The 57671-nt window shown below is 63.0% G+C and carries 51 protein-coding genes and 1 pseudogene (1 of these 52 running past the window's edge); 22 read left to right on the plus strand and 30 right to left on the minus strand.

All coding sequences use genetic code 11. From position 1 onward, the window contains the following. The 4 genes from EOD29_RS22475 to EOD29_RS22490 all read left to right on the plus strand — a co-directional run. Window positions 1-393 (plus strand): IS5 family transposase (locus EOD29_RS22475; protein WP_127247925.1); only part of this gene is annotated, 393 nt, incomplete at its 5' end. Beyond that, window positions 394-3138, plus strand: coding sequence for a DUF5801 repeats-in-toxin domain-containing protein (locus EOD29_RS36525; protein ID WP_206520484.1), 2745 nt, complete (start codon window positions 394-396; stop codon window positions 3136-3138). Between the two features lie 74 nt (window positions 3139-3212). Next, the gene (locus EOD29_RS22485; RefSeq protein ID WP_245307379.1) at window positions 3213-4961 is read left to right on the plus strand and encodes a type I secretion system permease/ATPase; all 1749 of its coding nucleotides are present in this window, start codon (window positions 3213-3215) and stop codon (window positions 4959-4961) included. A gap of 147 nt (window positions 4962-5108) precedes the next feature. Next, the gene (locus EOD29_RS22490) at window positions 5109-6476 is read left to right on the plus strand and encodes an HlyD family type I secretion periplasmic adaptor subunit (protein WP_245322429.1); all 1368 of its coding nucleotides are present in this window, start codon (window positions 5109-5111) and stop codon (window positions 6474-6476) included. Between the two features lie 89 nt (window positions 6477-6565). Here the strand turns inward: EOD29_RS22490 and EOD29_RS22495 are convergent, their stop codons facing one another. Further along, window positions 6566-6868, minus strand: coding sequence for a DUF982 domain-containing protein (locus EOD29_RS22495; RefSeq protein ID WP_067319945.1), 303 nt, complete (start codon window positions 6866-6868; stop codon window positions 6566-6568). A gap of 295 nt (window positions 6869-7163) precedes the next feature. Between EOD29_RS22495 and EOD29_RS22500 the strand changes: the two genes are divergently transcribed. Both EOD29_RS22500 and EOD29_RS22505 read left to right on the plus strand, forming a co-directional pair. Then, a complete protein-coding gene (locus tag EOD29_RS22500) occupies window positions 7164-8621 on the plus strand; it encodes an NCS1 family nucleobase:cation symporter-1 (protein ID WP_127247927.1) in 1458 nt (485 codons plus the stop codon). 947 nt (window positions 8622-9568) lie between these two features. Continuing rightward, window positions 9569-10822, plus strand: coding sequence for a serine hydrolase domain-containing protein (locus EOD29_RS22505; protein ID WP_127247928.1), 1254 nt, complete (start codon window positions 9569-9571; stop codon window positions 10820-10822). A 571-nt stretch (window positions 10823-11393) separates the two neighbouring features. Here the strand turns inward: EOD29_RS22505 and EOD29_RS22510 are convergent. The 5 genes from EOD29_RS22510 to tpiA form a co-directional block, all read right to left on the minus strand. Then, window positions 11394-11933, minus strand: a complete 540-nt coding sequence (locus tag EOD29_RS22510) for a DUF1697 domain-containing protein (RefSeq protein ID WP_127247929.1) — start codon at window positions 11931-11933, stop codon at window positions 11394-11396. Window positions 11934-11950: 17 nt separating this feature from the next. Next, a complete protein-coding gene (locus EOD29_RS22515) occupies window positions 11951-13588 on the minus strand; it encodes a CTP synthase (RefSeq protein WP_082953678.1) in 1638 nt (545 codons plus the stop codon). 248 nt (window positions 13589-13836) lie between these two features. Further along, window positions 13837-14961 (minus strand): L,D-transpeptidase, encoded by a 1125-nt coding sequence (locus EOD29_RS22520; RefSeq protein ID WP_095800751.1) that lies wholly within the window; start codon window positions 14959-14961, stop codon window positions 13837-13839. Between the two features lie 213 nt (window positions 14962-15174). Next, on the minus strand, window positions 15175-15699 hold the full coding sequence (secG, locus tag EOD29_RS22525) for a preprotein translocase subunit SecG (protein ID WP_127247930.1): 525 nt from the start codon (window positions 15697-15699) through the stop codon (window positions 15175-15177). Between the two features lie 161 nt (window positions 15700-15860). Continuing rightward, window positions 15861-16628 (minus strand): triose-phosphate isomerase, encoded by a 768-nt coding sequence (gene tpiA / locus EOD29_RS22530; RefSeq protein WP_127247931.1) that lies wholly within the window; start codon window positions 16626-16628, stop codon window positions 15861-15863. A gap of 144 nt (window positions 16629-16772) precedes the next feature. On the opposite strand from tpiA, the gene EOD29_RS22535 reads away from it, so the two are divergent. From EOD29_RS22535 to lexA, 6 genes are all read left to right on the plus strand, one after another. Continuing rightward, window positions 16773-18665, plus strand: a complete 1893-nt coding sequence (locus tag EOD29_RS22535; RefSeq protein WP_067319927.1) for a peptidyl-prolyl cis-trans isomerase — start codon at window positions 16773-16775, stop codon at window positions 18663-18665. After that, window positions 18662-19672 carry an anthranilate phosphoribosyltransferase gene (gene trpD / locus EOD29_RS22540; RefSeq protein WP_066992683.1) on the plus strand — a complete coding sequence of 337 codons (1011 nt, stop codon included), beginning with the start codon at window positions 18662-18664 and terminating at the stop codon, window positions 19670-19672. The genes EOD29_RS22535 and trpD overlap by 4 nt, the downstream gene beginning before the upstream one ends. 1 nt (window position 19673) lies before the next feature. Continuing rightward, window positions 19674-20489 carry an indole-3-glycerol phosphate synthase TrpC gene (gene trpC / locus EOD29_RS22545; RefSeq protein WP_206520486.1) on the plus strand — a complete coding sequence of 272 codons (816 nt, stop codon included), beginning with the start codon at window positions 19674-19676 and terminating at the stop codon, window positions 20487-20489. A 2-nt stretch (window positions 20490-20491) separates the two neighbouring features. Continuing rightward, a complete protein-coding gene (moaC, locus tag EOD29_RS22550) occupies window positions 20492-20971 on the plus strand; it encodes a cyclic pyranopterin monophosphate synthase MoaC (RefSeq protein WP_067319921.1) in 480 nt (159 codons plus the stop codon). A 1-nt stretch (window position 20972) separates the two neighbouring features. Further along, a complete protein-coding gene (gene glp / locus EOD29_RS22555; protein WP_127247933.1) occupies window positions 20973-22178 on the plus strand; it encodes a gephyrin-like molybdotransferase Glp in 1206 nt (401 codons plus the stop codon). Between the two features lie 116 nt (window positions 22179-22294). Next, window positions 22295-23029 carry a transcriptional repressor LexA gene (lexA, locus tag EOD29_RS22560; RefSeq protein WP_067320161.1) on the plus strand — a complete coding sequence of 245 codons (735 nt, stop codon included), beginning with the start codon at window positions 22295-22297 and terminating at the stop codon, window positions 23027-23029. Here lexA and EOD29_RS22565 read toward each other — a convergent pair. Beyond that, window positions 23013-25475 carry a ComEC/Rec2 family competence protein gene (locus EOD29_RS22565; RefSeq protein ID WP_127247934.1) on the minus strand — a complete coding sequence of 821 codons (2463 nt, stop codon included), beginning with the start codon at window positions 25473-25475 and terminating at the stop codon, window positions 23013-23015. The genes lexA and EOD29_RS22565 overlap by 17 nt on opposite strands. A gap of 99 nt (window positions 25476-25574) precedes the next feature. Here EOD29_RS22565 and gltX point away from each other — a divergent pair, with 99 nt between their 5' ends. Then, window positions 25575-26999 carry a glutamate--tRNA ligase gene (gene gltX / locus EOD29_RS22570; RefSeq protein ID WP_127247935.1) on the plus strand — a complete coding sequence of 475 codons (1425 nt, stop codon included), beginning with the start codon at window positions 25575-25577 and terminating at the stop codon, window positions 26997-26999. A 181-nt stretch (window positions 27000-27180) separates the two neighbouring features. Then, window positions 27181-28509, plus strand: coding sequence for a citrate synthase (gene gltA / locus EOD29_RS22575; protein WP_095777720.1), 1329 nt, complete (start codon window positions 27181-27183; stop codon window positions 28507-28509). Between the two features lie 79 nt (window positions 28510-28588). Here the strand turns inward: gltA and lpxB are convergent, their stop codons facing one another. The 13 genes and pseudogenes from lpxB to EOD29_RS22640 all read right to left on the minus strand — a co-directional run bounded on the left by lpxB (window position 28589) and on the right by EOD29_RS22640 (window position 41683). Next, window positions 28589-29770 carry a lipid-A-disaccharide synthase gene (gene lpxB / locus EOD29_RS22580; protein ID WP_095800759.1) on the minus strand — a complete coding sequence of 394 codons (1182 nt, stop codon included), beginning with the start codon at window positions 29768-29770 and terminating at the stop codon, window positions 28589-28591. Continuing rightward, window positions 29760-30662 (minus strand): UDP-2,3-diacylglucosamine diphosphatase LpxI, encoded by a 903-nt coding sequence (gene lpxI, locus EOD29_RS22585; RefSeq protein WP_127248043.1) that lies wholly within the window; start codon window positions 30660-30662, stop codon window positions 29760-29762. The genes lpxB and lpxI overlap by 11 nt, the downstream gene beginning before the upstream one ends. Beyond that, window positions 30649-31485, minus strand: a complete 837-nt coding sequence (gene lpxA, locus EOD29_RS22590; protein WP_095777811.1) for an acyl-ACP--UDP-N-acetylglucosamine O-acyltransferase — start codon at window positions 31483-31485, stop codon at window positions 30649-30651. The genes lpxI and lpxA overlap by 14 nt, the downstream gene beginning before the upstream one ends. A gap of 15 nt (window positions 31486-31500) precedes the next feature. Beyond that, window positions 31501-31962, minus strand: coding sequence for a 3-hydroxyacyl-ACP dehydratase FabZ (fabZ, locus tag EOD29_RS22595; RefSeq protein WP_066992658.1), 462 nt, complete (start codon window positions 31960-31962; stop codon window positions 31501-31503). Then, window positions 31955-33010: a UDP-3-O-(3-hydroxymyristoyl)glucosamine N-acyltransferase gene (gene lpxD, locus EOD29_RS22600; protein WP_095830055.1), complete on the minus strand. Its 1056-nt coding sequence runs from the start codon at window positions 33008-33010 to the stop codon at window positions 31955-31957. The genes fabZ and lpxD overlap by 8 nt, the downstream gene beginning before the upstream one ends. A 78-nt stretch (window positions 33011-33088) precedes the next feature. After that, a complete protein-coding gene (gene bamA / locus EOD29_RS22605) occupies window positions 33089-35458 on the minus strand; it encodes an outer membrane protein assembly factor BamA (RefSeq protein ID WP_127247936.1) in 2370 nt (789 codons plus the stop codon). Window positions 35459-35676: 218 nt separating this feature from the next. After that, complete coding sequence (gene rseP, locus EOD29_RS22610; protein WP_127247937.1) at window positions 35677-36819, minus strand: RIP metalloprotease RseP; 1143 nt, start codon at window positions 36817-36819, stop codon at window positions 35677-35679. A gap of 103 nt (window positions 36820-36922) precedes the next feature. Then, entirely contained in the window at window positions 36923-37738 is an 816-nt protein-coding gene (locus EOD29_RS22615; protein WP_127247938.1) for a phosphatidate cytidylyltransferase, read from the minus strand. 10 nt (window positions 37739-37748) lie between these two features. Beyond that, a pseudogene (locus EOD29_RS22620) lies at window positions 37749-38480 on the minus strand (isoprenyl transferase); the annotation flags it as partial. Between the two features lie 20 nt (window positions 38481-38500). Then, the gene (gene frr / locus EOD29_RS22625; protein ID WP_082953689.1) at window positions 38501-39055 is read right to left on the minus strand and encodes a ribosome recycling factor; all 555 of its coding nucleotides are present in this window, start codon (window positions 39053-39055) and stop codon (window positions 38501-38503) included. 88 nt (window positions 39056-39143) lie between these two features. Continuing rightward, on the minus strand, window positions 39144-39866 hold the full coding sequence (gene pyrH / locus EOD29_RS22630; RefSeq protein ID WP_127247939.1) for a UMP kinase: 723 nt from the start codon (window positions 39864-39866) through the stop codon (window positions 39144-39146). 150 nt (window positions 39867-40016) lie between these two features. Continuing rightward, entirely contained in the window at window positions 40017-41126 is a 1110-nt protein-coding gene (locus EOD29_RS22635; RefSeq protein WP_127247940.1) for an aldo/keto reductase, read from the minus strand. 29 nt (window positions 41127-41155) lie between these two features. Further along, a complete protein-coding gene (locus EOD29_RS22640; protein WP_127247941.1) occupies window positions 41156-41683 on the minus strand; it encodes a nuclear transport factor 2 family protein in 528 nt (175 codons plus the stop codon). A 116-nt stretch (window positions 41684-41799) separates the two neighbouring features. Here EOD29_RS22640 and EOD29_RS22645 point away from each other — a divergent pair, with 116 nt between their 5' ends. Next, complete coding sequence (locus EOD29_RS22645) at window positions 41800-42726, plus strand: LysR family transcriptional regulator (protein WP_127247942.1); 927 nt, start codon at window positions 41800-41802, stop codon at window positions 42724-42726. Between the two features lie 27 nt (window positions 42727-42753). Here EOD29_RS22645 and tsf read toward each other — a convergent pair whose 3' ends face one another. The 5 genes from tsf to EOD29_RS22670 form a co-directional block, all read right to left on the minus strand. After that, window positions 42754-43674 carry a translation elongation factor Ts gene (tsf, locus tag EOD29_RS22650; protein ID WP_127247943.1) on the minus strand — a complete coding sequence of 307 codons (921 nt, stop codon included), beginning with the start codon at window positions 43672-43674 and terminating at the stop codon, window positions 42754-42756. A 119-nt stretch (window positions 43675-43793) separates the two neighbouring features. After that, window positions 43794-44573 (minus strand): 30S ribosomal protein S2, encoded by a 780-nt coding sequence (rpsB, locus tag EOD29_RS22655; RefSeq protein ID WP_040987259.1) that lies wholly within the window; start codon window positions 44571-44573, stop codon window positions 43794-43796. 259 nt (window positions 44574-44832) lie between these two features. Next, complete coding sequence (locus EOD29_RS22660; RefSeq protein ID WP_067319872.1) at window positions 44833-45111, minus strand: DUF4031 domain-containing protein; 279 nt, start codon at window positions 45109-45111, stop codon at window positions 44833-44835. 64 nt (window positions 45112-45175) lie between these two features. Then, window positions 45176-46471, minus strand: coding sequence for a hypothetical protein (locus EOD29_RS22665; RefSeq protein WP_127247944.1), 1296 nt, complete (start codon window positions 46469-46471; stop codon window positions 45176-45178). Between the two features lie 95 nt (window positions 46472-46566). After that, entirely contained in the window at window positions 46567-47397 is an 831-nt protein-coding gene (locus EOD29_RS22670; RefSeq protein WP_127247945.1) for a cell envelope integrity EipB family protein, read from the minus strand. 138 nt (window positions 47398-47535) lie between these two features. Here EOD29_RS22670 and EOD29_RS22675 point away from each other — a divergent pair, with 138 nt between their 5' ends. The 3 genes from EOD29_RS22675 (at window position 47536) to EOD29_RS22685 (ending at window position 50100) form a co-directional block, all read left to right on the plus strand. Then, window positions 47536-48000, plus strand: coding sequence for a RidA family protein (locus tag EOD29_RS22675; protein WP_066992618.1), 465 nt, complete (start codon window positions 47536-47538; stop codon window positions 47998-48000). A 12-nt stretch (window positions 48001-48012) separates the two neighbouring features. After that, window positions 48013-48741 carry a glycerophosphodiester phosphodiesterase gene (locus EOD29_RS22680; RefSeq protein ID WP_127247946.1) on the plus strand — a complete coding sequence of 243 codons (729 nt, stop codon included), beginning with the start codon at window positions 48013-48015 and terminating at the stop codon, window positions 48739-48741. Between the two features lie 144 nt (window positions 48742-48885). Then, on the plus strand, window positions 48886-50100 hold the full coding sequence (locus EOD29_RS22685; protein ID WP_095825364.1) for a GNAT family N-acetyltransferase: 1215 nt from the start codon (window positions 48886-48888) through the stop codon (window positions 50098-50100). Window positions 50101-50121: 21 nt separating this feature from the next. Here the strand turns inward: EOD29_RS22685 and EOD29_RS22690 are convergent, their stop codons facing one another. Beyond that, window positions 50122-50286 (minus strand): cytochrome oxidase subunit III, encoded by a 165-nt coding sequence (locus EOD29_RS22690; RefSeq protein ID WP_127247947.1) that lies wholly within the window; start codon window positions 50284-50286, stop codon window positions 50122-50124. Between the two features lie 155 nt (window positions 50287-50441). On the opposite strand from EOD29_RS22690, the gene EOD29_RS22695 reads away from it, so the two are divergent. Both EOD29_RS22695 and EOD29_RS22700 read left to right on the plus strand, forming a co-directional pair. Then, on the plus strand, window positions 50442-50870 hold the full coding sequence (locus tag EOD29_RS22695) for an HIT family protein (RefSeq protein WP_066992609.1): 429 nt from the start codon (window positions 50442-50444) through the stop codon (window positions 50868-50870). Between the two features lie 374 nt (window positions 50871-51244). Then, window positions 51245-52177 carry a phosphatase PAP2 family protein gene (locus tag EOD29_RS22700; protein ID WP_067320148.1) on the plus strand — a complete coding sequence of 311 codons (933 nt, stop codon included), beginning with the start codon at window positions 51245-51247 and terminating at the stop codon, window positions 52175-52177. A gap of 237 nt (window positions 52178-52414) precedes the next feature. Here the strand turns inward: EOD29_RS22700 and clpA are convergent, their stop codons facing one another. Next, window positions 52415-54880, minus strand: coding sequence for an ATP-dependent Clp protease ATP-binding subunit ClpA (gene clpA, locus EOD29_RS22705; protein WP_127247948.1), 2466 nt, complete (start codon window positions 54878-54880; stop codon window positions 52415-52417). A 6-nt stretch (window positions 54881-54886) separates the two neighbouring features. Beyond that, on the minus strand, window positions 54887-55213 hold the full coding sequence (clpS, locus tag EOD29_RS22710) for an ATP-dependent Clp protease adapter ClpS (protein ID WP_041000825.1): 327 nt from the start codon (window positions 55211-55213) through the stop codon (window positions 54887-54889). A gap of 89 nt (window positions 55214-55302) precedes the next feature. Between clpS and EOD29_RS36000 the strand changes: the two genes are divergently transcribed. Further along, complete coding sequence (locus tag EOD29_RS36000) at window positions 55303-55479, plus strand: hypothetical protein (protein WP_156751000.1); 177 nt, start codon at window positions 55303-55305, stop codon at window positions 55477-55479. A 10-nt stretch (window positions 55480-55489) separates the two neighbouring features. On the opposite strand, the gene EOD29_RS22715 is transcribed toward EOD29_RS36000, so the two are convergent. Beyond that, window positions 55490-55819, minus strand: coding sequence for a phasin family protein (locus EOD29_RS22715; protein ID WP_066992785.1), 330 nt, complete (start codon window positions 55817-55819; stop codon window positions 55490-55492). 288 nt (window positions 55820-56107) lie between these two features. On the opposite strand from EOD29_RS22715, the gene EOD29_RS22720 reads away from it, so the two are divergent. Then, window positions 56108-57556, plus strand: a complete 1449-nt coding sequence (locus EOD29_RS22720; protein ID WP_127247949.1) for a D-alanyl-D-alanine carboxypeptidase — start codon at window positions 56108-56110, stop codon at window positions 57554-57556. A gap of 41 nt (window positions 57557-57597) precedes the next feature. On the opposite strand, the gene EOD29_RS22725 is transcribed toward EOD29_RS22720, so the two are convergent. Further along, window positions 57598-57671: the final stretch of a molecular chaperone DnaJ gene (locus tag EOD29_RS22725; RefSeq protein ID WP_095777736.1), read on the minus strand. 625 nt of this gene lie beyond the right edge of the window; only the last 74 of its 699 coding nucleotides appear in the window; its start codon lies off the right edge, out of view; it ends in the stop codon at window positions 57598-57600.

Below are 57671 nucleotides of genomic sequence, written 5' to 3' on the forward strand. Positions count from 1 at the left end.
GGAGGACTGACCACCAAGATCCACATGCTCGCCGATGCCCTTGGCCGGCCACTGCGCTTCATCCTCACCGGCGGGCAGGCGCATGACATCGTCACTGCCCCGGCGCTGCTCGATGGCATGAAGGGCGGCGCCGTCATCGCTGACAAAGCGTACGACAGCAACGACTTGCGCCGGATCATCGCCGACGCCGACATGCTTGCCGTCATCCCTTCCAAGCGATCCCGCAAAGTGCCGATCCCGCACGACATCGTTCTCTACAAGACCCGCAACCGCATCGAACGCTGCTTCAACAAGCTCAAGCATTTCAGACGCTTCGCCACACGCTTCGATCGTCGCGCCGGCCACTTCCTCGCCTTCATCCATCTCGCCGCAGCTATGTTATGGATGCGCTGAATGTCGATTCAGCCTAACACAGTAGCTGACATCGAGGTCCACGCCTACAACAACGACGACAACGCAAAAGGCGCCGCGTTGCCGGGTGACGACAACGATACCGAGATCAATATCACCGGAGTAACGTTCAAGTTGAATGGCGTCGCCACGACGGCCACTGCCCTTGGCATCACAGTTGATCTCAACGGCACCGGAATGATCCTCCACAACGTCGGCGAAGGCGTTACGGTTGATTTTACTACGGCGGGCGGCTCGGGCGGAACTTTTGACCGATTCACCATCAAGAATATTGACGGTGAGAAAGATTATTTCGACGTCAAAGAGGTGCATTTCGCTGGGAACGTTGCTAATGCCCACAACGAACAAGTCGGCTCCTTCATCAACTTCAACGACGACGGTCCAAGTATTTCAACGACAGGCACCGAACCGACACTGACTGTCGACGAGACGGTTCTTGGCACCAACGACACCAAGAGCTTCGCGGCGAACTTCAGCTCGGCCTTCGGTGCTGACGGGGCCGGCACGGTGACCTACGCACTCGGCTTTACTGCCGGTTCGACCGGACTTGTCGACACCGCGACCGGGCAAGCGGTCGTCCTCTCGCTGAATGGCGGCGTCATCCAAGGTCGAACCGCCACGAGCAACGACCTCGTGTTCACGGTCTCTGTCGATGCCTCGGGCAACGTCACCCTCGATCAGATCCGCGCGGTGGTCCATCCTACCAGCGACCCGGACGAGAGCACGACTCTGGCCGCCGACAATTTGATCAAACTGACCGCGACGGTTACCGACAAGGACGGCGACCACGCACCGGCCACCCTCGACATCGGCCAGAACCTCAACTTCAAGGACGACGGCCCGAGCATCTCGACGACCGGCACCGAGCCTACGCTCACTGTCGACGACACGGTTCTTACGACTAACGACACGAAGAGCTTTGCGGCGAACTTCAGCACGGCCTTCGGTGCGGACGGCGCAGGCACGGTCACCTACGCACTCGGCTTTACTGCTGGTTCGACCGGCCTTACCGACACCTTAACCGGTCAGGCCGTCGTCCTCTCGCTCAATGGCACTGTGATCGAAGGTCGCACCGCCACGAGCAATGACCTTGTCTTCACGGTCTCTGTTAGCGGCACCGGCAGCGTCACCCTGGATCAACTCCGGGCAGTGGTCCATCCGACCAGCGACCCGGACGAAAGCAAGACACTGGACGCGGATAACCTAGTTACGCTCACCGCGACCATTACCGACAAGGACGGTGATCATACATCGACCACACTCAACATCGGCCAAAACCTCACCTTCAAGGACGACGGCCCGACGATCACGGTGCCGTTCGACGGTGACGCATCCGGGGGTGGAAGCAATGGTACTCACGAGACCTTGGGCAACGCAGTCGGTCAAACGGCATCTGGTGCTTTTGGCTACGACATCGGTTCGGACGGCCGCCCGGCTTCCTACTACGACGCCACGCACTCGGACTTCGTCGACCAGGATGGCGTGCTTCCCGGCATCCAGCTCAGCCTTGATGGCAATCTCACCGGTCTTGTCCCTGGCACGCCGACCCCATTCATCAGCTCGTTCGCGACGCTACAGTCGGAAAGCGCCACCGAAGCTTCGTTCAATTGGCAAATCTCCTACGATAGCGACCCGAACACGGCCGGCAATCAGATGGCCACGGCGGGCGGTACCCTTGTCTTCAACAAGGACAGTGACACCTACACCATCACCTTGAACGACGCGGTGGAGGGCTTCACCAGGGACATCCTGCACACCAGTGAGCTTCTCTCCAAGCAGCCCACGAGCAATACCGGTCACCCGTTGATCGTGGTGGAGAAGCTCTTCGAGGCGGACAGCACACCCGAAACGACCGATCGGGACTTCTTCGTGCAGTTCACGGCGAACTCGGCAACTTCGAGCATCCCCTTAGGTCTCGGCGATGACGACGGCGCGCCGGTTGCTGGTGACAAGGTGTGGAACCCCGGCCAGTTCGTCACCAACAACAACGAAGACTGGGTTTCTGCAACCCAGACCACGAACGGGGTCGCTGGCGACACTATCCAGAAGGGCGAGGCACTGACGCTTCGGTTCTTCGACACCTCACCGGGTATCTCGACCGACAACGGTGCCAATCACGTGCCGACCCAGGCGGCTAACGACATGGCCATCAAGTTTGACGGTATCGGCAACGAGGACCTGATGGTCATCGTTAATCTCGTGTCTACTGCCAACCCGGCGCTTACGACGACAAAGGCGATCTACATCTCGAACGCCGACATCTACAAGACGGGTCAGGTACCTTCCGCATACGCCGCCGACTTCCAGCTTGATAACAACGACGGCCTAGTGATCATAGAGCGAAACGACTACAACGGTGCCGGTGAGAACTGGGTGCTCCAAGGCGTCCAGATCATGCAGTCCGGCAACGGTCTGGTCGGGGCCGGTAGTGCGCCGGCCGGTACCAACGCCGCTCTCGGCGGTGCTACCGCGATCGACCTGAATAGCGCGGTCGGCGCGAATGGTGGCAGCCTTTCCGCCCCGTTGGTGATTTGGGACAACGACGTCGCCAAGGTGAACGGTGTGGATACAGCCGTCGCCGACAACGACGTCATCAAGATCGTGGACATCGGCTTCACCACGACGCAGACCACGACGCCGGACGCGCACCTCGACTTCGGCGTCCAAATCGCGGACGCGGACGGCGATATGACCACCGTCCAGCACATACTCGTCGACATCGCCTGAAACAGAAGCAGCGGGGGCGGCCAAGTGCTGCCCCCGTTGGAACTCGGCAGTAAGGCATCGAAACGGGGGGTTCCATGATGCAGCCAAGGCCGCAATTCCAGGAGGTGATGCGTCTGGCGCGCCGCCAGGCGCCGGCCCTTTTCCTCTTCAGCTTGCTAACCAATCTTCTTCTGCTTGCCAGCACCATCTACATGCTGCAGATCTATGACAGGGTGCTGTCGAGCGGCTCGATCGACACGCTGCTGTGGCTCACCCTTGCCGTCATCGGCGCCATTGCCGTCTATGGCCTCTTGGAACATGCCCGCCGGATGATGCTGGGACATATCAGCCAATGGCTGGACGACCAGCTCAGCGTCCCGGTGATCGAACGCGCCATGGCGGCGCGCCTGGCCGGCAGCAACGTCGAAGCCGGCCTGAAGGACGTTAGCGATCTTCGCAGCTTCATTGCCGGCGACGGCATTCTGACCTTTCTCGACGCGCCATGGACGCCGGTATTCATGGCGTTCATGTGGTTTCTGCACCCGGCATTGGGGGTGCTCGGCCTTGCCGGCGCGGTGCTTCTGTTCTGCTGCGCTCTAGCCAACGATTTCCTCACTCGCCGCAAAAACCAGGAAGCAGCCGCAGGGTTGCGCCGCAGCCAGGCCGCCGTCGGTCAATTTGTCGATGGCGCCGAAACATTGCGCTCGCTCGGCATGTCCGAGCCGGCGCTGCTGCGCTGGGAGCAAAACCAGCAAGCTCTCACAGCTCTGCAGTCCCGGATTTTCCAGCGCACCACCGTCATCGGCAGCCTGTCGCGCTCCCTGCGCCTCGCCCTCCAGGTGGCCGTGCTGGGGCTCGGCGCCTATTTCGTCCTGCACCGCGAACTCACGGGCGGGTCGATGATTGCGGCTTCCATCCTGCTCAGCCGCGCGCTGGCGCCGATCGAACGCTCCATCGGCGCCTGGCGCAGCCTGGTCAACGCTCGGGCCGCGCGCCAGAACCTGATCAAGCTCTTTGCCGCCACCGGGTCGTCGCAGAACGTCGGCGTCACCTTGCCGCGCCCGCAAGGCCGGCTGAAGTTAGAGAACCTGCACTATTACGCGCCGGGAACCCCGCAGGCCCTGCTGAACGCGATAAGCTTCGGTGTCGAGCCCGGCCAGAACTGCGGCGTGATCGGCTCGTCCGGCTCCGGCAAGACCACGCTCTGCCGTCTCATCGTCGGCACGATGCGACCCTCGCTGGGCCATGTCAGGCTGGATGGTGCGGAGGTCTGGAATTGGCCGTCGAACGAGCTCGGCCAGCATATCGGCTACCTGCCGCAACAGGTCCAATTGTTCCCGGGAACAATCGCCGAGAACATCGCGCGCCTGCGCGACGTCGACAGCGAAGCCGTCATCGCCGCGGCCCAGCTCGCCGGCATTCACGAGATGATCTTGCGGCTGCCGAACGGCTATCGGACCGAGGTCGGACCGCACGGCGTCCGGATCTCGCGCGGTCAGCGGCAGCGCATCGCGCTGGCTCGGGCACTGTTCGGCGACCCGCCGCTGATCGTACTCGACGAGCCGAACACCGGCCTCGACGGCGAAGGAGAGGCGGCGCTGTTCAACGTGCTTCAGCAGTTGAAGGAGCGCGGCCGCACGGTCGTTATCGTCAGCCATCAGACCAGTCTTCTGCGCACGGCTGACAACATCGTCCTCCTCCGCGACGGATCGGTCATGATGCTCGGCACGCGCGACGAGGTGCTCGGCGCGCTGGCAGGCCAGCCCAGGCGCATTCCGATGCCGGGGGCCATGCGGGACAAGATTGCCGCCTTCGCGCCGGCAAACCTGAAAGCGGTGGAGTGAGCCATGGACTTCTCGACGCTTCTGAACGGGCTGGCGGACAGCCTGCGTGAGCTGACCGGCACGCTGAGCATCTTGGCCGGGGATCTGACCGCCGCGGTCTCGATTTGGTATGACGGATTGGGTTGGCCGACGCGTATCGCTCTGACTGTGGCCGCCGGCGCGCTCGTCCTGCTCCTGATTTCCCGATTCTTCCGGCGGCGGTCACATGCATTCCAGGCAATCAGTGGCGACCTCAATCAACGGACCCGGCCGGCGCGTATGCTGGGCTATGTTTCATCGATTGTCTTCGTCGGCGGCGTCGCCGTGTGGTCCAGCGTCGCGCTTCTGGCAAGTGCCGTCGTCGCCGATGGCGTCGTCAGCCCCGAAGGCTATCGCAAGACGGTCCAGCACCTTGAAGGCGGCATTATCGGCGCGATTCATGTCAAGGAGGGCGATAAGGTCGGCGTCGGAGAGGTCCTCATCAGCTTGAAGACTACGGAGGCGCAGGGCCGCTACGACGAGTTGCAGGGGCGCTATATCCGCCTGCTGGCAACCGAGGCGCGCCTTGTCGCGGAGCTTGCCGGCCAGAATCGGGTCGCCTTCCCCAAGGAGCTGACCTCGATCGACAGCGAGCTGGGGCGAAACGTGGTCGCCGAAGAGCAGGCGCTGCTCGACAGCCGCCTCGCGACCCGCGACGGGCGCACGCAGATCCTCAACAAGCGCATCGCGCAGATTGAGGAGCAAAGTGCGGGATCAAGAGACGTAATCGCCGCAGAGACCGAGCAACTCAGGCTGATCGACCAGGAGATCGCTTCCGCCCAAGAGCTTTACAAAAAGGGGCTGGAGCGCTTGCCGCGGATATTGGCGCTGCTGCGCTCCCAGGCCGATATCCGCGCCAACCAAGCGTCAAACCGGGCTCAAGTGGCCCGCAACGATCAGCAGATCGGCGAAACCCAGTTCCAACTCCTCAACCTGCGCCAGCAGGACAGTGAGAGCGCCAACGAGGATCTCGCCAAGGTGCGCACCGACCTGGCCGAATTGCGCAGCCAATTGCCCTCGCGCCAGGATGTGCTGGCCAGGACCGACATCGTCGCGCCGATTGCGGGAACGGTGATGAATTTTCGCGTAACGACCGAATCCGGCGTGATCGCCAGCGGCCAGCCGCTTCTCGATATCGTGCCCAACGAGCCCAATCTGGTCATCGATTCACGCATCAAGACCACGGATATCGATGTGGTGCATCCAGACATGCCCGCCCGCGTGGTGTTGACGGCCTATCCGAGCAGGCATCTGCCGCAGATCCACGGTCTGCTCACCTCGGTGTCGGCCGATCGGCTGACGGATGAGAAGACCGGCGAGCCCTATTTTCTCGCCAAGGTCAAGGTCGACGCGGCCGATCTCGAAGAACTGCACGACGTCCGTCTATCGCCCGGCATGCCGGCGGAAGTGATGATTCTGACCGGGGAGCACACTTTGCTCGACTACATGCTGGCCCCGGTGGAAGCCTCCCTCACACGCTCTTTCAGGGAGAATTGAAACGAAGCAACTCGTGCCAGTAAGCACACAACACCACCGAGACGTCGGCCTCAGGCCGACGTCTCATGCTGCCGAAGGATTCGAACGTGCTAGCGCCTTAGAGCGTAGACATTGTCCATCGAAACGCCACCCAGAGGCAGCGCCATCTCGTCGTCGAGAATCCGAGTGATGCGGGCAAAGCCGACAAAAGCCTTTCTCGCCTCCTCAGCCGACATCTTGCCAGCCATAGCTGCCGAGCAGCAATTCACGGCGCATTGATAAACGGGGCCGCGCCTCCCCGTTGGCCACTTCCGCAGGAACACCATCGCTTCGGAGACGCTGTCGACTTCCTCCAAGGGGTATCCCTGCCCACGCGCGATCCGCACTGGGGTAAAGAAATGCAAGCGATCCATCACTATCCTCCCGGTCGACCGCAAAGCGGCCGAACCCGCATAAACGCATGTCCAGGGATTTGGTTCCACACAATTTTGGTTGCTGGTCGAAAAAGTTCGGAACCGGACAGGGCGCGATTGGCAAGCCGACTCAAGTAAAGGCGATTCCTGTTTTGGCGCGACGAGAAGCGCGATTCTCATTGAATGACTTTAAGGCCAAAGCCGGCAAATGGATTGCTTGTAGGTTCCCCAGCGTCAGGCTTACCCTCACCAGTTAACGCGGGGACGCCGCGTTTTGCAAAAGGGGACAGTTGCAATGACTATACAAGGCGCTTCGCCGGACCTCTACAACGAGGATCTGGCTCCGGCAACAGTCAGGAACTGGGGGCCGTTTTCAATCTTCAATGTCTGGACTTCCGACGTCCACAGCCTCTGGGGCTATTATCTCGCCGCGAGCCTTTTTCTGTTCTGCGGCGGCTTCGTCAACTTCATCATCGCCATCGGCATCGGCTCGCTGATCATCTACTTCCTGATGAACCTTGTCGGCTATGCCGGCTTGAAGACTGGCGTTCCCTACCCCGTGCTTGCGCGCGCCTCCTTCGGCATCTGGGGTGCCAACATTCCGGCGCTGGTGCGCGCCGTCGTCGCCTGCTTCTGGTATGGCGCCCAGACGGCCGCCGCGTCGGGCGCAATCGTCGCGCTGCTGACGCGGCTGCAGTGGTTCGACGAATTCAACCGGACCTCGCATCTGCTCGGCCATTCCACCCTGGAGGTGATCTGCTTCGTCGTCATATGGGCTCTGCAGCTTTTGATCATCCAGAAGGGTATGGAAACGGTGCGCCGGTTCCAGGACTGGGCCGGACCCGCCGTTTGGGTGATGATGCTGATCCTGGCGATCTATCTCTGCGTCAAGTCGGGCACCTTCGCCTTCACCAGCGATATTCCGATGGACGTGCTGCTCGACAAGACCAAGGATGCCGGCGTGCCAGGCGAGCCGGGTTCGTGGACCGCGCTGTTCGCGGTGGCGGCAATCTGGGTAACCTACTTTTCGGCGCTCTACCTCAACTTCTGCGACTTCGCCCGCTACGCGCCCAACAACGCGGCGCTGCGCAAGGGCAACATCTGGGGCCTGCCGGTCAACCTGATCCTGTTCTCGCTGGTCGCCGGCGTCACCACGATCGCCGCCTACGACGTCTATCACGAGGTGCTGCTCCACCCCGACCAGATCTCGGCCAAATTCGACAGCTGGTTCCTGGCGGCGCTTGCCGCGCTGACCTTCGCGGTGGCGACCCTGGGCATCAACGTCGTGGCGAACTTCGTCTCGCCGGCCTTCGACTTCTCCAACGTCTTCCCGCGTCAGATCGACTTCAAGAAGGGCGGCTATATCGCGGCGCTGATCGCGCTGGTGCTCTATCCGTTTGCGCCGTGGGAAGGCAGCGCTGCCTCCTTCGTCAACATCATCGGCGCGACGATGGGGCCGATCTTCGGCGTGATGATGGTCGACTATTATCTGATCCGTAAGGGCGAGGTCGACGTCAACGCGCTCTACCGCGAAGATGGCGAGTTTCGCTTCCAGGGCGGCTGGCACGTCAACGCCTTCATCGCCGCCGGCATCGGCGCGATCTTCTCCTCGATCCTGCCCAACTTCACCAACTGGCTGCCGTCCTGGTGGGGCGTCTATGGCTGGTTCTTCGGGGTCGCGATCGCGGGCGCCGTCTACTATGTGCTGCGCACAATGGCGCTCGGCGCCGGCGCACGCATGGCCAAGGCTTAACACAGTCGGGGCGGCGAAAGCCGCCCCATTTGCTTCGTCTCACTTGCCTACCATTTCGGGCCAGCCAATGCGAGCGTCTTTGCGCTCGAAAAAGTTGCGTCAGGGCAGTTCGACCTCGGGCTCAATGATGTAGATGGTAGGATCCATTTCTTCAGGAGAGACAGCGACCACGTCCTTGCCTGTTGAGTCTATATAGCTGTCCGTAACAGCAAAGCCCGCCAGAAGCTGGTCGTCCGTGAAAGGATATCAGGAACCGAATTCGTGGGAGTAAGACGCGATAGCCAACCTTGCCAAATCCGCGTTGTCATATAGATCGACCTCGTAGTCCCCAGTGCGGGCCAAACAGTCCATCAACATCGGAAGAGTAAAACCCTTTGTCCTCGAGCACGCATTGAAGGAGCGCGACCTGCGATCAGGAACTTAGCTTTTGGTCAGTTGAAACACCGGATCCTGCGATCCGCCCGCTGCCCGCCGAACACCGGCAAAGGCGACGAGAAACGGCAGGGTTGAGCTTGCGAGCACGTGCCTTCGTGTCACCGGAACGGTGGAAGTCTCCGATACTTTCGGAAGATTCCCGCTTTTCGCTTCGGACCAATATTTTCGAAGTCGAACATCGCCATTCTCCAAGCCGCGGAGCACCATTTGCTGGCACTAACGCCGGCCAGGCGAGTTCTGCCAAAGCGCTCCACGCCCAGCGACAAACCTTGGCTCCGGACCTCATCTTATCGTATCTTTGCCTCGGAACGGAGCTTACGCGGAGGGCGCAGGTTGGAGAGGCGAGTTCCCGTCCGGGTTGAAAATGTTCGTTTATACGAACTTGCGCTCGCAAATCAACGCCGGCGGTGTGCACTCCCCAAGAGCTCCAAAACGCCCTGCGCCCGACTTTTCGATCCTTGACTGCTCACCATGATGTTCGTCCGACCTTTTTCTAAATGTGGGGAATGGCAATGGAAGAGAATGGGTTTCGTCTGATCGTCCGCTGCATCGGTTCCGTCGCCCTGTTTGCTTTTTCCTCCCAAAACGCATTCGCAACCGATAGCGCGCGATGCGTTGCGAACATCGAAAAAGTGATTGCCGATGGGTCGGTTCCGGCGAAGGCAACGCCGCTGCCCTCGGAGCTCAGCGCGAAGCTTGACGCTGCGGTTCGATCCGCGCTGCCCAAGACGGCGGCACCAGGTGTCATCGTCGGCGTGGTGACACCTTCCGGAACATGGAAGGCGGCGTATGGCATGGCCGACCCTTCCGCCGGCACACCCATGGCTGTGGGGATGCACACGCGCATAGGTTCAGTTACCAAGACATTCACCGGCACGGCGATCATGCAGCTGGCCGAAGCTGGGAAGCTGTCGCTTGACGACAAGATCCAGAAATACGTACCCGGCATCCCCAATGGCGATCGGATCACGCTCCGCCAGCTCGCCGATATGACCAGCGGCATTGCGAGCTATACCCAAAGTGCAAAATTCCAAGATGTCTTGTTCTCCAAGCCTCAAACGATCTTCACGCCCAAGGAGCTGGTAGCCATCGGCGTGGCAGAATCGCCTCTCTTCGAGCCCGGAGCCTCGTTCAACTATTCGAACACCAACACGATCCTGCTCGGCATGGTCATGGAGCAGGTTACTGGAAAGACCGTCGGCGAGGTTTTCAAGGAGCAGATCTTTGATCCGCTGAAGCTCAAGAATACGTCCTGGCCGGGCGACTCGGTGGATTTGCCGGTGCCCTATGCTCAGGGCTTTACCCTGCAGGGGGATTTTGCCAAGCCGGATGCACCAAGCAACGCGACGAACTGGAACCCATCCTGGGGATGGACTGCAGGGGAACTGATTTCCAATATCGACGATTTGCTGGTTTATGCTCGGGCACTGGGCACCGGGAACGGCTTGCTGGGGGCAGCTGCGCAGAAGGAGCGGCTGACCTTCCCGGGCGCGGCCGGCTACGGGATCGGCGTCGGTTGCATCGGCGGCTGGGTGGGCCACACGGGCGAACTGCCAGGCTACAACACGACCTTGTTTTACAAGGCAGGTGCGGACATAGCCGCCGTGGTCCAGACCAACAGCGACATTGCTTCCGGCGATTGCAAGGCGGAGCCGACGCTGACCGACGATCCACGCGACACGGTCTGCTCTTCGCCTGCAACGCGTGTATTTGTTGCGGTTTCAGAGGCTCTTGGCCAGCCGTATACGCCGCCCAACCCCCACTGAATGCCCGATAAGAGCCGAGACGGCTCGACAATTTTGCAGCGGCTCACCCGTTGTGAGCCGCTCCGTCTCCTCGTTTGAAGCACGGCGGAACTCTGTGTCGGGCTTTCCCGGCATCGCTCTAATATGAACCGATGAGTTGCAACAGGAATCGCGTGCCGGTATGGCCAGCTCTTGGCTGTCTTGGAACGGTATTGCGATTATCGCCCCCGCATTGAGGTGCTGTCCGAAAGAAGCTTGCCATCCCTACCCCGGCCGAGCCCAGTTCTTCTTCGGTGTAGTCCACGCCCGTGTCGTGCTAGGCACTTGTAAGCCTGGCTGAGATTTACTTACAAACTCACGATGCCCCCTGACATGTAGACTTCAGCAAATCTTATCAAATCCCCCGTTTTGCCAGCTTCTCGAAACGAGAATCATCTCCAGATTGCGTGCAGGTGTTTCTCGGCGGCCTTTCATCGGAACGGTCGCCTGCCTCAGATTTCGGTGAACGATCGAGGAATCGGATTCGCCCTGCTCCGGCGCGGAGGGTTGAGACTTGAGTAGTCGGGGCGGCGAAAGCCACCCTTATTTCAACCTATTTGGCGACCATCTCGGACAGTCTGCGCACCGTGTTCCAGTTGCGCGATGTGCCGATCCCCATGCACTTGTGGTTTGCTGCGGCGAGCAGCCGCGAGCTTGGCCGCTCGCGCGAAAAGACGACCCAAATATCGCCGTCGACCGACAGCACCTTCTCGTCCGCGGCGGCATAGGCTGTAAGAGCCGCTGCGGCTTCTTCCGGCGCCGGCCGGCGCATCACCCGCACCGCGACCTGATCGCCGGCTTTTGCCGATTCGTCCGGGAACGGATTGGCGGCAGCAAGCTTCAGCCGGTCTTCTGCGTCGCGCACGATGATATCGACATGGCGGCCGAAAGTCTCTTCGAAGGCCTTTTCCAGCCGCCGTTCGAGACCGGAAACGCTGGCCGTCCGCGCCTCGAAGACCAGATTACCCGTGGCGACCAGCGTGCGGACGTTTTTCAGCCCGATGGCTTCGGCCATCGCCTTGAGGTCGGACATGACAACGCGCCGCCCCTCGCCCAGGATGATGCTGTAGAGCAGCGCGACGTAAGTTCGCATGGTCGCCGGCCGATCGTTTAAACCAGCCGCGACTGCTCCACCGCCGCTTCGATGAAGCTTGCAAACAGCGGGTGCGGTTCGAGCGGGCGGCTCTTCAGTTCCGGGTGGTACTGCACGCCGATGAACCAGGGATGGTCGGGATATTCCACCGTCTCCGGCAGCACCCCGTCTGGCGACATGCCGGCAAAGACCAGGCCACAATCCTCAAGCCGCTGCTTGTAGTCGATGTTCACCTCGTAGCGGTGCCGGTGGCGCTCGGAGATCTGCGTGTCGCCGTAGATCTCGGCGATCTTCGACCCCTTGGCGAGGTCGGCTTGATAAGCGCCGAGGCGCATGGTGCCGCCGAGATCGCCGGTAGCCCTGCGCTTCTCCAGCATGTTGCCCTTCAGCCATTCCGTCATCAGGCCGACGACCGGCTCCTCGGTCGGGCCGAATTCGGTGGAAGAGGCATGCTCGACGCCGGCGAGCGACCGCGCAGCCTCGATGCAGGCCATCTGCATGCCGAAGCAGATGCCGAAGTAAGGCACCTTGCGCTCGCGCGCGAACTTCGCGGCCAGGATCTTGCCCTCGGAGCCGCGCTCGCCGAAACCGCCGGGAACGAGAATGCCGTGCACCTTCTCCAACCACGGCGTCGGGTCTTCCTTCTCGAAGATCTCGCTCTCGATCCAGTCGAGCTTGACCTTGACGCGGTTGGCAAGCCCGCCATGCGACAGCGCCTCGATCAGCGATTTGTAGGCGTCCTTGAGGCCGGTGTATTTGCCGACGACGGCAATCGTCACCTCGCCTTCCGGATTGTGGATGCGGCTGGAGAGCGCCTGCCAGGGCTCCATCCGCGGCTTCGGCGCCGGATCGATGCCGAAGGCGGCGAGCACTTCGGAATCCAGCCCTTCCTTGTGATACGCCATCGGCACGTCGTAGATGTGCGGCACGTCGAGCGCCTGGATGACGGCGCTCTCGCGCACATTGCAGAACAGCGAGAGCTTGCGGCGCTCTTCCTTGGGGATCGGCCGGTCGGCGCGAACCAGAAGGATGTCGGGCGCGATGCCGATGCCGCGCAATTCCTTGACAGAATGCTGCGTCGGCTTGGTCTTCAATTCGCCGGCGGTAGGGATGTACGGCATCAGGGTGAGATGCACATAGACCGCGTTGTTGCGCGGCAGGTCGTTGCCGAGCTGGCGAATCGCCTCCAGGAACGGCATCGCCTCGATGTCGCCGACAGTGCCGCCGATCTCGCACAGCACAAAGTCGTAATCGTCATTGCCTTCAAGGACGAAATGCTTGATCTCGTCGGTGACGTGCGGGATCACCTGCACGGTCGCGCCGAGATAGTCGCCGCGCCGCTCGCGCTCGATGATGTTCTTGTAGATGCGGCCGGTGGTGATGTTGTCCTGCTGGTTGGCCGAGCGGCCGGTAAAACGCTCATAATGGCCGAGATCGAGATCGGTCTCGGCGCCGTCGTCGGTCACGAACACTTCGCCATGCTGATACGGCGACATCGTTCCGGGGTCGACATTGAGGTAGGGATCGAGCTTCTTGATCCGCGCGCGATAGCCACGCGCCTGCAGAAGAGCCCCAAGAGCTGCTGCAGCGATGCCTTTTCCGAGTGAGGAAACCACGCCGCCTGTGATGAATACATATCGCGCCATGGGAGTCATCGCTTAACGCGGCCTGATTGATTCCGCCAGAGAAAAAACCGCCGCGAAGGCCTTTTCCCAGATGGCGCTGTGTCCGGACGGGCATTTCTCTGAAGCATGCCGCCCAAAACTGTGCAGTGGTTTTGGGAGAACGGCAGGCATCAGAACAGAAACTCGAAAGCGCGGCACCAGCGTCTTTCACGCGACGCGCTTTGATCAAAGAAAAAGGGCCGGTGGTGCCGGCCCTTTCGGCAGTTTGCTTCAACGCGTTAGATAATAACGACCTTGGTGCCGATCTTAACGCGGCTGTAGAGATCCATGACGTGCTCGTTGATCATGCGGAAGCAGCCGTTGGAAGCGCTGGTTCCTATCGACTGCGGTGCAATGGTGCCGTGGATGCGCAGATGCGTGTCCTTCTTGCCGTCATAGAGGTAGATGGCGCGCGCGCCGAGCGGGTTTTCGCCGCCACCGGGCATGCCGTCCTTGTACTGGCCATAGTGCTTCGGCTCGCGCTTCTGCATGTCGAGCGTCGGGATCCAGCGTGGCCATTCCTGCTTGTCGCCGACGGCCACCGTCCCCTTGAACTGCAGGCCTTCACGGCCGACTGCGATGGCGTAGCGGCGCGCGGTGGAAAACGATTCGACGAGGTAGAGACGGCGAGCAGTCGTGTCGATGACGATCGTCCCGGGCTCATAGCCGGTGAAGGCGACGTCCTGCGGCACGAACTCCGGCTTCACCTTGAACGGCCTCTTGGCATCCTTCTTGGCGAGCGCCGAATCAAGCGCGCGGGTCTCCGGCAGATAGTTGATCGAGGTCACCGAGGAACCGCCGAACAGGCCGGCGAACAGCCCGCCGCTGCTCGCCCGCTTCTGGCCGGGTTGTTCGCTTCGCAACTCACCGTTGTTGCCGGTGGCCGTGATGTTCATCGCCTCGGCCGGGATTGGCTCCTCGGCCTGGAGCGAGGCGATCGGCGCCACGGGCGTGAGCGGTTCGATGATCTTGACGGTCTTCTTCCCGGGCTTCGCATCGGCCACTTCGGCCGGCGCGGCCGAACCCTTTTTGGAGAGCCATTCCTGACGCGCCGCATCCGCCTTGGCCTTGGCCGCCTCACGCATTGCCAGCTTGCGGGCTTCGAGCGCCTTTTGCTTGGCCGCTTCCTTGTCGGCAGCGATCTTGGCCTCGAGCTTTTCGATCTGCGCGAGGTCGTCCGGAGTCGGGTTTTTCTTCTTCTTGAGAAGCCTCAGCTGCGATGCGTCGCTCTTGGCGGCGACGGGAATTGCGTCGGTCTTCTCTACCGACGGCGAAGCGGCCAGGTTTGCCGGTGAGGCAAAGGCCGCGGAGCCCATGCCGAATACGGCACAGAATCCCAAAAGGATGAAGCTGCGAAGCTGCATGGCGAAGATCCGATTTTCTATGCTAGTTGCCCAACGGCGTCGCCCGGCGCCCCCCAAGGACGCCGAAAAGTGCCGCGCGCAATCTATAATCGATTAGCCAGCGCGCCCTCAAGCTGAGCGACGCGTTACATTTGGTTGAATCTTCGTGATCGAGCGGCATTTGCCGCGACTGTGTTCAAAGAACAACAGATCGCGGCAGCAATGCTTGTCCGGCTACTGGTTCGGAACCTGCGGGGTGACCGGCAAGGTAACGCCGTTCGCGGCCGGCGGCGTGGTCGGATTCGCGGGCGCCGGTGTTGCGGGAGCAGTGGCCGGGGCCGTGGTGGTGCCGCCATTCGACAGCGGCGTCGTGGTTGTCGTTCCGCCCGACGGGGCGGCCGGCGCGGTGCCGCCAGCCGGCGGCGCCGGCTGCGAGCTGCCCACCGGACCGGTGGCGCCCGGCAATTGGTTGAGCACGCCCTTGCCGGCATTGCCCGAGGTCGAAGCCGGTGCCCTGTCGAGGATGTCGATCGGCTTCTCACCGTAGCGGGCAAGGATGGAGAGCGCGAGCGAGGTCACGAAGAAAGCCGCGGCCAGGATCGCAGTCGCGCGGGTAAGCGCGTTGGCTGCGCCCCGCGCCGTCATGAAACCGGAACCGCCACCAATGCCGAGACCGCCGCCTTCGGAGCGCTGCAGCAGCACCACGCCGACAAGGGCGAGCACGACCATAAGATGAACGACGATCAGTACCGTTTCCATAATTTATCCTGGCGAGGCCTTGCGCGGCCGCGCATACGACCGGTGATTTGGAGGCGGCTCCTTACAATGCTTTGGCGGCATTTCCAAGCCCGTGGCCGGGAATATGGGGAGCAATGCGGCCATTGCAACGATTTGGGCCGCGCCCCTGCCGCCGTCTGCGGCTATGACATGTGCATATAGGCTTCGGCAATGGCGAGGAAGTCGGCCGCCTTCAGGCTTGCGCCGCCGACCAGCGCGCCATCGACATTCTCGACGCCGAGCAGCTCCACAGCATTGGACGGCTTGACCGAACCGCCATAGAGAATGCGCATTCTGGCCGCGGCATCGCCGAGCAGCGCCGTCAGCTTGCCACGGATATGGGCATGCGCCTCGGCGACGTCGGCCGCGGTCGGCGTCAGGCCGGTGCCGATGGCCCAGACGGGCTCGTAAGCGATGATGGTGTTGGCGGCGGTGGCGCTCGCCGGCACGGAACCGTCGAGCTGCCGCGACAGGACATCGAGCGTCGCGCCGGCTTCACGCTCGGCGCGCGTCTCGCCGATGCAGATGATGGCCACCAGCCCTGCCCGCCAGGCGGCCGAAGCCTTGGCATTGACGATCGCATCGTCGTCGCCGCATTGCTCGCGCCGCTCGGAGTGGCCGACGATGACATGGCTTGCGCCGGCATCCTTCAGCATCTCGGCCGAAATCTCACCCGTATAGGCGCCGCTCTCCTTGGGGTGGCAATCCTCGCCGCCGGCGCGAACCGGTGTCCGCGAAAGGATCTCTGCGGCCTGGTGAAGCAAGGTGGCCGGAACGCAGACCAGGGCTTCCGTCTCCGCATCGAGGCCGCTCATGAAGCCGTTGCCGATCATCCTCAACTCGTGGAGCGAGGCGCTGGTGCCGTTCATTTTCCAGTTGCCGGCAACGAGCGGACGGATTCCAGGGGTCATGGCGTCGAGTTCTCCAGGCAACATAAGGCAGCGCCCTCACTACCAAAATCGGGCCACAAAGCAATCGACAGTGGGCCGGAAGGACGCTATTGCGCTTGTTTCAGAGTCGGCGCATGCGAAAATGCGCAAAGATCGGAAGTGGGCATGCTTGGTATTTTGAGAAGCGCGGCGGGCACCTGGGTCGCGAAAGCTTTGCTGTCCTTGCTGGTGGTGAGCTTTGCCGTCTGGGGTATTTCCGGGCGCCTGTCGGGAAGCTTGGCTGGCCATCATTCGGTGATTACCGCCGGCGGCACCACGGTTTCGATCAACGAATACCGCCTCGCCTACGATCGCCAGATCAACCTGCTGTCGCAGCAATATGGCCAGCGCATCACGCATGAACAGGCTAAGCTGCTCGGCCTCGACAACCAGGTCCTGGCGCAGCTCGTCTCCGGCGCCGTTCTCGACGAGCAGGCTCGCAAGCTCGGGCTTGGCCTTTCCAAGGACCGGCTGGCCGAGCTGACGCGCGAGGATCCGGCCTTCAAGGGTCCAGGCGGCCAGTTCGACCGCAGGACCTTCGAATATCTGCTGAGCCAGATCGGCATGCGACCCGAGGACTATCTGAAGAACCGCTCGCAGGTGGCGGTCCGCCAACAGATCGTCGAGGCGATTTCCGACGGCCTCAAGGCGCCGCAGACCTTCCTGAAGGCGGTCGCGCTCTATCGCGGAGAGGACCGCACGATCGACTATCTCGTCCTGCCGAAGACACTCGTCCAGCCGATCGAGGCGCCGTCCGACAGCGCGCTGAAAACCTATTTCGAAGCCAACAAGAAGAACTACGCCGCGCCGGAATACCGCAAATTCTCCTATATCCGGCTTGAGCCGCAGGACATCATGGACCCGACGGCGGTCACCGATCAGCAGGTCGCTGACGACTACAACAAGAACAAGGCGCGCTATACGACGCCCGAAATGCGCACCATCGAACAGCTGGTGTTCAAGACGCCGGACGCGGCCAAGGCGGCATTTGACTCCCTGAAGGCCGGCGCCACCTTCGACAAGATCGTCACCGCAGAGGGCAAGACGCAGGCCGACACCGTGCTCGGCACGCTGGCAAAGGACAAGATCGCCGACAAGGCGGTGGCCGACGCAGCCTTCTCGCTCAACGTCAACGAGGTCAGCCCGGTGGTTCAGGGCGCCTTCGGCCCGGTGCTCTTGCGCGTCACCGAGATCAAGCCGCAGGTGGTGAAGCCGCTTTCGGAAGTGTCCGACCAGATCCGCAAGGATCTTGCGCTCGGCGAGGCAAGCCGCGTCCTGCTCGACGTCCACGACAGCTACGAGGACACCCGCGCTTCCGGTGCCTCGCTTGCCCAGGCGGCCGACAAGCTAAAGCTCAAGGTCGTCACCATCGACGCCATCGACCGCACCGGCCAGCGGCCGGACGGCACGATCGTCAACGACCTGCCGCAATCGGCGGACCTCATCAAGGCCGTCTTCGAGGCCGAGCCGAACACCGAGAATGAAGGCCTGACCACTGCCGCCAACGGCTTCGTTTTCTATGAAGTCCAGTCGATCACGCCGGCGCGCGACCGCACGCTGGACGAGGTTCGCCAGAAGGTGGTGGCCGACTGGACCGCGGCCGAGACCGACAAGCGGCTCACCGCCAAGGCCGGGGAGTTGGAAAAGCGCCTCAAGGCCGGTGCGACGCTCGACGTGATCGCGGGCGAGCTTAAGCTCGAGAAGCAGACCAAGCGCGGCCTGAAGCGCGAAGCCGACGATGCCGATTTCGGCAAGGAGGGCGCGGCGGCCATGTTCGGCGTCGGCGAAGGCAGCACGGGCCTGATCCCCTCGCCCACCGGCGACGGTCAGATCCTGTTCAAGGTTGCCGAAGTCTTCGAACCTGCCGGTGCCGATGGCAGCTCTGTCCCGGAAGACGCGCAGAAATCTTTCAGCGCCGGCATATCCGACGACCTGCTCGATCAGCTGGTGGCGCAGCTGCAGTCGCAATATGACGTTCGTATCGATCCGGCCGCCGTTTCCCAAGCACAGACACGATGAGCGCGCTTAAGACATATATCGCCAAGGTCGCGACCGGCACCGCGCTCTCCTTCGAGGAAGCGCGCGAGGCCTTCGACATCATCATGTCGGGCGACGCGACGCCGGGGCAGATCGGTGGCTTCCTGATGGCGTTGCGCGTGCGCGGCGAGGCCGTGAGCGAGATCTCCGGCGCGGTCGCCACGATGCGCGCCAAGATGCTCCGCGTCGAAGCCCCGCGCGGCGCCATCGACATCGTCGGCACCGGCGGCGACAATTCGCATTCGGTCAACATTTCGACCGGATCGGCATTCGTCATCGCCGCCGCGGGTGTCCCGGTGGCCAAGCACGGCAATCGCGGCCTGTCCTCGCTGACCGGCGCGGCGGATGTCCTGATGGCGCTAGGCGTCAAAGTCGACATCGCACCGGAGACGATCGGCCGCTGCATCCAGGAGGCCGGCGTCGGCTTCATGTTCGCGCCAGCGCATCATCCGGCGATGAAGCATGTCGGTCCTGTCCGGGGCGAGCTCGGCACGCGCACCATCTTCAATCTGCTCGGGCCGCTGTCGAATCCAGCCGGCGTCGGCCGGCAGATGGTTGGCGTCTTCCTGCCCGAATGGATCATGCCGGTGGCTGAGACGCTGAAGGCGCTGGGTACCGATCATGCCTGGATCGTGCACGGCGACGGTTATGACGAGATCACCACCACGGGCGAGACGCAGGTCGCAGAGCTCGCCGGCGGCGAGATCCGCACCTTTACCCTCACTCCGGAAGCGGTCGGACTGAAGCGGCATAACAAGGAAGATCTGCGCGGCGGCGAAGCGGCCTACAATGCCAGGGCATTGCGCGATATGCTGGGCGGCGCTGCCGGCGCTTATCGCGACACTGTGCTGATGAATGCCGGCGCCGGGCTGGTGGTGGCCGGCAAGGCGACGACGCTCGGCGATGGCATCGAGGCAGCAGCGCAGGCCATTGACAGCGGCCGGGCGCTGGCGGTGCTCGACAAGCTCATCGAGATTTCGAACGGTTAGAATTTTGTCCGATATCCTGCGCAAGATCGAAGCCTACAAGCGCGATGAGATCGCCGCCGCAAAGCTCAGCGCGCCGCTTGCCGAGGTCAAGGCGAAGGCCAAGGATGCGGAACCCCCGCGCAGCTTCCTTGCGGCGCTTGAGGCCAAGCGGAAGGCTGGCGGCTTCGCGCTGATTGCGGAGATCAAGAAGGCCAGCCCTTCCAGGGGCTTGATCCGCGCCGACTTCGACCCGCCGGCGCTCGCCAGGGCCTACCAGCAAGGCGGTGCTGCCTGTCTTTCGGTGCTGACCGACGCACCGTCCTTCCAGGGCGCGCCCGGCTTTCTGACCGCAGCGCGCGCCGCCGTTAGCCTGCCCGCCCTGCGCAAGGATTTCCTCTTCGACCCGTATCAGGTTCATGAAGCCCGCGCCTGGGGCGCGGACGCGATCCTCATCATCATGGCGAGCGTCGACGACGCCTTGGCCAGTGAATTGGAAGCCACGGCCTTCGATCTCCGCATGGACGCGCTGGTCGAGGTGCATGACGAACAGGAGATGGAACGCGCGCTTCGCCTCTCGTCGCGGCTGATCGGCATCAACAACCGCGATTTGAGAACCTTCGAAACCAGCCTCGACGTTTCCGAGCGGCTTGCCGCCATGGTCCCGGACGACCGGCTGCTGGTCAGCGAGAGCGGCATCTTCACCCATCAGGACTGCCGGCGGCTGGAAAAGAGCAAGATCGGCACCTTCCTCGTTGGCGAAAGCCTGATGCGGCAGGCCGACGTGGCCGCCGCGACCGCCCTTCTGCTGACGGGCAAGGCGCCGGCCGAGGCCGTTTGAGGATGCCCGCGCTTACGCATCTCGGCGCCAAGGGCGAAGCCAACATGGTCGATGTCGGCGGCAAGGCCGAGACGACGCGCACGGCCATCGCCGAAGGGTATGTCACCATGCAGCCGGAAACGCTGGAGATGATCCTGGCCGGCGACGCCAAGAAAGGCGACGTGCTGGGCACGGCGCGCATCGCCGGCATCATGGCGGCCAAGAAGACGCATGAGCTCATCCCGCTTTGCCATCCCCTCCTTCTCACCAAGGTTGCCGTCGAGATCGAGCCCGACCACGCGCTCCCTGGCCTGAGGGTCAGCGCGCTTGCCAGGGTTACCGGCAAGACCGGGGTGGAAATGGAGGCGCTGACCGCGGCGTCGGTCGCCTGCCTCACCATCTACGACATGGCCAAGGCAGCGGACCGCGCCATGGCGATTTCCGGCATCAGGCTGGTCGAGAAGACCGGCGGCAAGTCGGGCGACTACAAGGCAGGTTCTTAGCATGGCTTTGCTTCCGGTCGCCGAGGCGCTCCAACGCCTGTTGGACGGCGCGACCGCGCTGCCAGGCGAAAGCGTGCCGCTGGCCGAAGCAGCCGGCCGGGTGCTGGCCGACCCGGTGGTGGCTCTGCGCACCCAGCCGCCCTTCAATGCGTCGGCGATGGACGGCTATGCCGTACGGGCCGCCGACGTAGCCTCGGCGCCGGCCCGGCTCTCCGTGATCGGCATGGCGCCCGCCGGGCGTGGCTTCACCGGCTCTGTCGGCAAGGGCGAGGCCGTGCGCATCTTCACCGGCGCGCCGCTCCCCGAAGGCGCCGATACCATCGTTATCCAGGAGAATGTCCGCGATCTCGGCGGCGGCGGCATCGAAGTGACCGAGCCGACCGCGGAGGGACGCAATGTCCGTCGCCGCGGCCTCGACTTCTGCGAGGGCGACCTGCTCCTCGAAAAAGGCCGCCAGCTCGATCCGGCGGCGCTTTCGCTGGCGGCATCGGCCAACCATCCGAGTCTCAACGTGGTGCGGCAGCCGCTGCTCGCCATCATCGCCACCGGCGACGAATTGCTGCCGCCGGGCAGCGCGCTCGGCCCCGACCAGATCATCTCGTCGAATGCCTGTGGCGTCACAGCTACGGCCCAGTCGGTCGGCGCGCGCTCGCTCGACCTCGGCATCGCCGCCGACCGCAAGGACGCGATCGCGGCCCTGGTCAAGAAGGCGGTCAAGGCCGGCGCCGACGTCATCGTCACGCTTGGCGGCGCCTCCGTCGGCGACCACGACTTGATCCATGACGTGCTGACCGGCGAAGGCATGCAGCTCGACTTCTGGAAGATCGCCATGCGTCCCGGCAAGCCGCTGATGTTTGGCCGGCTCGGCGACATTCGCTGCATCGGCCTGCCCGGCAATCCGGTCGCAAGCCTGGTCTGCTCGCAGCTGTTCCTGAAGCCGCTTCTGGCGCGGCTGGGCGGCCGGTCCTGCCGTCAGGAAATCCGCACGGCCCGGTTAGGCGTCGCAATGCACGCCAACGATCTCAGGCAGGACTATGTGCGCGCCGTGGTCCGCGAAGATGCGGGGGGGTTGATCGCAACACCGTTCGGCATCCAGGATTCCTCGATGTTGAGGATGCTCGCCGATGCCAATGGCCTGATCGTGCGCCAACCCTTCGCGCCGACAGCTGAAGCCGGCGAGGAATGCAGCGTTCTGATGTTACGCTGAACAAAACGTCAACACATTCACTAAACTTTAAACGGTTGCGGAACACAACTGGAACAGATAGTGTTTGTTCTGGGTTTGTTTTTCTGATTCTGGTTTCAGAACCCATGGGGGCCGCCATGCTGACGCGCAAACAACATGAACTGCTGATGTTCATCCATGAACGGCTCAAGGAGAGCGGCATTCCGCCGTCTTTCGATGAGATGAAGGAAGCGCTCGACCTTGCCTCGAAATCGGGCATCCACCGCCTGATCACGGCGCTGGAGGAGCGCGGTTTCATTCGCCGGCTGCCGAACCGGGCGCGTGCCCTTGAAGTGCTGCGCCTACCTGACTCGATCGCGCCCGGCCTAAATGCGGCGAAGAAATTCTCGCCGAGCGTCATCCAGGGCGGCCAAGGCAATCTCGGCCGCCAGATCAAACCCGCGGCGCCCGCCCGCACGCCGACGCCCAGCAATGACGACGACGCCGGTTCAGCCGTCTCCATCCCGGTGATGGGTCGCATTGCCGCCGGCGTGCCGATCGACGCCATCCAGCACCAGACGCATTCGATCACAGTGCCGCCGGACATGATCGCGGGCGGCGAGCACTACGCGCTCGAGGTCAAAGGCGACTCGATGATCGAGGCCGGCATCTTCGACGGCGACACGGTCATCATCCGCAACGCCAGCACTGCGAGCCCCGGGGAGATCGTCGTGGCGCTGGTCGACGACGAGGAGGCCACGCTGAAGCGCTTCCGCCGCAAGGGCGCCTCCATCGCGCTCGAGGCTGCCAATCCGGCCTATGAGACGCGCATCTTCGGTCCCGATCGCGTCAAGGTTCAGGGCAAGCTCGTCGGGCTCATCCGCCGCTACTGAGGGGCTGCGGCTTGGCTTCCGGCTTCTCGGGCTTCTTGTAAGGCGCCAACCCCCTCGCCTCACGCGAGTAGCGCCGCTGTTCGTGCCAAGGGCGGTACGGTTTTTCGACGGCGTATTGAATGGTTGCTCGCGCCGTCGCCGATTGCGGATCGAAGAAGACGGCGGCACTGCCGTCGCGCGCGAGCTGCCGCTTGGTGACAACGAGGACACGCGGATCGCGGCAGGGATTGTAGGCCGTGGCGTCGTTGATGACGATGAGGTCTGCGAAGTCGCAGGCAGGCCGGGCAGCTTCGCGGTTCTCGGCGAGCGCGACGATCGCGCCTGATGGATGCCGGCCAATGCAGAGATCGCCCGTGCAGTAAAAGGGCGATCCAGGCGGCAGGTCGACCGGATCGGCCAAGTCCAGCGTGCCCTTGGCGAATGTCTCCGGCGGCACGATCGTTTCGGCCTTGAGCGCACGTTTCCAGTTATCGGTGGTGAACTCGTTGGAGCGGGCGCGATTGATGGCGAGTTCGCCGCCGCCGATCGGCATCGCCACCAGATGCGCGTCCTCCGAGATCAGCAGGTCCGGCGTGCGCACCTGCGGGATGATCATGACGGCCGCGGCAGCGAAAGGAATTGCGGCCAGCCTGAGCCACGTAGTCGCCATCGTGGCGATGACGAGCGCGATCGTCGCCAGCAGCACCGAATGGATCGAGATCAGGCCCACGGCATCGACCGGCGACCACTCCGAAATCCAAGCTGAGATCGCGATCATCGCCGCCAGGCCCTTGCCCATCAAATAGAGGAAGGGCCCGTCGAAGCCGAACGGCATCATGACCGCGCTGGCGACGGCGAGAAACATCACGATCGTGACGATCGGCATGATCGCGAGATTGGCCAGCAGGCTAAGCGGCGAGACGCGCTGGAAATGCCAGATGGCAAACAGCGCCGTGGCACTTCCGGCAATGATCGACGTCATCGCGGCACCACCTACTCCGACTGCCAGTTTGTGCGACATGAACCGCAGGAACGAACGCTTTGCCGGCGGCGCTCTCACCTTGCCGGCGCGGTAGTCGGACCAGCCGGCATAGGCGCCGACAAGGGCGGCGGTTGCCGCGAACGACATCTGAAAGCTCGGGCCAACCACTTCATGCGGCGACACCAGGATGACAGCGATGGCCGAGATCGCCAAGTTGCGCATCGTCAGCGCGGCGCGGTCGAAAAGCACGGCGATCAGCATGACGGCCAGCATGATGAAGCTTCGCTCGGCGGCGACCACCACGCCGGAGATGACGAGATAGGCGGCGATCGACATAAGCGCGATTGTCGCGGCATATTTCTTCACCGGCCGGCGTGACGAAAAATCCGGGAACAGCGCAAAGGCGCCGCGCAGCAGAAGCATGACCGTGCCGGCGACCAGCGCCATGTGCAGACCCGAAATCGAGATGATGTGATAGATGCCGGTCCGCCGCATCGCCTCGTTGATGTCCTCCGGAATGCCGGCGCGCACGCCGACGATCAGTGCGGCGGCAATTTCGCCTTCGGGTCTGCCGACGGTGCTTCTGATGTGGTCGGCAATATTTTCGCGCGCGTTCTCGATGGCCGAGGCGATGCTCGTCTGGCCGATCGGGTCGGTTGGCGGAATGAGTTTCGGGTCGCCGAGGAAAAATCCGCTGCCGCCGATGCCGGAAAAATAGCTGTCGAAGGAAAAATCATAACTTTCCGGACGGACCGGCCCTGTCGGCGGCAGGAGCCGCGCGTAACCCGTCACCAGCGATCCGGCCTTCATGCCGGCCGGGATCCTGCGTGCCGAGACCCTGACGCGATCCGGTGCGTAGCGCAGCTTTGGATGCGCGGTCGAGACGAGATCGATGGTCAGCCTGACGCGGCCATTGGCCATTTCCTCGGCGATGACGACGCGGCCTGTCAGCCGCGTCTGGATTTCGGAGCCGAGCATCGGTGTAGCGGCGCGCCAGGTCTCGACCTTCGCGGCGACGAAGCCCAGCGCGCAAAACAGCGCCGCCATAAAGACCAGGTGTGTCTTCAGCCAGGGACGCGAAACCGCCGCGCATAGAGCCATCAGCGCCACCGCCGCCAGCGGTCTGTAAAGATCCGGCTCGGCGCTCAAGGAATAATAGAGTATCACGCCGGCGGCCAGGAACACCGGCACCAGCAGGAAGCCGATGCCGCGGTCGAGCTCGGTTGAGGCTGCCTCGGCCACACCCCGGCGAAACACGGAAAACGAGGCACGGCGGAACCGCCTGCGGATAAAGTCGATGGCCGCCGGCGGAGGAGCTTGTAGCGAAGCATCGCCGTCCGGCGGCAAAATCTCGGTGGCCGGACGCGGTACGGGAACCAAAACCGGTACTGCCTCGGCAGGCACGGTGTCGGCAAACAGCAGGCGCTCGCTCACGCCAGCCGCCGTCTCCTCGCCCTCCTCCGCACCCCGGCCACGTCCAGCCATCGGGTCTGCCCCTTGCGCCCCAGACCTCCTATGCTACATGAACGCCCACCGCGCGAAAGTCCGCGCAATCATGCCCGCTGAGCTTCTTCCGAGAGTTCCATGTCCGACAAGGTCGTCACCCGCTTTGCCCCCTCGCCCACCGGCTATTTGCACATCGGCGGGGCGCGCACGGCGCTGTTCAACTGGCTCTACGCCAGGCACACCGGCGGCACGATGCTGCTGCGCATCGAGGACACCGACCGCGAGCGCTCCACCGAAGCGGCGACGGCCGCTATCCTGGACGGGCTGACCTGGCTCGGCCTCTCATGGGACGGCGAGGCCGTGTCGCAGTTCGAGCGCGCGCCGCGCCACCGTGAGGTGGCAGAGGAGCTCGTACGGCTGGGCAAGGCTTATTACAGCTATGAAACGCCTGCCGAGCTGGAGGCGATGCGCGAGGCGGCGCGGGCCAAGGGGCTGCCGCCGCGCTACAATGGCCAGTGGCGCGACCGCGGGCCCTCCGAGGCGCCTCCCGGCGTCAAGGGCGCCATCCGCATCAAGGCGCCGACCGAAGGAGAGACCGTCGTGCACGACCGCGTGCAGGGCGAGGTGCGATTCCCGAACAAGGACCTCGACGACTTCATCATCCTGCGCTCGGACGGCAACCCGACCTACATGCATGCCGTCGTCGTCGACGATCACGATATGGGCGTCACCCACATCATCCGCGGCGACGATCACCTGACCAACGCCGCGCGCCAGACCGTAATCTACAACGCCATGGGCTGGACCGTGCCGTCGATGTCGCACATCCCGCTGATCCATGGTGCCGACGGCGCCAAGCTGTCGAAGCGCCACGGCGCGCTCGGCGTCGAGGCTTATCGCGCCATGGGCTATCTGCCGGAGGCCCTGCTCAACTATCTGGCCAGGCTCGGCTGGAGCCACGGCGACGACGAGGTGATGTCGATCAAGGATATGATCTCCTGGTTCGACATCGGCGACGTCAACAAGGGCGCCGCCCGGTTCGACTTCGCCAAGCTCGAGGCGCTGAACGGCGTCCATATGCGCAAGATGGACGACAAGGCGCTATTTGATATTCTCGTAGCCACCCTGCCCTATCTCGAGGGTGGCCCGGCGCTTGCGGCCAAGCTCGACGACAGGCGCCAGGCACAGCTGCTTGCTGCCATGCCGGGCCTCAAGGAGCGGGCAAAGACCTTGGTCGAGCTCGTCGATGGAGCCGGCTTCCTGTTCGCCGAGCGGCCCTTGCAGCTCGACGAAAGGGCTGCGGGGTTGCTTGGCAGCGACGCCCGCGCCATTTTGCGCGGTACCCATGCCGCGCTCGCCGCGATCTCCAGCGAATGGAGCGCCGCGACCGCGGAAGCCGCTATTCGCGATTTTGCGCAGGCAGGCGGCCATAAGCTCGGCGCCGTGGCTCAACCGCTGAGAGCTGCGCTCACCGGCCGCAGCACCTCGCCCGGCGTGTTCGATGTGCTCGCTGTGCTCGGCCGTGAGGAGAGCCTGGCGCGGGTTGCGGATCAAATCGATTAGGAGCGAACTGGCCCAAGAAGATTGGCATTGAAAGGTGTGTTTCGCAGTGCAACATTAGGCCTTGGCCCAATCTGGCACGCACCTCCTAAAATGCGGTGGCAAGTTCGCGCATTCCGGTGATTTCGACGTGTCGTTTGCAGGAATTGCCTTGCCGGCATGAGAAAACATAAAGGAGTTTGCAATGAGCGAAGCTGCGACAAAACTGGAATCGGGCGGCAAGGCGCGCGAGTCGACCGCAAGGCTCGAGCTCGCCGGCAAGACGCATGAATTCAAGGTGCGAAGCGGCTCGACCGGGCCCGACGTGATCGACATCGGCGCGCTGTACAGCACCACCGGGGCCTTCACCTACGATCCCGGTTTCACCTCGACGGCAAGCTGCGAGTCGGCGATCACCTTCATCGACGGCGACGCCGGCATCCTGCTGCATCGCGGCTACCCGATCGACCAGCTCGCCGAGCACGGCGACTTCCTCGAGGTCTGTTATCTCCTGCTCTACGGCGAATTGCCGACCAAGGCGCAGAAGGACGACTTCGACTATCGCGTGACGCGCCACACCATGGTGCATGAGCAGATGTCGCGCTTCTTCACCGGCTTCCGCCGCGACGCCCATCCGATGGCCGTCATGTGCGGCGTGGTCGGCGCGCTGTCGGCCTTCTACCACGACTCGACCGACATCTCGGACCCATATCAGCGCATGGTCGCCTCCATGCGACTGATCGCCAAGATGCCGACGATCGCGGCGATGGCCTACAAATACCACATCGGCCAGCCCTTCATTTACCCGAAGAACGAGCTGAATTTCGCCGCCAACTTCCTGCACATGTGCTTTGCCGTGCCGTGTGAGGAGTACAAGATCAATCCGGTGCTGGCGCGCGCCATGGAGCGCATCTTCATCCTGCACGCCGATCACGAGCAGAACGCGTCGACTTCGACGGTTCGTCTCGCCGGCTCTTCGGGCGCCAATCCGTTCGCCTGCATCGCGGCCGGCATTGCCTGCCTCTGGGGCCCCGCGCATGGCGGCGCCAACGAGGCGGCCCTCAACATGCTGGGCGAGATCGGCCATGTCGATCACATCCCGGAATTCATCGCCCGCGCCAAGGACAAGAACGACCCGTTCCGCCTGATGGGCTTCGGCCATCGCGTCTACAAGAACTACGATCCGCGCGCCAAGATCATGCAGAAGACGGCGCATGAGGTGCTGGGCGAGCTCGGCATCAAGGATGATCCGCTGCTCGACATCGCGATGGAGCTGGAGAAGATCGCGCTGACCGACGAGTATTTCATCGAGAAGAAGCTCTATCCGAACGTCGACTTCTATTCGGGTATCACGCTGAAGGCGCTGGGCTTCCCAACCACCATGTTCACCGTGCTGTTCGCGGTCGCCCGCACCGTCGGCTGGATCGCGCAGTGGAAGGAAATGATCGAAGACCCGCACCAGAAGATCGGCCGCCCGCGCCAGCTCTACACCGGCGCCACGGAGCGCGACTACGTGCCGATTGCGAAGCGGTGATTGAGCGAATAGCGAAATAGCGAGTAGCGAACAGTGAAAGAAACCCGTCGGCGCTCGCGCCTAGCCTGCTCGCTATTCGCTACTCCCTATTCGCTTTCTTGATGCACCCCAGCACCACCTCGGCAGCAATCTCGCCCGACGGCCTGTCGGTCGCCATGCGCCTGGCGATTTCGGCGAAACCTGCCCGCTGCCAGGCGCGCATGCCGGTATCGGCAAACAGGGCTTCCAGCTGACGCGCCAGGTTCTCCGGCCTGACATACTGATCGTAGAACTCCGGCACCAGCGCGCGATCGGCGATCAAATTGGGCAGCAGCGCCGACCAGGTCGTCACCAGATGCTGCAGCAGCTGCCTCGCGATCGGATCGAGCTTGTAGCTGGAGACCATTGGAACACCGCAAAGCGCAAGCTCGAGCGAAACGGTTCCGGAGGCGATCAGAGCCGCATCGGCCTTGCCGAAAGCCAACCATTTGCGCTCCGGATCGGTGATGATCTCGGGCTTCTCGTCCCACCGCGTGACAGATGTTTTCACCAGGTCGGCGACATGCGGCACCGTCGGCAGCATCAGCCGCAAGCGGTGACCGCGCTGATGCAAGACCGACATCGCTTTGCCGAACGGCTCGATCAGCCGGCGCACCTCGCCGCGGCGCGAGCCGGGCAGCACGAGCAGCGTCTTCACGCGATCCTCCGACAGGTCCCGCGGCAAGCTCTGCGCCTTCGCGGCGCCAAGCACGCCGGGATCCTGGGTCAGCCGGTGGCCGACATAGGTGCCGGGGGGCCCACCAAGTCGGGTGAGCGCCTTCACTTCGAAGGGCAGGATGCAGAGGATGTGATCGACATAGGGCTTCATCGCCGCCGCCCTGCCCGGCCGCCATGCCCACACGCTCGGGCAGACATAATGGACGATCGGGATAGCGGGCGCGGCGGCGCGGACCCTTTTGGCGACCCGCAGCGAAAAATCAGGGCTGTCGATGGTGATCAGGCAATCCGGCCGCTCCGCCGCGATGGCGCCGGCTGTTTGACTGATCCGGCGCATCAGCCGCGGCAGGTCGCGCAAGACGGCGCTGAAGCCCATCAGCGCGATCTCGCTGCCGTCGAAGAGCGGTGTCAGCCCCAGGTCCTGCAGATGCCGACCGCCGATGCCGACGAGCCGGATCTTACGGCCGGTGGTCTTCTCGAGCGCACGCACGATGTCGGCGCCGAGCAAGTCGCCCGATTCCTCGCCCGCGACGATGGCGATCTTGAGCGGCCTCTCACTGGCCATCGGTCGGCTCCGTCGCGGTAAATCCGACGATGAACAAGCCAAGCGCATCGGCCCGCGCGAGAGTCACCGGGCTTTCGAGAATGAGCGAGCGGCCGGCTTCGACGGCGATGCCGGCAAGGCCGGCCGCGTGTGCGGCCTCGACCGTCTGCGGGCCTATCGAGGGCAAGTCGGCGCGCAGCTCCTGCCCTGGCTTGGCGCATTTGACCAGGACGCCGCGCGTCTTGCCGGCGAGCCTGCCGTGCCCGCGCAATTCGCGCGTCCTCTCGAGCAGGCCCTTAGTGCCTTCGATGCCTTCCAACGCGATAACCCGCCCTCCGACCGCAATCGCCGCCTGGCCGACGTCAAGCTCGCCGATTACCTTGGCCGCCGCGCGGCCCGCCTCGATATCGCGCCAGTCCGATTGCTTTGGTCCTGCCTTGGTCAGCGTGCCCTCGCCGGCAGCGAGATCTGGAACGATCTCATGCGCTCCGACCACCGTGATACCGTGCCTTTCCAGCCCGCGCGTCAGAACCTTCAGAAGCCCGTCGTCGCCGCGGGCCAGCGCCATTGCCACGGAGGGGATTATCGTCAGCAGACTGAGCGTTGGACGTATCTTCGCAAGCCGCGGCCTGCGCTTGATCTCGCCGGCAAGAACCAGGTGGCTAATGCCTTCGCGCTTCAGCAAGGGAAGCAGGAAGCCGATGTCTTCGAGCGCAAGCGTCGCCTGCTCGTAGGCGGCAAAGTCCGCTTCGCGATCCACCTCGCCCTCGGCCAGGATGATGAAAGGCGAATGTCCCTGTCTGACCAGACCTTCCGCCACTTCGACCGGCAGGCTGCCGCCACCGGCGATGATGCCGACCCTGGAGCCCGGCGCGAGTACAAGCGCTGACCCGGCGGGCTCAGCCCTCGTCATCGCCATCGTCATCGCCGCCACCGCCCTTAAGCGGCGGGACGGCATAATGCCGCTTGCCGCGACTGGTGATGAAGTCGATCATCTTCATGGCCGTCGGTGACGAGGCGAATTCCGCCTTGGCGATCTCGACATTCTCCCCGACCGTGCGGGAGTGGTCGAAAATCGCCCTGTAAGCCCTGCGCAGCATGTAGATTTCGGCGCGCGGCAGGCCGGAGCGCTTCAGGCCGATGACGTTGAGCCCGCGCAGCTTGGCGCGATTGCCGACCGCGATCGCATAGGGAATGACATCGCCGACGACCGCCGAGCAGCCGCCGATAAAGGCGTTGTCGCCGACGCGGACAAACTGATGCACGGCGGTCAGGCCGCCGATATAGACATTGTCGCCGATCTCGCAGTGCCCGCCTAGCGTTGCTCCGTTGGCGAAGGTGGCATTCTTGCCGACGACGCAGTCATGGGCAATGTGGGCATAGGCCAGAAAATTGCCATTATCGCCGACCGTCGTCTCGCCGCGGCTGGAATCGGTGCCGACATGCATGGTGACGCCTTCGCGGATGGTGCAATTTTCGCCGATGACCAGCGTCGTGCGCCCGCCCTTGTGCTTGGTGTTCTGCGGCGGTGCCCCGAGCGTCGACATTGGATAGACCTTGGTCGAGCCGCCGACGGTGGTCGCGCCCATCACCGAGACATGGCTGACCAGCTCGACGCGATCGCCGATGACGGCATCGGCGCCGACATGGCAGAAGGGTCCGATACGCACACCTTCGCCGAGCTGGGCGCCTTCTTCGACGACCGACGAAGGATGGATTGATGTCTGAACTTTCATGAGCATTTGAAACCGTCAGCCGGTGACCATCATAGCCGAAACTTCGGCTTCGGCGGCCTTTGCGCCATCCACCATCGCCTCGCAGGCGAATTTCAGCAGGTTGCCGCGCTTCTTGATCTTCTTGACGTGGATCCTGAGCTGATCGCCTGGAACGACCGGCTTGCGGAACTTCGCGTTGTCGATGGTCATGAAATAGACCAGCGACGGCTTTTCCGCATTGAGGCTGCGAATGCAGATCGCCCCGGCGGTCTGGGCCATGGCCTCAATGATGAGCACGCCCGGCATCACCGGCTGCTGCGGGAAATGGCCCTGGAAATGCGGTTCGTTGATGGTCACGTTCTTGATGCCGACCGCGGAGTCGTCGCCGTCGATTTCGACGATGCGGTCGATCAGCAGAAACGGATAACGGTGCGGCAGGAGCTTCATCAGCCCCATTATGTCGACCGCCTCAAGTGTCGTCGCAACCGTGTCAGCCATTTCCGTCGCCCTGCTTGCGCGTCCTGGCCAGCCTGCGCAGCATCGCGATCTCACGCATGGCTTCCGCCATTGGCTGTGCCGGATAGCCTCCCCAGACCTCGCCCGCCGGCACGTTGCTCATGAATCCACTTCTCGCAGCAAGCTTGGCCCCGGGACCGATGGTCAAATGATCGGCGAGGCCGACGCCGCCACCCATGGTGACGTTGTCGCCGACGACGACGGAACCGGAAATACCCGAAAGCCCGGCTATAATGCAATTGCGGCCGATGCGAACATTGTGGGCGATCTGCACCAGATTGTCGATCTTGGTGCCTTGTCCGATGATCGTGTCGGACATCGCACCGCGATCGACGGTCGAGTTGGAGCCGATCTCGACGTCGTCCTGGATGATGACGCGGCCGATCTGCGGCACGCGCTCAGGTCCCTTCGCGCCGGCCACGAAGCCGAACCCGTCCTGACCGATCCTTGCACCGCCATGAATGATGACGCGGTTGCCGATCAGCGCATATTGGATGCTGGCGCCCGGACCGACATAGCCATCACGACCTATCTTGCACGAGCGGCCAATGACGGCATGGGGCGCAATGACCGTGCCGCTCCCGATGGCAGCGCCGGGACCGATCACGGCACCTGCCTCCACGATCGCACCGGCTTCGACATGCGCGGACGGGTCGATGTGCGCTTGCGGCGAAATGCCGGTTTCGCCGGTCATCGGCCCGGGCGTGGCGGCCTGCGGAAAGAGCAGCCGCCCCACCATGGCGAAGGCCTGCTGCGGGCGCGGATGCGCCAGCACCGCAATCCCCTGCGGCGCCCTGTTGGCGAAGTCGGCAGGACAGAGAACGGCAGCCGCCTTGAGCGAATGCATCAAGGCGAAATTGCGCTTGCCGTCGACAAAGACGAGCGCACCGTCGCCACCCTCATTGGCGGGCGCCAGCGCGTCGATGGCGATGTCGGCCTGCGAGGAATCAATAAGATTGGCGCCGGTCAGATTCGCGACCTCGCCAGCCGTATACCGGCGTGAAGGCGCGAAGAACACCGGATCGGTCATTCCACAAATATTATCCAGCTAGGTCGGATCAGTCGATTCCGGGCCATCACACGACCCGGAAACATCGTAACCCGCGGATTAGAAACGGGTCGCTATGCCGAAGTTGAATTCCTGCACGTCGTCGCCCGGCTGCTTCTCGACCGGAATCGCATAATCGATGCGGATCGGGCCGAACGGCGAAGCCCACATGAGGCCGACACCGACCGAAGCGCGCAGATGCATGTCAGCCGATTCCGGCTTGATCAAAGCAGGATCGAGCTTGCTGCCGTAAAGCGTTGCCGCATCGGCAAAGACAGCGCCGCGCAGACCGAAGCTTTCCGGAACAGCCGGCAGCGGGAACTGGGCTTCCGCCGACGCATTGAAATAGGTCGTGCCGCCGAGATGGTCGCCGCTGGTATCGCTGGCAATCGGGCCAATACCGCCATACGCGAAACCGCGGATCATGCGATCGTTGCTCTGGAAGTGGTCGAAGATGCGCAGATCGCCATTGCCGTAGCCCGCGATATAGCCAGCGCCGCCCGACACCAAGCCGACCAGGTCCAACTGCTCGGACAAGGTCTGATAGACGCTTGCTCGCCCGGTCAACTTCACCCATTTGGCGTCACCGCCGAGACCGGCGACTTCGGTTGTGCCTGTGACGTAAAGACCCTCGTGCGGGTTCTTCATGTCGTCGATGGTATTGTAAACCAGACCGAGGCTAACCGACGACTTGGTCCATGGGCTCTCGGCGACGCCGTCGCGGATGGCCTGGGAGATCGTGCACTTGGACGGATCGTAGACGCCGCTGGTCAAGCAGCCATCGGCGATCGAATACTTCTCCTGCGAGATATTATACGCCAGCTGCGTCGAGATGCTGTCGGTGATCGGCAGGCCGAAGCGAATGGTCGCGCCCGTGACGTCCGTATCGTAGTGGTTGTACTCGCGGGTCGACTTGTAGATGTCGAAGCCCGCCGCGATGCGCCGGCCGAGAAAATAAGGCTCGGTGAAGGAGATCGCATAGTCGCGCGAGTTCTTGCCGCCGCCGGCCGACAGCTTGATGTACTGGCCGCGGCCGAGGAAGTTGCGCTCGGTGATCGAGCCTTCGACGGACGGACCCGGCGTGTCGCCGCCGGTCGAATAGCCGGCGCCGACCGAGAACTCACCGGTCGACTTCTCGACCACATCGACCACCAGGACGACTTGGTCCGGAGCGGACCCGGGGACGGTCGAGATGTCGACTTTTTGAAAATAATCCAGAGCTTCCAGGCGCTTCTTCGCGCGCTGGATAAGCACCTGGTTGAAGGCGTCGCCTTCGCTGACATCGAATTCGCGCCGGATGACGTAGTCGCGCGTGCGGTCGTTGCCGCGGATTTCGATACGCTCGATATAAGCCTTGGTGCCCTGGTCGATGGTGTAGACGACCGAGATCGTATGATTCTCGAAATTGCGGTCGCCGCGCGGCGTCACCTGGGCAAACGCATAGCCTGAGCCGGCGACCTTTTCAGTGAGCGCAACAATCGTGTCCTCGACGTCCTTGGCGTTGTAGACATCGCCCTTGTGCGTCTGGACCACCGATTCCAGCGACTTTGAGTCGACCTCGGGAATCGTGCTCTCGACACTGATGTCGCCGAAGTTGTAGCGCTCGCCTTCCTGCACGGTGATGGTGACCGTGTATTTGTTGGTGGCTTCGTCCAACTCACCGACGGCCGAAACGACCTGGAAATCGGCGTAACCGTGATTGTAGTAGAAGCGGCGCAGCAACTCCTGATCGGCGCGCAGTTTGTCCTCGTCATAGACGTCGTCGCGCAGCACGAACGAAAGCCAGGACGAACGCTTGGTGTTGATGACGTCCGACAGGCGACGGCTGGAAAAAGCGCTGTTGCCGACGAAATTGATCGCCGCGATCTGCGTGCGCGCGCCTTCGTTAATGTTGAAGACCACGTTCACGCGATTGTCGCCGAGGTCCATGATCTGAGTGGTCACGGCGGCGTCGTCGCGGCCGATACGCCGATAGGCAGCCTTGACCGCCTCGACGTCGGCGTCGAGCGCCTGCTGCGAGAAGGTCGCGCGCGGCTTCAGCTGGACAGCGGCCTGGAGCGCGTTGTCCTTGAGCTTCTTGTTGCCCTGGAACAGGACCTGGTTGACGACCTTGTATTCGGAAACCTTGACGACCAGGGTCGAGCCGACCTGATTGATCTGGACGTCCGAGAACAGCCCGGTGCCGAACAGCGCCTTCACGGCGCTATCGATATCGGCACTTGAAAACGCCTTGCCGGGCTTGATCGCGATGTAATTGCGGATGGTTTCGGCATCGACACGCTGGTTGCCGCTGACCTCGACCCTGCTGACCACTGCTGCTTCGGCTACCGATGTGGCAACGAACTGCACTGCGAGCGCGCCTGGCAAAACCAGGGCGGCGGACAAAGCCGCCGCGGACGCGGCGCTCAGAAACTTGGATGCTGCCTTCATCGGGCTTTTGTACCTTTTTCTCGTAGTCCCCACGGCGAGAAAACCGGACGTGCGGTATTTTCCCTTACCGTATTAACCGGATTTCCCCTACACGCAAGGCTCCCGGTTAATTTGTATTTACTTAACCCTGTTGCGTGGCTTTCGTGTCACGCATATCCCCACGCATGGTAAACGGCGTCTCAATATGGGCGGGGCCGAAGCCAAATTCCTTCATGATTTCAGCACCCAAACAGATCATTCCAAAAAACGAAACCCATAAATCCGAGCACCAGAAGGAGACCGGTCCGGTAGGCCATCTCCATCATCCGCTCCGACACGGGCCGCCTTATGACGGCCTCCACGCCGTAGAACAAGAGGTGGCCGCCGTCGAGAGGGGGAATCGGTAGCAGATTGAGAATCCCTATCCCGACTGACAGGAATGCAACAAGCTGCACCAGCCATTCGAAACCGAGTTTGGCCGCCTGACCCGACATTTTCGCGATCTTGATCGGGCCGCCGAGTTGGCATTTGTCCTCGCGCCCGACGACGAAACGTTGCAGAAATTGCCCGGTGCGCTCGATCACATGCCCGGTTTCCTCGACAGCCGCCGCCAGCGCGCCCGCGGGCGTGTAGGAGACCAGTCGCGGCTGCCCGAGCTCCGCATTGTTGGCCACGCCGATGATCGCGACCTTGACCTTGTTGCCCAGCGCATCCTGCTGCTCCATCGGTTCCGGTGTCGCGGTGACGGTGATTTCCTTGCCGTCGCGCAACATGGTGAAGGTGATGGCGTCGCCGGCGCGGCCCGAAACCAGGCGTTGAACGTCGGCGAAGGTCTCCACCTTGTTGCCGTCGACTCTGACGAATCGATCGCCGGGCTGAATGCCCGCCCGCGCCGCCGGGCTGCCGGCGCTGACTTCGGCCACCATCGGCTCCATCACCGGGCGGCCATAGAGCGAAAACAGCACCGCGAACACGGCGATCGTCAGCAGGAAATTGAACAGCGGCCCGGCGACGACGGTCGCCGCGCGTTTCCAGATCGGCTGGGTGTGGAAGGCGACCTCGCGCTCGGCCTCGCTCAGCGATTCGAGGTCTTCGGTGCTCGGCTGGCTCGATGTCGCGTTCATGTCGCCGACGAATTTCACGTAGCCGCCAAGCGGAATGGCGCAAAGCTTCCAGCGGGTGCCGTGGCGGTCGTTGAAACCGAAGAGCTCCGGGCCGAAGCCGATGGCAAAAGCCTTGACGCCGATGCCGCACCAGCGGCCGATGAGGTAGTGGCCCATCTCATGCACGAACACCACGACGGTGAGCACGAACAGGAACGGCACAAGGGTGCCGACGACAAAGCCTTGCGTGCTGAAGAGCGCGTGAAGAATCTCGTTCAAGTCATGCCCTCAAAATTCGCCCAGCGCGACAGTCCGCCGCGACTGTGGCATCAATCCGGGCGAATCCGTGGCACGCGTCGTTTTCGCCCATTGGCGACGCCAGTCAGTTCGGAAACAGCCCCATTGCCGGATGGTCGGCGCCCGCCGCAATCCAACCGATGACGTACAGGGCGAACGCAGCCGCGACAAGCCCGTCCACCCTGTCCATGACGCCGCCATGGCCGGGGATGAGATTGCTCGAATCCTTGCAGCCGTGCCGGCGCTTGACCCAGGATTCGAACAGATCGCCGATCTGCGAGACGATCGAGAGCGCCAAGGCGACGAGGCCAAGCATAGTGAGATTGCCGGCCCCGGCGGCGATTGCCAGCACCAATCCGGCAGCGATGCCGCCGACAGCGCCGCCAAGCGCGCCGCTCTGCGTCTTGCCGGGCGAGATTGACGGCGCAAGCTTCGGGCCGCCGACCGCGCGGCCGACGAAATAGGCCGCTATGTCGGTCGCCCAGACGACCGCGAACAGGAAGAGGATGGCGATCAATCCTGAGTGGCTGTCCCCGCGCAGATAGGCGAGCGACAAGCCGGACAACGACGCGTATGCCAGCCCCGAGGCCTCCCACTGCGCTGCTCCCCGCAGCCGCGCGGCAACAGCGACGATAGCAGTGATGGCTGCGACCAGAAGCAGCAGCCAAAGTGCCGGCAGGCCGGCGATCAGCGCGCCGATGAAGACCAGAATCAGCGCTTCCGGCAGAAAGCCGAGCGTCGCACCGTTCTCAGGGCGCGACATGCGCGTCCATTCGTAGAAGATCAACGCCGCGATCGCCGCACAGAACAGGCGGAACGGCAGCCCGCCGAGCCAGGTGAGCGCAAGTGTGGCGGCTGCCATCACGATGGCCGAGATGACACGCTGCTGGAGATTGCTCATCGATGCCGCGCTACAAGGCGACGTCGCGGGCGGCGAGCCCGCCGAAACGGCGTTCGCGGCCGGCAAAGTCGCGCAGGGCGTCGGCCAAGTGCTCCCGGCTGAAGTCCGGCCAGTAGCAAGGCAGGAAGACGAGCTCGCTGTAGGCGGCCTGCCACAAGAGGAAGTTCGACAGCCTGAGCTCGCCGCTGGTGCGGATCACGAGGTCCGGATCGGGAATGCCCTCGGTGTCGAGCGCGCCGGCAAAGCTCTCCATCGTGATGGCGTCGGTTGTCATTTCGCCGCGAGCCACGGCATCGGCGAGCTTGCGCGCGGTGCGCACGATCTCGTCGCGCCCGCCATAGTTGAAGGCGATGACCAGGGTCAGCGCCTCATTGCCCGCGGTCAGCGATTCGGCCTCCTGCAGCAGGCCTCTGATGTCCGGCTGCAGCCCTTCCCTGTCGCCGATCACCCTCACCCGCACGCCGTTTTGGTGCAGCTCGGCGAGATCCCGGCGGATGAAGAGCTTCAGGAGGCCCATCAGGTCGCTGACCTCGGACTTCGGCCGCGACCAGTTTTCAGAGGAGAAGGCGTAGACCGTCAGATAGGAGATGCCGAGCTCTGGCGCGGCGCGCACCGTCTTGCGCAAGGCTTCGACGCCGGCGCGGTGGCCGGCGAGCCTCGGCATGCCGCGCGCCTTGGCCCAGCGTCCGTTTCCGTCCATGATGATCGCGACATGCGCGGGGGTTGTCATGGTCTCGCTTTCGAGCCGGTGAGAAACCGACCCTAAACCTGCATGATTTCAGCTTCCTTATCGGAAAGCAGGTGATCGATGGTGCTGATCATCTCATCGGTCAGCTTCTGAACCTGGTCGGAGCGCTTGCGATGATCGTCTTCGCTGATCGTGCCGTCCTTTTCCGCCTTTTTGAGGAAATCCATGCCGTCGCGACGGACATGGCGAACCGCGACGCGGGCGTTCTCCGCATAGCCGTGCGAGATCTTGACCAGTTCCTTGCGGCGCTGCTCGTTGAGTTCGGGCAAAGGAATCCTCAGATTGGTGCCGTCGACGATCGGATTGAAGCCAAGATTGGCCTCGCGGATAGCGCGGTCGACGGCGCTCACCATCGATTTGTCCCAAACCGATACCGAAATCATCCGCGGCTCCGGAACCGTGACGTTGGCCACCTGATTGATGGGCATCGTCGTGCCATAGGCATGGACCTGCACGGCGTCGAGCAGGTTGCTGGAAGCGCGGCCGGTGCGCAGCGAAGCGAGATCGTGCTTGAAGGCCGCGATCGCCCCGTCCATGCGCCGCTTGAGATCGTCGTACTCGCCACTCATGATCATCTCCTCGACCCGTTCGCCGGGTTCAATGCTCGTCTTCTAATCTCGACCGGACCGGCGATCATTCAGCCGTCTTCGGCCCCAGTCAATTGTCCGCGACGATGGTGCAACGGCCGTCGCCTCTTAGAATTTCGCCGAAACCACCTTTTTCGTGGATCGAATAGACGATTATCGGAATGTTGTTTTCACGCGCAAGTGCAATCGCGGCCGTATCCATGATCGTAAGCCCGCGTTTGATGACTTCGGCATGACTTATGCGGTCGAAGCGCACCGCCTCCGGATCCTTCTTCGGGTCGGCCGAATAGACGCCATCGACCTGCGTGCCCTTGAACAGCGCGTCGGCGCCGATCTCGGCGGCGCGCAGCGCTGCGGCCGAATCGGTGGTGAAGAACGGATTGCCGGTGCCGCCGGCAAAGATCACCACCTTGCCTTGATTCATATAGGCGGTCGCCTGGCGCTGTGAAAAACTTTCGCAGAGTTCCGGCATGGCAATGGCCGAAAGCACCACGGCGTCGACGCCGATTTTGTTCAGCGAGGTGCGCAGCGCCAGCGAGTTGATGACGGTGGCGAGCATTCCCATGTGATCGCCGGTGACGCGGTCGCCGCCCTTGGAGGCGACGGCCACGCCGCGGAAGATGTTGCCGCCGCCGATCACGACTCCGACTTCGACGCCAAGCGCCCGCGCCTCGGCAATGTCGGCTGCGATACGGTCGACGACCGAGACGTCGATGCCGAAATGCTGTTCCCCCATCAAGGCTTCGCCCGAAGCTTTCAGCAAGACACGTCGATAGAGGGGCTTCACCGTCATCTGGTTCCTCGAAAAATCTCGGCGCGGGCAAATCTGGAGGCGAAGGCGCCCCGCTTCGCCTGGCGGCGCTGGCACGATGGTTCGACCCGATACACGAAGGGCGCGGCGATGTCACGCCGCGCCCTCGCGCAAAATTCCAGGCTTTTCCGATCAGTTGCTGCTGATCCCGACCAGTTCGCCTTCGATCAGGACCGGCAGCGAATAGCCGAACGGCTTGTCGCCGGTCACGACGCCGCCGGCCACCCTGACCTGAATCTCGGGTCCAAAAAAGGAATGCGGGAACGGCGTGGGCGCAAGGCTCACCGAATCGAGCCGCTTGCGGAGTTCGGCAGGGATTGAAAAGTCGAGCGCCCGCAGATTGTCCTGCAACTGGGCAAGTTTCGTCGCGCCGAGGATGACGGTGGCCACACCCGGCTGCGCCGCAACCCAGTTCAGCGCCACCTGCGCCATGCTTCGGTCGAGTTCGGAAGCCACCTTCTCGAGTTCCGTAACGATCGCCCAATTGCGTTCGCTGAATTTCTGGAAACCCGGATGCGTGGTGTTGCGGAACCCGTCGAGCCGGCCGGCATTGCCGGCTTGCGCCGGGCGGTATTTGCCGCTTAGCAGGCCGCTGGCCAGCGGGCTCCACGCCATGATGCCGGCGCCGTGACGCGAGGCGAAAGGCGCGAATTCATGTTCGATCGAGCGCTCGACGAGCGAATATTCGAGCTGCAGGGCCGAGACCGGCTCATAGCCGCGCAGTTCGGCGATCGCCTGCGCCCGCCCGGCATACCAGGCCGGCACGTCAGAAAGACCGATATGGCGTACTTTGCCGGCACGCACCAAATCGTCCAGCGTGCGCAACACCTCCTCGGCCGGCGTGAGCCTGTCCCAGACATGCATGAGGTAAAGATCGATATAGTCGGTTCCGAGCCGCTTCAGCGAAGCGTCCACCGCGCGCATGATGTTCTTTCGGCCATTGCCGCCGGCATTCGGATTGCCGGGTTCCTTGTTCATCGTGAATTTGGTGGCGATCACCGCCTTGTCGCGCAAGCCGCGCTCGGCGACGAATTCGCCGAGCCAGGTCTCTGCCGTCCCGCCGGTGTAGAGGTCGGCCGTGTCGAAGAAATTGCCGCCGGCCTCGACATAGGCGTCGAACATGGCGCGGGCGGTTTCCCTATCAGCACCCCAGCCCCATTCGGTGCCGAAGGTCATGGTGCCCAGCGCCAGCCGGCTGACGCGCAGGCCGCTGTTGCCAAGCGTGTAGTAGTTCATGCTCATGACGTGTTCCGATCGTGTTTGGTATGGGCTTATTGGCCAGGCGTCGCTTTCACCCAGGGATTGCCCCGCTCATGCGTCATGCGGAACGTGAAGCCGTCGACCTTCCAGCCTTGACCCGATCGGGTCAGGCGATGCTCATAGGTGCCCCAGACCTCCCAGAGCGGATCGCCATTGCCTTCCATCCTGTTCCAGGCATAGCCGTTGGAACGGACGGTCGCCGTATCGGCCTCTATTTCGACCTGATGGTTGGTCCGCAGGTGCAGGCTCGTCTTGCTGCCTTTGAGATTGGCAGCCCAGGCGCCGATCAGATCGTCGGAGGCGACCCTGGCCGCGGGCTGTCCGGAAAGGCTGCTGAAGTCTGCGGTAACCCGGTCGGCGAAGAAGCTGCGGGCGAGTTTCCAATCCTGCGCATCGACGGCGCGGTCAATGGCATCCGCGATGCGGATGACGGCGCGCTCGTCGGCGAGCGTTTGCCAGCCCGTTGGTTCGGCTCCGCCGGCATCGACGGGCGCCAGTGCCAGTCCTGCCGCGAAGGTCACATGTCTCAAAGCATTCATGTTTTTTCTCCTTGCGCATCGGCCCCACCGCCGATGTGTTTGGCGACAATGTGGACCAGCTTGACGGCATCGATAAGATTGTATTGTTCGCAAGGACTATGCGATGTTGTTCATGAATGGATCGAGATCTGCTGACGCATCTGCCGGTGATCGTCGCCGTGGCTCGGCGCGGCGGCTTCGCGCTTGCCGCGGCCGAGCTCGGCATGAGTCCGTCGGCCGTCAGCCATGCGGTGCGGCTGGTGGAAGAGCGCATCGGCCAGCCGCTGTTTGCGCGCACAACGCGCAGCGTTTCGCTGACCGAAGCCGGCAAGGCGCTGGTGGAGACCGCGGCCCCTGCCCTGCAGGACATCTCCGAGCGCGTCGACCGCATCCGCGGCGTCAAGGGCAGGCCCTCCGGCCTGCTCAGGATCAATGCGTCCAATATCGCGATCCCCCTGGCGGTCACGCCGGTGATCGCGGCCATGGCCGAACGCTATCCGGAGGTGACGGTCGAGGTCTTCGCCGACCAGGCCCTGATCGATATCGTCGGCGAGGGTTTCGATGCCGGCATCAGGCTGGGCGAGATGATCGCACAGGATATGATCACCGTGCGGCTTACGCCTCCCGTCAAGGCAGTGGTTGTCGCCTCGCCCGGCTATATCGGAAAGCACGGCCGGCCGCGCGACGTAGCCGACCTGGCGAGGCACAATTGCATCGGCTACCGGCTTGTCCGCTCCGGCGGGCTCTATCGTTGGGATCTGAACGAGAACGGCAAGGATGTCGTGGTCGAGACGCGCGGCACGGCCATCGTCACAGATTCGCTTGCGGCGATCGATCTTGCGCTTGCTGGCGTCGGGCTCGCCTACGTATTCGAGCCGCTGGTGCGCGCCGATCTCGCCGCGGGTCGTCTGGTTCAGATCCTGCCGAAGACGGCAATCGAGGAGCCGGGCCTGTTCCTCTATTTCCCGCGCAGGGCATCGATGGCGCCGAAGCTCAGAGCCTTTATCGATACCGCTCAAGAGATCGGCCGGGCATCCATGCGGACACCCGGCCGAGTTGCCTGAGCTCTGTAGCCTTACTTTTGCTTCGGGCTATTTCTTGACCGCGGCCGCGACTTCCGCCGCGAAATCGGTCGCTTCCTTCTCGATGCCCTCGCCCAGCGCGTAACGCAGATAGGCGGTGATCTTCGCCGGAGCGCCGATCTCCTTCTCGGCATCCTTCAGCGCCTTCTCGACGGTGATGTCGGGATTGAGCACGAAGGCCTGCTTCAGGAGCACGACCTCTTCATAGAACTTACGCAGCCGGCCCTCGACCATCTTCTCGATGATCGCTTCCGGCTTGCCGGACTGGCGGGCCTGGTCGGAGAAGATCGCCTTCTCGCGCTCGATCAGGGCCGGGTCGACTTCCTCGGCAGTCAGCGCAACCGGGTTGGTCGCGGCGACATGCATGGCGACCTGGCGGCCGAAGGCGTTCGCCGCATGCTCATTGCCGGTGGTCTCGATCGCGACCAGCACGCCGAGCTTGCCGAGGCCATCCGCGACGGCATTGTGGACATAGGTCGCCACCGCGCCACGCGGGACAGTGAGCTTGGCCGAGCGGCGGAAGCCCATGTTCTCGCCGATGGTGCCGACCGCGTCCTTGATGGTGTCGGTGACTGACTTGTCGGAGCCCGGATACTTGGCCGCGGCAACTGCTTCGGTCGTGCCATAGGCGAGCGCCACCTTGGCGACGTTGGCGACGATTTCCTGGAAGGCGGAGTTGCGCGCGACGAAGTCGGTCTCGGAGTTCACCTCGACGACCGCGGCTTCGCGAACACCGGAATCGACGCCGATCAGGCCTTCCGCCGCGGTGCGGCCGGCCTTCTTGTCGGCCTTGGAGATGCCCTTCTTGCGCAGCCAGTCGACGGCCGCTTCCATGTCGCCGTCGGTTTCGTTCAACGCCGCCTTGCAGTCCATCATGCCCGCGCCGGTCAAGTCGCGGAGTTCTTTGACCTGTGCAGCCGAAATGCTCATTGTCGCCTCTTTGTTTCAAATGCGCCGACGCACCATCGAATCCCGATGATGCGCCCGGCAAAAGCGCTTTAACGCGCCAACTTATTGGAAAGATGAAGGCCGAAGCCGGCCTTCGTTTTTCAAGCTTCCGGAGCTTCAGCGGCCGGAGTGTCGAGCGCCGGCTCGACCGGAGCCTCGGCCGACGCGCCGATGTCCATGCCGAGCGCGCCCTGCTGCCGGGCGATGCCGTCGATGGCAGCCTTGGCGATCAGATCGCAATAAAGCTGGATGGCGCGGGCCGCGTCGTCATTGCCGGGGATCGGGAAGTCGATCTTGTCCGGGTCGCAGTTGGAATCGATGATGGCAACGACCGGGATGCCGAGGCGCTTGGCCTCGAGGATGGCGATCGCCTCCTTGTTGGTGTCGATGACGAACATCAGGTCCGGCGTCGAACCCATGTCCTTGATGCCGCCCAGCGCCTTGTTGAGCTTCTCGCGCTCACGGTCGAGGTTGAGGCGCTCCTTCTTGGTGAGGCCCTGGGCCTCGCCGGCCAGCGTCTCGTCGAGCTTGCGCAGGCGTTGGATCGAATTCGAGATCGTCTTCCAGTTGGTCAGCATGCCGCCCAGCCAACGCGAGTTGACATAATACTGGGCCGAACGCTGCGCGGCGTCGGCGACGATGTCCGAAGCCTGGCGCTTGGTGCCGACGAACAGCACACGGCCGCCCTTGGCGACGGTGTCGGAAACCTGCTTCAGGGCCTGGTGCAGCAGCGGCACCGTCTGCGACAGGTCGATGATGTGGATGTTGTTGCGGGCGCCATAGATGTAGGGCGCCATCTTCGGGTTCCAGCGGTGGGTCTGGTGGCCGAAGTGAACACCAGCTTCCAGAAGCTGGCGCATGCTGAAATCAGGCAGAGCCATTCCTTAGTTCCTTTCCGGTTGGCCTCCACGGACACAGGCATTTCGGACTTATGTCCTGATGCCACCGGAGGTTTCAGCCGGATTTCTCCCGGGCAGACACCAAAGTCCGTGTGTGGAATGAGCGGGCATATAGAGGGGAAGTCTCGTAAACGCAAGCGAGCTACCGGAAAACGCCCTCACCTGCGGCGATCCGCGCACTTATGCATGTCGCCCAGAAGTGTTCGGCGGTTCTGGGACAACGACATGCATCAAAACTCCGTCAGCGTCGGGTCTTGCCGTTCGGCACTCTGACGCGGCGGAAGACGGCGACAATCTCCTCGCGACTGCATTCGACCGCGCCAAGCCGCACGGCGCGGTCGCGCTCAAAGCCGGTGATATCGTAATGCGGCGCCGAAGTCTTCGGCGGCCCCTGATAGGACGAGCGCTTGAGGCCGAGCTCGGCGGCAAAGCGGTGGAGCTCGTCGGTGTCGTCGGCGAGCAGATGGCACCAGCGATGGCCGGCCCATTTCCAGATCGCCGCATCGACATAGACAGCCATCGAGCTTGCCGCACTCCAACCGACATCGGCGGCCCGCTCACAATCACCCCGGGCCGACGCGAAGTCAGCGATGATAGAAGGGATTCGGATAGGAAATGAAGCCGCCGGCGGCTTCAAGTTCGGTCACGATTCTCGACACCGCTTCCTGCATCCTTGAGCGCAGCACCGCGAGCGCCTCTTCGACCGAACCATCATATGCATGAAGCGCCAACGGCTCGGGCACGCGGATGTGAGCGCAGCGCGGCCCGGCGGGCTGCGGAATGAAGCGGTTGATCGAATCGCGCAAAGCGCCTTTGCAATAGTCGTTGCGGATGCGCTTCAGATGCTCGGCGATCTCCTCCTGGGTTATCGTCTGATTGGCGAAGGCCCAGGAGCCGACGCGCTGGACGCGCTGGATCGCTTCCGCCAGTTTTCGCACGCGTTTCTGCTCATCCGCATCAGCCTTGCCCTCGCGCAGCCAGCGGCGTGAACGCCGCAGCAACTCGGCCAAATCGAGGTCGGGTTCGGCCGCAACGGCATCGGCGAGCCGCAGGCCAAGCTCGGCCAGCACCCTTTGCTGGCGGCTGGCAAAGGAAGCGCCCGCCTCTGCGGTCAGGCCACAGGCCTGCTCGTCGAGGGACAGCAGGCCTGAATAGATGCTGTAGACGCGCTCCGGCAGGGAGCCGGCTGCAACACTTTCCATTTTCAGCTTTTTCTCGACATAGGCGCATTCCCTGGCGAGCGGCCGCTCGACATTGCCGATGAAGGCGAGCTTCCAGACAACAGGAGCCACCCAGACCTTGAAATCCTTGTTGGTTTCGCGCCCGCGCTTCAGCGCCGCCAGCCCCATCTCCACCGCGCCGGGAAGCAGCGGCGCGACATAGTTGCCGTGCCAGCCGACGCTGCCTTCCGGATGAAGCAGCACACCATGGCCTTTCAGCGCCCAATCGACCGAATGCGCTTTGGCGGCTTCGCTGTTGCCGGGAATCTGCGCGATCAGATTGTTGGCCAGCCAGAATCTCTGCATCAGCCGACCGAGCCCGTTCACCACCCCATGTGTTGCCCATGAGGCGGCAAGCGGGCTGACGCGCGAGACGATCTCCTTGTCGATCATCCAGTCGGTGAAGAATTCCGGATGGTTGGGCGTGATGAACGTCGCTTGGCCTTCGCCGCAGCAGGCCTGCAGCTTCTGCTGGTCGGCGACGGGAAAGTCGATGTGACGGATATTGGCGACGCCGCGCAGGCCGGCGAGCCGATTGAACGGCAACAGGTCGCGGAAGCCGGGAACCCCTCGCAGCATGACGATGCGGTTGACGATCGTCATCACCTTGATCAGCGCCGGATTGGGTCGCGGCGCCACGAACACGTCGATCCTGCCCAAGCTTTTCCCCCGAAATGCCTAAGGGATGCTGGAACGGGATTGCGGCGTCTTCAAGTCAGGCTCGGCGACGGATCGCCGTAGTGGTTAACCCGCCGCTATTTCGAGGCCGGACAGGGCTTGGCCTGATCGAAGAGCGACAGGTTCACCAATTTGCCGGTCATCGAGAAGTCGCCATAGTCCATAACGAGGTCGCGCGTGATGCCGTTCTCATGCAGTTTGAAGCTGATCCGGTACTCCGGCACCTCTTCGCCGCTTTTGTCGGTGTCGTCGAAATAGGCGATGTCGACCGGCCAGTATTTGTCGGTGGCTAGCTTTGCGAGCGCCGGCGCTTCCGGGTCCGCCTTGTCGGCGTCGGCTCTCTTGCCGACGACGACGGTGGTCGTCATTACCTTATTGGCATCCTCGGAGCCGTCGAACAGATTGGTCTGATAGAAGTTCTCTCCCTTCTCGGCCTTGCCGATCAGCTCCACGAGGTGCTGGGTGGGGAACTGCGTGGCGGCGAGCTCGAGCGTGTTCTTCTCGGGCTTGCCGATGTTGACTTTGAGGCCCTTCGGCTCCCTGGTCGCCATACCCTTGATTTCCTTGTCGAGGTTCTGGTCGACGAAGGACTTCGTCACGAAGGAGAAGGTCTTGCCTTCTGCGTCCTCAAACGTCGTCGTCTGCTGGTCGGTCAGCCTGGTGTTCTCGCTGGTGACGATCTGGGTGACGAAACGGAACTTCACCGTATAGCCCTCGCAGGGAGAGCCGTTGAACTCATAGACCATGCGGCCGGAGATGCCCGTGATGCCGGAGCGGTCGGACGCCTTGTTGAGGGTGAGATCATAGACGGCGCGGTGCGCCTGCAGCGCGGGCACGGCAAGGGCCGGAGCCATCGGGATGGCCGCCGACACGAGAGCGGTGGAAAGGAAAAGGCGCGTCAAGCGCATGCAGTGCTCCGATCGTCGCGGCCGATGGCAGGCCGCAGGGAAAGATGGTCCAGCTTAAAAAAAGTCGTGGCGGAAGCGAGGCAAAAATAGCAATTTCGGCCCCGCCAACGCGGCGCCTTCCAGCAATAGGGAAAACCAATGAGCGAAACAATCGAAAAGCGGCTAAGCGATCTCGGCGTTGCCATTCCGGCCGCAGCAGCGCCGGCCGCCAACTACGTGCCCTACTGCCGTACCGGCAACACGCTCTTCACCGCCGGGCAGCTGCCGCTGAAGGACGGCAAGCTGCAGGCAAGCGGGCTGCTTGGCCGCGACATCGATACCGCCGCCGGCAAGGAGGGCGCAAAATTTTGCGCCATCAACATCCTGGCGCAGGCCAAGGCAGCACTTGGCGATCTCGAAAAAATCCGCCGGCTGGTCAAGATCACGGTCTTCGTCGCCTCGGCGCCGGACTTCGTCGAGCAGCATCTGGTCGCCAACGGCGCCTCCGACTTCCTCGTCGCGGTCCTCGGCGAACGTGGCAAGCACGCTCGCTCCGCCGTCGGCACTGCGTCGCTCCCGCTCAATGCCGCGGTCGAGATCGAAGCGATCTTCGAAGTCGAGTGAAACGAGCCTGACATGACCGACCTTTCCTGGTTGATTGCCCGCCCCGTCGCGCATCGCGGCTTCCACGACATGAACAAGACACGCTGGGAGAATACGCTGTCGGCCTTCGCCGCGGCAGCCGACCGCGGTTACGCGATCGAATGCGACGTGCATGTCTCGTCCGACGGCGTTCCCGTCATCATCCACGACTGCGACCTGAAACGCCTGATAGGCGAGAATGGCTTCGTCTGGCAACGCACCGCGGCCGAGCTCACCGCGCTCAAGGTGGGCGGCACGAAAGATCATGTGCCGACGTTGCAGGAGGCGCTCGACCTGATCCACGGACGCGTGCCGCTGGTGGTCGAGCTGAAAGGTGTTCCCGGCCACGACAAAGGATTGGTCGCGAGCGTCGGCAGGCTGCTCAAGCGCTACACTGGCAAGGTGGCGATCATGTCGTTTGACCATTGGCTGATCCGCGACTTCGCCAAGGAGGCGCCGGGCATTCCCGGCGGGCTCACCGCCTACGGCAAGGACGACCAGCTGATCGAGGCGCATTTTGCCATGCTGGCGCACAACCTCGCCTTCACCTCTTACGCCGCCGGCGATCTGCCGAACCCGTTCGTCAGCTTCGTGCGCGAAAAGCTCAAGATGCCGGTCATCACCTGGACCGTGCACGACCAGCCGGCGGTCGACCTCACCTTCAAATATGCCGACCAGATGACCTTCGAGGGCTTTGAGCCGGACCTGGTCAAGGTCGCCTAGAGCTGGATGATTTCAGGTCGAACGACCTGGATCAGATCCGAGCATGATGCCGTCCGAAAACCGCTTCGCACTTTCGGCATCATGCTGTGAGGCAGTGCCTGAAACGTGACTTGTAGCTGCCCTGAGGACGCTTAAATAAGCCGGATGGATCAGGGTGACGACGACGATGGACCGACAGCGAATGCGGACTATTCGGTCCGCATCGCGACCACCATCGGCGCATTCACCTGCGATGAATGGAACAGCTTCGCCGGAACCGCGCGCGGCGACAGAGCAAACGGCTACAACCCGCTCGTTTCATTCGGTTTTCTGAGCGCGCTTGAGGATTCTGGCTGTGCCGTGCGGCGCACCGGCTGGCAGGGTCATCACCTCAGGCTCGAGACGGCGCAAGGCAAGCTGCTGGGCGCCGTGCCTTGCTATCTCAAATCGCACAGTCAGGGCGAATATGTCTTCGACCACGGCTGGTCGGACGCGTTCGAGCGCGCAGGTGGGCGCTATTATCCGAAGCTGCAATGCTCGGTGCCGTTCACGCCCGTCACCGGCCCTCGCCTGCTCGTAAGCAGGGGCGAGGACGAAGGCGCGGTGAGGGCCGGCCTCGCCGCCGGCCTGAAATTGGTGACCGACAAGCTCGGCGTGTCTTCCGCGCATGTCACCTTCGCCGCCGAGCCCGACATTGCGACGCTCGAAGCAGCGGGTTTCCTGCACCGGACCGACCAACAGTTCCATTTCTTCAACGAAGGCTTTTCGAGCTATGATGACTTCCTCGCCACGCTCGCTTCACGCAAGCGTAAGGCGATGAAAAAGGAGCGTCGCGAGGCGCTGGCCGACGGCATCAGCATCGATTGGCTGACCGGCAGGGACATCACCGAACGCGTCTGGGACGATTTCTTCGCTTTCTACATGGATACCGGCGGCAGGAAATGGGGCCGCCCTTATCTCAACCGCCAGTTCTTCTCGCTGATCGGCGAGCGCATGGCCGAGGACATTCTCCTGGTCATGGCCAAGCGCAACGGCCGCTACATTGCGGGCGCCATCAACTTCATCGGGTCCGACGCGCTTTACGGCCGCAACTGGGGCTGCATCGAGGATCACCCCTTCCTGCATTTCGAGGTCTGCTACCATCAGGCGATCGACTTCGCGATCGAGCGCAAATTGAAGGTGGTGGAGGCCGGCGCGCAAGGCGAGCACAAGTTGGCGCGCGGCTACCAGCCGGTGACCATGCATTCGGCGCACTACATCGCCCATCCTGGCCTGCGCAACGCGGTCGCCGACTACCTTCGCCGCGAGAGGCGCGAGGTGGAGCGGATGGGGGAGTATCTCGAAGAGCACACCCCGTTCCGCAAGGATCTCAAGGAATAGCTCGGGCCTTGCCATCCACAGTCAATGCGGCTTTCGGGCCGCGATCGGAACGAGGAACGAAAAGCAGGCAACCAGGAAGAAAATGCCGCCGCCAAGCGCCAGCAGATCGCCTGCGCGCGACGCGGCGGCGATGAAGAACAGCGCCGACACAATGAACAACAGCCATCCGGCGACGATCCACTTCACAGTCGCTCCATCCTGACATTGACGTATCAGACGACAACACCTGCGATCATGCAACAGCGATGGCCGACCGCGCTGCCGACAGATCGGCTCAATCGTCTTGCCGCTCGGAAGCGGCTTCGCTACACCGGACGACGACCTAATCCGGAGTGCCCGCCATGGCCGAAGCCTACGATCCCGGCAACATCTTTGCGAAAATCCTGCGCGGCGAAATCCCATCGCACCGCATCTATGAGGACGATGCGGTCGTAGCCTTCATGGATGTGATGCCGCAAGGAGTCGGCCACACGCTGGTGGTGCCGAAGGCGCCGTCGCGCAATATCCTCGACGCCGATCCGGCAACATTCGGTCCGCTGTTTGCCGTGGTGCAGAAGGTGGCGGTTGCCGTGAAAAAGGCCTTCAACGCCGACGGCGTCACCTTGATGCAATTCAACGAGCCGGCCTCCGGGCAGACCGTCTACCATCTCCATGTCCACGTCATTCCGCGCTTCGACGGCGTGCCGCTGAAGCCTCATTCCGGGCAGATGGAAAAGCCGGAAGTGCTGGCCGAGAACGCCGGCAAGATCCGCGCGGCACTGGGAAACTAAAGCGCGCGGCCCCGTCGCCGTTGAAGGCCGACTGACAGCCTCGCACTGACGATCCTATATCGGTTTGCCGCGACAACCCCGGCGCGTTTTTCCCCGGCCGGCCGCGTGCGGCGCCCGGATGCGACCGTTTGCACTCGAATCGTTTGGTTAGGAAATATCGAACCATCTCGCTGTAGAACGCTGAGGCGTGGCGAGCTATTGGGTTTCAAACCATGGACAATTCGGTTGCGGCGTCGAACCCCCTTGCGAGGATGGCTGGCGGACGGGCTTTTCTGATCGCCATGGCACACGCCTTTCGACGACACAGATTGCTTCACGCCTTGGCCGTCGGCGCTCTGCTTCTGGCAATAGCGATCGGCATGCGCACCGGAAACATGCCGGATTTCGGCATATTGAAAGAATACATTGAGTACCTTTTGATCGCTTTCTGGATCTGCGGTTGCGTCTTTGCACTTGGGATCTTTCTCCACCTTGCGCTGGTCAAACGGGATCCCGAACCGCTCGGCACCTTCCTGAAATCGCTGGGCAGCTTTTTCGGCGACGCCGAACGCACGGCCAACAGCCTCAACGGCCTGACCGCCAGCATCGCCTTCGTATCCGCCGTCGGTGTTCTGAAAGGAGCCATCGCAATCCTCTCCCCTTTTGCATGGGACAAGGCGCTGGCCCACGCCGATCGGATCCTGCATTTCGGTAGAGCCCCGGACGAATGGCTGTGGTTTGTCGTCCAGTCGCCATTTGCATTGAGGATGCTCAATCTCGCCTACAATTTCTGGTTCATCGTGCTCATCGCCACGGTTTTCACCGCCTGCATCACGCGCAAAGATACGAAGCTGCGTCATCAGTTCCTGATGAGCTTCATGCTGATATGGACGCTTGGCGGCTTCTTCCTGGCGATGGGGCTGTCGTCGGCAGGGCCGTGCTTTTACGAGCGACTGGGACTCGGCGGTGACTTCCGTCCCCTCATGCAGGCACTCGCCGCCGCCGATCGCATCTATCCGATCTGGGCGCTTAGCACGCAGGACATGCTATGGAGCGGCTATACCGGCGCGACCGTCGGCAGCATCGGCATATCCGCTTTCCCGTCCATGCACGTGGCGATGGCGGTGCTTTTCTCTTTGTACGCAACGCGGCGCTCCCGGCCGGCCGGTATCCTGATGTGGGCATTCGCTGCCATGATAATGGTCGGCTCAGTCGCGCTTGGCTGGCATTATGCCATCGACGGCTACGCGGGTGCCCTCTTGTCGATCATGATCTGGAAGGCGTGCGGATATTTCCTGACACGCTTCGCGCCGGACGGCGTTGCTTGACTCTGCAGCCAGCAAACATTTCCCGGGGCGGCAATGCTCGACTTCCGGAGGGCCGCGCGCCATTCCGTATGGATGATTTGGCCAGCCATCACGTGTCGGTTCCTCCCAATCAAAAAGCCCCGTTGCCGGGGCTTTTTGACTGCAATGCATGTCGCCCAAAGGCGGGCGGCCGTTTTGGTAACAAGCACCTAGCGCGCGCCGCCTGAATCCGTTTCAGCGGGACGCGCTTCAGGTCGATCAGCCCTTGCGGGGCAGCTGCGGCACCAGGCTTCGCTTGCCGCCGTCCTTGCCCTTCGGCTCCGGCTTCTGCGCCACGGCCTTCTTGGCGGCAGGCTTTTTCGCCGCCGCCTTCCTCGGCTTCGGCGCGTCCTCCGGCTCTTCCTTCTTCGGCTTCACCGGAGCTTCATCGGCCAACGATTCGAGCTTCAGGCCGGTCTCGCCGGTTTCCTTCTTCTCGACGGTGACGCGCACCGTGCCACCCTTCTTCAGCTTGCCGAACAGCACCTCGTCGGCCAGCGGCTTCTTGATGTGCTCCTGAATGACGCGGCCGAGCGGACGCGCGCCCATGCGCTCGTCATAGCCCTTGTCGGCCAGCCAGGCGATCGCGTCCGGCGACAGGTCGAAGGTGACGCCCCGCTCGGAAAGTTGGGCCTCGAGCTGCATGACGAATTTCTGCACCACCTGATGGATCACCGGGATCGGCAGCGAGCCGAACGGAATGATCGCGTCGAGACGGTTGCGGAATTCGGGCGTGAACAGCCGGTTGATAGCCTCGACGTCGTCGCCCTCGCGCTTGGTCGAGCCGAAGCCGATCGCCGCGCGCTGAGCGTCCGATGCGCCCGCATTGGTCGTCATGATCAGGATGACGTTGCGGAAGTCGATCTGCTTGCCGTTGTGGTCGGTCAGCTTGCCGTGATCCATCACCTGCAACAGGATGTTGAACAGATCCGGATGCGCCTTCTCCACCTCGTCGAGCAACAGCACGCAATGGGGATGCTGGTCGACACCGTCGGTCAACAGTCCACCCTGGTCGAAGCCGACATAGCCGGGAGGTGCGCCGATCAGCCGCGAGACGGTGTGGCGTTCCATATATTCCGACATGTCGAAGCGGATCAGCTCGACGCCGAGCGAGGCCGCGAGTTGCTTGGCCACTTCCGTCTTGCCGACGCCGGTCGGCCCCGAGAACAGGTAGGAGCCGATCGGCTTCTCCGGCTCGCGCAGGCCCGCCCGCGCCAGCTTGATCGCCGACGTCAGCGCTGTGATTGCGGTATCCTGACCGTAGACGACGCGCTTCAGCTCGACATCGAGACCCTGCAGCACCTTCTCGTCGTCCGCCGAAACCGTCTTCGGCGGGATGCGCGCCATGGTGGCGATCGTCGCCTCGATTTCCTTGATGCCGATCGTCTTCTTGCGCTTGGCCTCAGGCACCAGCATCTGCGAGGCGCCGGTCTCGTCGATCACGTCGATCGCCTTGTCCGGCAGCTTGCGGTCGCTGATGTAGCGGGCCGACAACTCCACCGAAGCCTTGATCGCTTCGCTCGTGTAGCGGACCTTGTGGAACTCCTCGAAATAGGGCTTCAGGCCCTTCATGATCTCGATGGCGTCCTCGATGGTCGGCTCGTTGACGTCGATCTTCTGGAAGCGCCGCACCAGCGCGCGGTCCTTCTCGAAGAACTGGCGGAACTCCTTGTACGTTGTCGAGCCGATGCAGCGGATCGCGCCGGACGACAGCGCCGGCTTCAACAGGTTCGAGGCATCCATGGCGCCGCCGGACGTGGCCCCTGCCCCGATCACGGTGTGGATCTCGTCGATGAACAGCACCGCGCCCGGATAGTCCTCGAGCTCCTTGACGACCTGCTTCAGCCGCTCCTCGAAGTCGCCGCGATAGCGCGTGCCGGCCAACAGCGTGCCCATGTCGAGCGCGAAGATGGTGGCGTCCTGCAGCACCTCGGGCACGTCGCCTTCGACGATGCGCTTGGCAAGGCCCTCGGCGATCGCCGTCTTGCCGACGCCTGGGTCGCCGACATAGAGCGGGTTGTTCTTGGAGCGGCGGCACAGCACCTGGATGGTGCGATTGATCTCGCTCTCGCGACCGATCAGCGGATCGATCTTGCCGGCCTTGGCCTTGTTGTTGAGGTTGATGCAGTAGGCCGTCAGCGCGTCCTGCGGCTTCTTCTTGCCGCCGTCTTCCTGCGGCTCGGCGCCGTTCTGACCGCCCTGCTCATCGTCGGCGCCGCGCGGCGTGCGCGACTCCGAAGCGCCGGGGCGCTTGGCGATGCCGTGCGAGATGTAGTTGACCGCGTCGTAGCGGGTCATCTGCTGTTCCTGCAGGAAATAGGCCGCATGGCTTTCGCGCTCGGCAAAGATTGCGACGAGCACATTGGCCCCGGACACCTCCTCGCGGCCGGACGACTGCACATGGATGACGGCGCGCTGGACGACGCGCTGGAACCCGGCGGTCGGTTTCGAATCCTCATCGTAACCGGTGACGAGATTGTCGAGCTCGGTGTCGATATAGGTCAGAACGGTGTGCTTGAGCTCGTCGAGATCGACATTGCAGGCGCGCATCACCGCGGCCGCCTCGGTGTCGTCGATGAGCGCCAGCAGCAGGTGTTCGAGCGTTGCATATTCATGATGCCGCTCGTTGGCGAACGTCAGCGCCTGATGTAGCGCCTTTTCCAGGCCTTGGGAGAAAGCCGGCATGTTACCTCACTTCTTCTCCATCACGCATTGCAGCGGATGCTGATTCTGTCGGGCGAAATCCATGACCTGAGACACTTTGGTCTCGGCCACCTCGAATGTGTAGACCCCGCACTCGCCCACTCCATGATTATGAACATGCAGCATGATGCGTGTGGCGGCCTCGCGGTCCTTCTGGAAAAAACGCTCCAGGACGTGGACCACGAACTCCATGGGAGTGTAGTCGTCGTTAAGGATGAGGACCCTGTAGAGGCTGGGCTTTTTTGTCTTGGTTTTGGTGCGCGTGATGACCGCCGTGCCGCGACCGGGATCGTTGCGGTCGCCGTCACCTTGCATTCGCACCACGCCTGCCGTGGCAGTCAAACCGATCGTCACGTAGTCCTGCCTTTTCGAATCCTCATGCGAGTTCAACATGTAGGTCTTCGATGGCCGATTTTAAGCCCTTCTGTTTAGCTGACAATATGGCTAGGTACGCAAACTTCAGCGAATTTCTCAATCGTGAATGCGGCAAGGCGCGGGTGGTTGCGGCGGCGCATGAAAAAACCCGGCCGCGCTTCCGCGACCGGGTTGTTTTTGCGGGCCGGCTAGCCTGCCCGATGTGATCGGACGAAATTACTTCGCCTTGGCGACGACCGATTCGAACGGCTTGTAGGCTTCCTTGGCGAGCTCGGCATAGAGATTGCCGATCTTGCTGGCCTCGGCCACGAAGCTCTCGTAGCTCTGCTTGGCGTAGTCGGTCTGGATCTCGATGGCCTTCTCGATCGACTTGGCCGAGAACAGCTTCTCGAAGGCGGCGCTGCCGGCCTCGAAGCTCTTCTTGGTGTATTCGCCGGCTTCGGTCGCGATCGCCTGCGCACCCTTGGTGAGCGAGGCAAAGCTCTTCAGCCCGGTGTCGGCAAACTCCTTGCCGTATTTCGCGAAGTCCTCATAGGTCTGGGTCATTTCATGCCTTCCCTTGGTTGAAACGCCCATTTAGCCCCGGGCGCCCTTGTGCAATGCACTGGAATATATTGTGCGCTGCACAAAAGTCAAGATTGCCTTGAGCCGCAAGGGCTCCGCGCGACAGCGACCGCTAAAGTTCGAATAAACAGAGGCTCAAATCGCCAGAAAATGGTGAACGCGGCGGTTACCATAAACGGATTGGTAACGCTGACCGCGATAGCTTGGCCGGAAGTGAGGCAGGCACCCCTCTGCCGCCTCCGGGGCAACGAAAATTCAGGGTAAGTAACGGTGCGTCAGGCGTTGTCGGGCTTCGTCTCCAAATCTTCATTCTCCTTCAAGGCGATCATGATTGCCGCGCTCGCGGTGACGATTGTCACCGCCGATGTCGCCTCCGCGATGGCGGCAAAGTCTGCCGCGATTGTCGTCGACGCCAAGACCGGAAGGGTGCTTTATTCGGCCGACGCCAACGGCCGGCGCTATCCGGCTTCGCTCACCAAGATGATGACGCTCTACCTCACCTTCGAGGCATTGGCGAAGGGCAGGATCGGCAAGAACACGCCGGTGCCGTTCTCGGCCCATGCCGCGTCCGAGCCGCCGACCAAGCTCGGCGTGCGCGCCGGCGGGTCGGTGCCGGTCGAGACCGCGATCCTGTCGATGGTGACGAAGTCGGCGAACGACTCGGCGACCGCGCTGGGCGAGTTGCTCGGCGGCAGCGAAGACAATTTTGCCCGCATGATGACGGCCAAGGCACGCCAGCTTGGCATGAACGGCACTGTCTTCCGCAATGCCAATGGCCTGCCCGATCCGGGCCAGTTCACCACGGCGCACGACATGGCGATGCTCGGCATCGCGCTCCGCGAGCACTTCCCGCAATATTACGGCTATTTCTCGCAGCGCTCGTTCCTCTATGGCCGCCAGCGCATCAACGGCCATAATCGCCTGCTCGGCCGCATCAAGGGTGTCGACGGCATCAAAACCGGCTACACGCGCGCTTCCGGCTACAACTTGGTCTCCTCAGTCGCCGATGACGATCGCCGCCTCGTCGCAGTGGTGATGGGCGGCGCTTCCGGCCGCAGCCGCGACAACCAGATGGCTTCACTGATCAACACCTATCTGCCGCGCGCCTCGACCCGCGGCGGCGGCAACCTGATCGCCAAGGCGGGCGGCGGCAATCCGATCAAGGCTCTGGCCAAGGTCCTCCTGCCCAAGCATGACGCGCCGACTCCGGACGAAAAACCGGCTGTCGACGAAGTCGCGTCAGCCGATGACAGCGCGCCGGTCGCTGAGGAAACCAAGCCGGTGATCCAGGTCAGGAAGGTGAAGACGGTTGCGGTGGCCGCCATGGCTCCGGCAGCCGCACCCCAAGAAACCACCTCAGAGACCGAAACCGCATCACAGCCCGAAGCCACGTCCCAGACGGTTGCCGCTTACGCCGAGCCGGCCGCAGCCGCCACCCCGGCCATCGATCCGGTCAAGACGGCCTCGCTGCCGTCGGGATGGGTGGTGCAGGTCGCGTCCTCGCCGACGCAATCGGGGGCTCAGGCGCTTCTCGACAAGACGACCAAGCAGGCGCCGAAGGTGCTGGCCGACGCATCGGGCTTCACGGTCGCGTTCGACAAGGGCGGCGTCACCTACTACCGCGCCCGCTTCGGCGGTTTCGGCTCGAAGGACGCAGCCTGGAAAGCTTGCGACGCCCTGAAGCGAAAGAAGATCGAGTGCTACGCCGTCCAGCAATAGGCGGCTTTTGAACCTCCCGGGAAGTTCCGCGTCGAAGGAGACTAGTCGTGATTGGAGAGCAAGACGTCCTTGGCTTCATTGATCCGCGCCGCCAGGACAGACGTGCCGCCGACAT

It is taken from the genome of Mesorhizobium sp. M1A.T.Ca.IN.004.03.1.1 (assembly GCF_003997555.1).
Lineage (GTDB): Bacteria > Pseudomonadota > Alphaproteobacteria > Rhizobiales > Rhizobiaceae > Mesorhizobium.

Excerpts from the sequence above, each read along its gene's own strand:
- EOD29_RS22505 (WP_127247928.1), top strand. The coding sequence starts at position 9,569 with ATGGAAGAGAATGGGTTTCGTCTGATCGTCCGCTGCATCGGTTCCGTC.
- lexA (WP_067320161.1), top strand. The coding sequence starts at position 22,295 with ATGCTGACGCGCAAACAACATGAACTGCTGATGTTCATCCATGAACGG.
- EOD29_RS22520 (WP_095800751.1), bottom strand. The coding sequence starts at position 14,961 with ATGCAGCTTCGCAGCTTCATCCTTTTGGGATTCTGTGCCGTATTCGGC.
- EOD29_RS22685 (WP_095825364.1), top strand. The coding sequence starts at position 48,886 with ATGGATCAGGGTGACGACGACGATGGACCGACAGCGAATGCGGACTAT.
- lpxB (WP_095800759.1), bottom strand. The coding sequence starts at position 29,770 with ATGGCCAGTGAGAGGCCGCTCAAGATCGCCATCGTCGCGGGCGAGGAA.
- trpD (WP_066992683.1), top strand. The coding sequence starts at position 18,662 with ATGAGCGCGCTTAAGACATATATCGCCAAGGTCGCGACCGGCACCGCG.
- rpsB (WP_040987259.1), bottom strand. The coding sequence starts at position 44,573 with ATGGCTCTGCCTGATTTCAGCATGCGCCAGCTTCTGGAAGCTGGTGTT.
- EOD29_RS22485 (WP_245307379.1), top strand. The coding sequence starts at position 3,213 with ATGATGCAGCCAAGGCCGCAATTCCAGGAGGTGATGCGTCTGGCGCGC.
- gltX (WP_127247935.1), top strand. The coding sequence starts at position 25,575 with ATGTCCGACAAGGTCGTCACCCGCTTTGCCCCCTCGCCCACCGGCTAT.
- bamA (WP_127247936.1), bottom strand. The coding sequence starts at position 35,458 with ATGAAGGCAGCATCCAAGTTTCTGAGCGCCGCGTCCGCGGCGGCTTTG.
- EOD29_RS22645 (WP_127247942.1), top strand. The coding sequence starts at position 41,800 with ATGGATCGAGATCTGCTGACGCATCTGCCGGTGATCGTCGCCGTGGCT.
- lpxA (WP_095777811.1), bottom strand. The coding sequence starts at position 31,485 with ATGAAAGTTCAGACATCAATCCATCCTTCGTCGGTCGTCGAAGAAGGC.
- gltA (WP_095777720.1), top strand. The coding sequence starts at position 27,181 with ATGAGCGAAGCTGCGACAAAACTGGAATCGGGCGGCAAGGCGCGCGAG.
- EOD29_RS36000 (WP_156751000.1), top strand. The coding sequence starts at position 55,303 with ATGGCCGATTTTAAGCCCTTCTGTTTAGCTGACAATATGGCTAGGTAC.
- EOD29_RS22700 (WP_067320148.1), top strand. The coding sequence starts at position 51,245 with ATGCCGGATTTCGGCATATTGAAAGAATACATTGAGTACCTTTTGATC.
- EOD29_RS22640 (WP_127247941.1), bottom strand. The coding sequence starts at position 41,683 with ATGAATGCTTTGAGACATGTGACCTTCGCGGCAGGACTGGCACTGGCG.
- moaC (WP_067319921.1), top strand. The coding sequence starts at position 20,492 with ATGCCCGCGCTTACGCATCTCGGCGCCAAGGGCGAAGCCAACATGGTC.
- EOD29_RS22510 (WP_127247929.1), bottom strand. The coding sequence starts at position 11,933 with ATGCGAACTTACGTCGCGCTGCTCTACAGCATCATCCTGGGCGAGGGG.
- EOD29_RS22535 (WP_067319927.1), top strand. The coding sequence starts at position 16,773 with ATGCTTGGTATTTTGAGAAGCGCGGCGGGCACCTGGGTCGCGAAAGCT.
- EOD29_RS22715 (WP_066992785.1), bottom strand. The coding sequence starts at position 55,819 with ATGACCCAGACCTATGAGGACTTCGCGAAATACGGCAAGGAGTTTGCC.
- glp (WP_127247933.1), top strand. The coding sequence starts at position 20,973 with ATGGCTTTGCTTCCGGTCGCCGAGGCGCTCCAACGCCTGTTGGACGGC.
- EOD29_RS22515 (WP_082953678.1), bottom strand. The coding sequence starts at position 13,588 with ATGACTCCCATGGCGCGATATGTATTCATCACAGGCGGCGTGGTTTCC.
- EOD29_RS22670 (WP_127247945.1), bottom strand. The coding sequence starts at position 47,397 with ATGCGCTTGACGCGCCTTTTCCTTTCCACCGCTCTCGTGTCGGCGGCC.
- EOD29_RS22495 (WP_067319945.1), bottom strand. The coding sequence starts at position 6,868 with ATGGATCGCTTGCATTTCTTTACCCCAGTGCGGATCGCGCGTGGGCAG.
- clpA (WP_127247948.1), bottom strand. The coding sequence starts at position 54,880 with ATGCCGGCTTTCTCCCAAGGCCTGGAAAAGGCGCTACATCAGGCGCTG.
- fabZ (WP_066992658.1), bottom strand. The coding sequence starts at position 31,962 with ATGGCTGACACGGTTGCGACGACACTTGAGGCGGTCGACATAATGGGG.
- EOD29_RS36525 (WP_206520484.1), top strand. The coding sequence starts at position 394 with ATGTCGATTCAGCCTAACACAGTAGCTGACATCGAGGTCCACGCCTAC.
- EOD29_RS22695 (WP_066992609.1), top strand. The coding sequence starts at position 50,442 with ATGGCCGAAGCCTACGATCCCGGCAACATCTTTGCGAAAATCCTGCGC.
- EOD29_RS22660 (WP_067319872.1), bottom strand. The coding sequence starts at position 45,111 with ATGGCTGTCTATGTCGATGCGGCGATCTGGAAATGGGCCGGCCATCGC.
- pyrH (WP_127247939.1), bottom strand. The coding sequence starts at position 39,866 with ATGACGGTGAAGCCCCTCTATCGACGTGTCTTGCTGAAAGCTTCGGGC.
- tsf (WP_127247943.1), bottom strand. The coding sequence starts at position 43,674 with ATGAGCATTTCGGCTGCACAGGTCAAAGAACTCCGCGACTTGACCGGC.
- tpiA (WP_127247931.1), bottom strand. The coding sequence starts at position 16,628 with ATGACCCCTGGAATCCGTCCGCTCGTTGCCGGCAACTGGAAAATGAAC.
- EOD29_RS22675 (WP_066992618.1), top strand. The coding sequence starts at position 47,536 with ATGAGCGAAACAATCGAAAAGCGGCTAAGCGATCTCGGCGTTGCCATT.
- EOD29_RS22680 (WP_127247946.1), top strand. The coding sequence starts at position 48,013 with ATGACCGACCTTTCCTGGTTGATTGCCCGCCCCGTCGCGCATCGCGGC.
- lpxI (WP_127248043.1), bottom strand. The coding sequence starts at position 30,662 with ATGACGAGGGCTGAGCCCGCCGGGTCAGCGCTTGTACTCGCGCCGGGC.
- EOD29_RS22635 (WP_127247940.1), bottom strand. The coding sequence starts at position 41,126 with ATGAGCATGAACTACTACACGCTTGGCAACAGCGGCCTGCGCGTCAGC.
- frr (WP_082953689.1), bottom strand. The coding sequence starts at position 39,055 with ATGAGTGGCGAGTACGACGATCTCAAGCGGCGCATGGACGGGGCGATC.
- EOD29_RS22615 (WP_127247938.1), bottom strand. The coding sequence starts at position 37,738 with ATGAGCAATCTCCAGCAGCGTGTCATCTCGGCCATCGTGATGGCAGCC.
- clpS (WP_041000825.1), bottom strand. The coding sequence starts at position 55,213 with ATGCAAGGTGACGGCGACCGCAACGATCCCGGTCGCGGCACGGCGGTC.
- EOD29_RS22500 (WP_127247927.1), top strand. The coding sequence starts at position 7,164 with ATGACTATACAAGGCGCTTCGCCGGACCTCTACAACGAGGATCTGGCT.
- lpxD (WP_095830055.1), bottom strand. The coding sequence starts at position 33,010 with ATGACCGATCCGGTGTTCTTCGCGCCTTCACGCCGGTATACGGCTGGC.
- EOD29_RS22565 (WP_127247934.1), bottom strand. The coding sequence starts at position 25,475 with ATGGCTGGACGTGGCCGGGGTGCGGAGGAGGGCGAGGAGACGGCGGCT.
- secG (WP_127247930.1), bottom strand. The coding sequence starts at position 15,699 with ATGGAAACGGTACTGATCGTCGTTCATCTTATGGTCGTGCTCGCCCTT.